The organism is Streptomyces sp. NPDC031049, assembly GCF_055571015.1.
The window spans coordinates 1-56621 of record NZ_JBVIGC010000005.1; the positions used below are offsets into that span (position 1 = coordinate 1).

50 protein-coding genes, 2 pseudogenes and 1 riboswitch (1 of these 53 running past the window's edge) are annotated in these 56621 nt (G+C 73.2%); of the genes and pseudogenes, 29 read left to right on the forward strand and 23 right to left on the reverse strand.

What is annotated here, in order from left to right:
• Window positions 1–127 precede the first annotated feature (127 nt).
• The 4 genes from ACZ45Q_RS09900 to ACZ45Q_RS09915 form a co-directional block, all read right to left on the reverse strand.
• Window positions 128–751 (reverse strand): GntR family transcriptional regulator, encoded by a 624-nt coding sequence (locus ACZ45Q_RS09900; protein ID WP_468257574.1) that lies wholly within the window; start codon window positions 749–751, stop codon window positions 128–130.
• A gap of 229 nt (window positions 752–980) precedes the next feature.
• On the reverse strand, window positions 981–2792 hold the full coding sequence (gene sucB, locus ACZ45Q_RS09905) for a 2-oxoglutarate dehydrogenase, E2 component, dihydrolipoamide succinyltransferase (RefSeq protein ID WP_468257577.1): 1812 nt from the start codon (window positions 2790–2792) through the stop codon (window positions 981–983).
• A gap of 62 nt (window positions 2793–2854) precedes the next feature.
• Entirely contained in the window at window positions 2855–4243 is a 1389-nt protein-coding gene (gene lpdA / locus ACZ45Q_RS09910; protein WP_468257580.1) for a dihydrolipoyl dehydrogenase, read from the reverse strand.
• A 313-nt stretch (window positions 4244–4556) separates the two neighbouring features.
• Window positions 4557–6095, reverse strand: coding sequence for a leucyl aminopeptidase (locus ACZ45Q_RS09915; RefSeq protein WP_468257583.1), 1539 nt, complete (start codon window positions 6093–6095; stop codon window positions 4557–4559).
• 334 nt (window positions 6096–6429) lie between these two features.
• Between ACZ45Q_RS09915 and ACZ45Q_RS09920 the strand changes: the two genes are divergently transcribed.
• The 5 genes from ACZ45Q_RS09920 to ACZ45Q_RS09940 all read left to right on the forward strand — a co-directional run bounded on the left by ACZ45Q_RS09920 (window position 6430) and on the right by ACZ45Q_RS09940 (window position 13123).
• Entirely contained in the window at window positions 6430–8475 is a 2046-nt protein-coding gene (locus ACZ45Q_RS09920) for a hypothetical protein (protein ID WP_468257585.1), read from the forward strand.
• Between the two features lie 142 nt (window positions 8476–8617).
• Window positions 8618–10165, forward strand: a complete 1548-nt coding sequence (gene pelF, locus ACZ45Q_RS09925) for a GT4 family glycosyltransferase PelF (RefSeq protein WP_468257588.1) — start codon at window positions 8618–8620, stop codon at window positions 10163–10165.
• The gene (locus ACZ45Q_RS09930; protein ID WP_468257590.1) at window positions 10162–11679 is read left to right on the forward strand and encodes a hypothetical protein; all 1518 of its coding nucleotides are present in this window, start codon (window positions 10162–10164) and stop codon (window positions 11677–11679) included. The genes pelF and ACZ45Q_RS09930 overlap by 4 nt, the downstream gene beginning before the upstream one ends.
• On the forward strand, window positions 11676–12326 hold the full coding sequence (locus tag ACZ45Q_RS09935; RefSeq protein ID WP_468257593.1) for a spherulation-specific family 4 protein: 651 nt from the start codon (window positions 11676–11678) through the stop codon (window positions 12324–12326). The genes ACZ45Q_RS09930 and ACZ45Q_RS09935 overlap by 4 nt, the downstream gene beginning before the upstream one ends.
• Window positions 12323–13123, forward strand: a complete 801-nt coding sequence (locus tag ACZ45Q_RS09940; protein ID WP_468257596.1) for an endo alpha-1,4 polygalactosaminidase — start codon at window positions 12323–12325, stop codon at window positions 13121–13123. Before ACZ45Q_RS09935 ends, ACZ45Q_RS09940 begins: the two co-directional genes overlap by 4 nt.
• A gap of 47 nt (window positions 13124–13170) precedes the next feature.
• Here ACZ45Q_RS09940 and ACZ45Q_RS09945 read toward each other — a convergent pair whose 3' ends face one another.
• Window positions 13171–13953, reverse strand: coding sequence for an adenosylcobinamide-GDP ribazoletransferase (locus ACZ45Q_RS09945; protein WP_468257598.1), 783 nt, complete (start codon window positions 13951–13953; stop codon window positions 13171–13173).
• A 60-nt stretch (window positions 13954–14013) separates the two neighbouring features.
• On the opposite strand from ACZ45Q_RS09945, the gene ACZ45Q_RS09950 reads away from it, so the two are divergent.
• On the forward strand, window positions 14014–14775 hold the full coding sequence (locus tag ACZ45Q_RS09950) for a hypothetical protein (protein WP_468257601.1): 762 nt from the start codon (window positions 14014–14016) through the stop codon (window positions 14773–14775).
• 285 nt (window positions 14776–15060) lie between these two features.
• Here the strand turns inward: ACZ45Q_RS09950 and cobT are convergent, their stop codons facing one another.
• Window positions 15061–16185, reverse strand: coding sequence for a nicotinate-nucleotide--dimethylbenzimidazole phosphoribosyltransferase (cobT, locus tag ACZ45Q_RS09955; RefSeq protein ID WP_468257604.1), 1125 nt, complete (start codon window positions 16183–16185; stop codon window positions 15061–15063).
• Window positions 16186–16395: 210 nt separating this feature from the next.
• On the opposite strand from cobT, the gene ACZ45Q_RS09960 reads away from it, so the two are divergent.
• Window positions 16396–17448, forward strand: a complete 1053-nt coding sequence (locus ACZ45Q_RS09960; RefSeq protein ID WP_468257606.1) for a class I SAM-dependent methyltransferase — start codon at window positions 16396–16398, stop codon at window positions 17446–17448.
• Here the strand turns inward: ACZ45Q_RS09960 and ACZ45Q_RS09965 are convergent.
• Window positions 17437–18636: a bifunctional adenosylcobinamide kinase/adenosylcobinamide-phosphate guanylyltransferase gene (locus tag ACZ45Q_RS09965; RefSeq protein WP_468257608.1), complete on the reverse strand. Its 1200-nt coding sequence runs from the start codon at window positions 18634–18636 to the stop codon at window positions 17437–17439. The genes ACZ45Q_RS09960 and ACZ45Q_RS09965 overlap by 12 nt on opposite strands.
• 191 nt (window positions 18637–18827) lie before the next feature.
• Here ACZ45Q_RS09965 and ACZ45Q_RS09970 point away from each other — a divergent pair, with 191 nt between their 5' ends.
• The gene (locus ACZ45Q_RS09970) at window positions 18828–19040 is read left to right on the forward strand and encodes a hypothetical protein (protein ID WP_468257611.1); all 213 of its coding nucleotides are present in this window, start codon (window positions 18828–18830) and stop codon (window positions 19038–19040) included.
• 138 nt (window positions 19041–19178) lie between these two features.
• On the opposite strand, the gene ACZ45Q_RS09975 is transcribed toward ACZ45Q_RS09970, so the two are convergent.
• The 3 genes and pseudogenes from ACZ45Q_RS09975 to ACZ45Q_RS09985 form a co-directional block, all read right to left on the reverse strand.
• On the reverse strand, window positions 19179–20255 hold the full coding sequence (locus ACZ45Q_RS09975) for a S1C family serine protease (protein ID WP_468257614.1): 1077 nt from the start codon (window positions 20253–20255) through the stop codon (window positions 19179–19181).
• A 116-nt stretch (window positions 20256–20371) separates the two neighbouring features.
• Entirely contained in the window at window positions 20372–21118 is a 747-nt protein-coding gene (locus ACZ45Q_RS09980) for a class I SAM-dependent methyltransferase (protein ID WP_468257616.1), read from the reverse strand.
• 74 nt (window positions 21119–21192) lie between these two features.
• Window positions 21193–21836: pseudogene (locus ACZ45Q_RS09985) on the reverse strand (DUF3043 domain-containing protein).
• A 250-nt stretch (window positions 21837–22086) separates the two neighbouring features.
• On the opposite strand from ACZ45Q_RS09985, the gene ACZ45Q_RS09990 reads away from it, so the two are divergent.
• The 4 genes from ACZ45Q_RS09990 to ACZ45Q_RS10005 all read left to right on the forward strand — a co-directional run bounded on the left by ACZ45Q_RS09990 (window position 22087) and on the right by ACZ45Q_RS10005 (window position 25484).
• The gene (locus ACZ45Q_RS09990; protein WP_468257619.1) at window positions 22087–22884 is read left to right on the forward strand and encodes a PspA/IM30 family protein; all 798 of its coding nucleotides are present in this window, start codon (window positions 22087–22089) and stop codon (window positions 22882–22884) included.
• 31 nt (window positions 22885–22915) lie between these two features.
• On the forward strand, window positions 22916–23203 hold the full coding sequence (pspAA, locus tag ACZ45Q_RS09995; RefSeq protein WP_468257621.1) for a PspA-associated protein PspAA: 288 nt from the start codon (window positions 22916–22918) through the stop codon (window positions 23201–23203).
• A gap of 212 nt (window positions 23204–23415) precedes the next feature.
• The gene (locus ACZ45Q_RS10000) at window positions 23416–24804 is read left to right on the forward strand and encodes a sensor histidine kinase (RefSeq protein WP_468257624.1); all 1389 of its coding nucleotides are present in this window, start codon (window positions 23416–23418) and stop codon (window positions 24802–24804) included.
• Entirely contained in the window at window positions 24801–25484 is a 684-nt protein-coding gene (locus tag ACZ45Q_RS10005; RefSeq protein WP_468257626.1) for a response regulator, read from the forward strand. The genes ACZ45Q_RS10000 and ACZ45Q_RS10005 overlap by 4 nt, the downstream gene beginning before the upstream one ends.
• 29 nt (window positions 25485–25513) lie before the next feature.
• Here the strand turns inward: ACZ45Q_RS10005 and ACZ45Q_RS10010 are convergent, their stop codons facing one another.
• Entirely contained in the window at window positions 25514–25816 is a 303-nt protein-coding gene (locus tag ACZ45Q_RS10010; protein ID WP_468257629.1) for a helix-turn-helix transcriptional regulator, read from the reverse strand.
• Window positions 25817–25883: 67 nt separating this feature from the next.
• Here ACZ45Q_RS10010 and map point away from each other — a divergent pair, with 67 nt between their 5' ends.
• The gene (gene map / locus ACZ45Q_RS10015; protein WP_468257632.1) at window positions 25884–26660 is read left to right on the forward strand and encodes a type I methionyl aminopeptidase; all 777 of its coding nucleotides are present in this window, start codon (window positions 25884–25886) and stop codon (window positions 26658–26660) included.
• 125 nt (window positions 26661–26785) lie between these two features.
• Here the strand turns inward: map and nadA are convergent, their stop codons facing one another.
• Window positions 26786–27970, reverse strand: a complete 1185-nt coding sequence (nadA, locus tag ACZ45Q_RS10020; protein WP_468257635.1) for a quinolinate synthase NadA — start codon at window positions 27968–27970, stop codon at window positions 26786–26788.
• Window positions 27971–28241: 271 nt separating this feature from the next.
• Here nadA and ACZ45Q_RS10025 point away from each other — a divergent pair, with 271 nt between their 5' ends.
• Entirely contained in the window at window positions 28242–28598 is a 357-nt protein-coding gene (locus tag ACZ45Q_RS10025) for an iron-sulfur cluster assembly accessory protein (RefSeq protein ID WP_365667892.1), read from the forward strand.
• Between the two features lie 75 nt (window positions 28599–28673).
• Here the strand turns inward: ACZ45Q_RS10025 and ACZ45Q_RS10030 are convergent, their stop codons facing one another.
• Window positions 28674–30491, reverse strand: coding sequence for a hypothetical protein (locus ACZ45Q_RS10030; RefSeq protein WP_468257639.1), 1818 nt, complete (start codon window positions 30489–30491; stop codon window positions 28674–28676).
• 128 nt (window positions 30492–30619) lie between these two features.
• Window positions 30620–30829, reverse strand: a complete 210-nt coding sequence (locus ACZ45Q_RS10035; RefSeq protein ID WP_468257641.1) for a hypothetical protein — start codon at window positions 30827–30829, stop codon at window positions 30620–30622.
• A 150-nt stretch (window positions 30830–30979) separates the two neighbouring features.
• Here ACZ45Q_RS10035 and ACZ45Q_RS10040 point away from each other — a divergent pair, with 150 nt between their 5' ends.
• A complete protein-coding gene (locus tag ACZ45Q_RS10040; protein WP_468257644.1) occupies window positions 30980–31954 on the forward strand; it encodes a carbohydrate kinase family protein in 975 nt (324 codons plus the stop codon).
• A 108-nt stretch (window positions 31955–32062) separates the two neighbouring features.
• Here the strand turns inward: ACZ45Q_RS10040 and ACZ45Q_RS10045 are convergent, their stop codons facing one another.
• Complete coding sequence (locus tag ACZ45Q_RS10045; protein WP_468257647.1) at window positions 32063–33442, reverse strand: aminotransferase class V-fold PLP-dependent enzyme; 1380 nt, start codon at window positions 33440–33442, stop codon at window positions 32063–32065.
• 259 nt (window positions 33443–33701) lie between these two features.
• Between ACZ45Q_RS10045 and ctaC the strand changes: the two genes are divergently transcribed.
• From ctaC to ACZ45Q_RS10065, 4 genes are all read left to right on the forward strand, one after another.
• On the forward strand, window positions 33702–34661 hold the full coding sequence (gene ctaC / locus ACZ45Q_RS10050; protein WP_468257650.1) for an aa3-type cytochrome oxidase subunit II: 960 nt from the start codon (window positions 33702–33704) through the stop codon (window positions 34659–34661).
• Window positions 34658–36394, forward strand: a complete 1737-nt coding sequence (gene ctaD, locus ACZ45Q_RS10055; RefSeq protein WP_468257653.1) for an aa3-type cytochrome oxidase subunit I — start codon at window positions 34658–34660, stop codon at window positions 36392–36394. The genes ctaC and ctaD overlap by 4 nt, the downstream gene beginning before the upstream one ends.
• Entirely contained in the window at window positions 36391–36789 is a 399-nt protein-coding gene (locus tag ACZ45Q_RS10060) for a cytochrome c oxidase subunit 4 (RefSeq protein WP_468257656.1), read from the forward strand. The genes ctaD and ACZ45Q_RS10060 overlap by 4 nt, the downstream gene beginning before the upstream one ends.
• Before the next feature lie 140 nt (window positions 36790–36929).
• Window positions 36930–38207, forward strand: coding sequence for a L,D-transpeptidase (locus tag ACZ45Q_RS10065; RefSeq protein WP_468257658.1), 1278 nt, complete (start codon window positions 36930–36932; stop codon window positions 38205–38207).
• An 8-nt stretch (window positions 38208–38215) separates the two neighbouring features.
• Here ACZ45Q_RS10065 and ACZ45Q_RS10070 read toward each other — a convergent pair whose 3' ends face one another.
• Window positions 38216–38617, reverse strand: a complete 402-nt coding sequence (locus tag ACZ45Q_RS10070) for a response regulator (RefSeq protein WP_468257661.1) — start codon at window positions 38615–38617, stop codon at window positions 38216–38218.
• A gap of 145 nt (window positions 38618–38762) precedes the next feature.
• Here ACZ45Q_RS10070 and ctaE point away from each other — a divergent pair, with 145 nt between their 5' ends.
• The 6 genes from ctaE (at window position 38763) to ACZ45Q_RS10100 (ending at window position 45933) form a co-directional block, all read left to right on the forward strand.
• The gene (gene ctaE / locus ACZ45Q_RS10075) at window positions 38763–39383 is read left to right on the forward strand and encodes an aa3-type cytochrome oxidase subunit III (RefSeq protein ID WP_029382680.1); all 621 of its coding nucleotides are present in this window, start codon (window positions 38763–38765) and stop codon (window positions 39381–39383) included.
• Window positions 39384–39449: 66 nt separating this feature from the next.
• Window positions 39450–40259, forward strand: coding sequence for a cytochrome bc1 complex diheme cytochrome c subunit (qcrC, locus tag ACZ45Q_RS10080; protein ID WP_468257664.1), 810 nt, complete (start codon window positions 39450–39452; stop codon window positions 40257–40259).
• A complete protein-coding gene (gene qcrA, locus ACZ45Q_RS10085; RefSeq protein WP_468257667.1) occupies window positions 40256–41329 on the forward strand; it encodes a cytochrome bc1 complex Rieske iron-sulfur subunit in 1074 nt (357 codons plus the stop codon). Before qcrC ends, qcrA begins: the two co-directional genes overlap by 4 nt.
• On the forward strand, window positions 41326–42987 hold the full coding sequence (gene qcrB / locus ACZ45Q_RS10090; RefSeq protein WP_468257669.1) for a cytochrome bc1 complex cytochrome b subunit: 1662 nt from the start codon (window positions 41326–41328) through the stop codon (window positions 42985–42987). The genes qcrA and qcrB overlap by 4 nt, the downstream gene beginning before the upstream one ends.
• A 131-nt stretch (window positions 42988–43118) precedes the next feature.
• A complete protein-coding gene (gene trpD, locus ACZ45Q_RS10095) occupies window positions 43119–44183 on the forward strand; it encodes an anthranilate phosphoribosyltransferase (protein WP_468257672.1) in 1065 nt (354 codons plus the stop codon).
• 77 nt (window positions 44184–44260) lie between these two features.
• Window positions 44261–44377, forward strand: a riboswitch (SAM riboswitch).
• Between the two features lie 179 nt (window positions 44378–44556).
• The gene (locus tag ACZ45Q_RS10100; RefSeq protein WP_468257675.1) at window positions 44557–45933 is read left to right on the forward strand and encodes an aminotransferase class V-fold PLP-dependent enzyme; all 1377 of its coding nucleotides are present in this window, start codon (window positions 44557–44559) and stop codon (window positions 45931–45933) included.
• Here the strand turns inward: ACZ45Q_RS10100 and ACZ45Q_RS10105 are convergent.
• The 7 genes and pseudogenes from ACZ45Q_RS10105 to ACZ45Q_RS10135 form a co-directional block, all read right to left on the reverse strand.
• Complete coding sequence (locus ACZ45Q_RS10105) at window positions 45879–47081, reverse strand: glycerate kinase (protein WP_468257677.1); 1203 nt, start codon at window positions 47079–47081, stop codon at window positions 45879–45881. The genes ACZ45Q_RS10100 and ACZ45Q_RS10105 overlap by 55 nt on opposite strands.
• A gap of 11 nt (window positions 47082–47092) precedes the next feature.
• The gene (locus ACZ45Q_RS10110; protein ID WP_468257680.1) at window positions 47093–48508 is read right to left on the reverse strand and encodes an SLC13 family permease; all 1416 of its coding nucleotides are present in this window, start codon (window positions 48506–48508) and stop codon (window positions 47093–47095) included.
• A gap of 141 nt (window positions 48509–48649) precedes the next feature.
• Window positions 48650–49315 carry a response regulator transcription factor gene (locus ACZ45Q_RS10115; RefSeq protein WP_468257682.1) on the reverse strand — a complete coding sequence of 222 codons (666 nt, stop codon included), beginning with the start codon at window positions 49313–49315 and terminating at the stop codon, window positions 48650–48652.
• Entirely contained in the window at window positions 49312–50823 is a 1512-nt protein-coding gene (locus ACZ45Q_RS10120; RefSeq protein WP_468257684.1) for a sensor histidine kinase, read from the reverse strand. Before ACZ45Q_RS10120 ends, ACZ45Q_RS10115 begins: the two co-directional genes overlap by 4 nt.
• On the reverse strand, window positions 50747–51052 hold the full coding sequence (locus tag ACZ45Q_RS10125) for a small secreted hydrophilic protein (RefSeq protein ID WP_468257686.1): 306 nt from the start codon (window positions 51050–51052) through the stop codon (window positions 50747–50749). The genes ACZ45Q_RS10120 and ACZ45Q_RS10125 overlap by 77 nt, the downstream gene beginning before the upstream one ends.
• Before the next feature lie 165 nt (window positions 51053–51217).
• Window positions 51218–51499 carry an Lrp/AsnC family transcriptional regulator gene (locus tag ACZ45Q_RS10130; protein WP_468257688.1) on the reverse strand — a complete coding sequence of 94 codons (282 nt, stop codon included), beginning with the start codon at window positions 51497–51499 and terminating at the stop codon, window positions 51218–51220.
• A pseudogene (locus tag ACZ45Q_RS10135) lies at window positions 51496–52276 on the reverse strand (rhomboid family intramembrane serine protease). The gene ACZ45Q_RS10130 and the pseudogene ACZ45Q_RS10135 overlap by 4 nt, the downstream one beginning before the upstream one ends.
• 157 nt (window positions 52277–52433) lie before the next feature.
• On the opposite strand from ACZ45Q_RS10135, the gene ACZ45Q_RS10140 reads away from it, so the two are divergent.
• The 4 genes from ACZ45Q_RS10140 to ACZ45Q_RS10155 all read left to right on the forward strand — a co-directional run.
• A complete protein-coding gene (locus tag ACZ45Q_RS10140; protein WP_055541554.1) occupies window positions 52434–52673 on the forward strand; it encodes a hypothetical protein in 240 nt (79 codons plus the stop codon).
• A gap of 107 nt (window positions 52674–52780) precedes the next feature.
• The gene (locus tag ACZ45Q_RS10145) at window positions 52781–54124 is read left to right on the forward strand and encodes an NYN domain-containing protein (protein ID WP_468257691.1); all 1344 of its coding nucleotides are present in this window, start codon (window positions 52781–52783) and stop codon (window positions 54122–54124) included.
• A gap of 232 nt (window positions 54125–54356) precedes the next feature.
• Window positions 54357–55397 carry a C40 family peptidase gene (locus tag ACZ45Q_RS10150; RefSeq protein ID WP_468257693.1) on the forward strand — a complete coding sequence of 347 codons (1041 nt, stop codon included), beginning with the start codon at window positions 54357–54359 and terminating at the stop codon, window positions 55395–55397.
• 212 nt (window positions 55398–55609) lie between these two features.
• Window positions 55610–56621, forward strand: the 5' portion of a protein-coding gene (locus ACZ45Q_RS10155; RefSeq protein WP_468257696.1) for a C40 family peptidase. Its footprint extends 5 nt past the window's final position; only the first 1012 of its 1017 coding nucleotides appear in the window; the start codon lies at window positions 55610–55612; the stop codon falls past the right edge of the window.

The following is a 56621-nucleotide window of genomic DNA, read 5'->3' on the forward strand; positions in this document are numbered from 1 at the left end:
CCCCCCCCCCCCCCCCCCCCCCCCCCCCCCCCCCCCCCCCCCCCCCCCCCCCCCCCCCCCCCCCCCCCCCCCCCCCCCCCCCCCCCCCCCCCCCGGACGGGACGGGTAGGGGCGGCGGGGGCGAGAACTAGGCGCGGGGCGCGCAGCCCAGGACGTGGGCCTTGACGATCTCGGCGATACGAGGATCGCGGCGCCGGAAAGCCGCGACCAACTCCTCGTGCTCCTCGGCGTACGACTGCTGCACCGTCCCCAGCCACCGGATCGACAGGGCCGTGAAGACCTCGATCCCCAGCCCCTCCCACGTGTGCAGCAGCACCGAGTTGCCCGCCGCCCGCACCAGCTCCCGGTGGAACGCCACCGTGTGCCGCACCTGAGCCGTCCCGTCGGCGTTGCGGTCGGCCTCGTACAACGCGCCGACGTGCGGTTCGAGCGCCGAGCAGTCCAGCGCCAGCCGGTCCGCCGCCAGCTCCGCCGCGATCGCCTCCAGACCGGCCCGCACCGGGTAGCTCTCCTCCAGGTCGGCCGCCGTCAGGTTCCGCACCCGGACGCCCTTGTTCGGCGCCGACTCGATCAGCCGCAGCGACTCCAGCTCGCGCAGCGCCTCCCGCACCGGCGTCTGGCTGACCTCCAGCTCGGTGGCGATCCGCCGCTCCACGATCCGCTCGCCCGGCTGCCAGCGACCGCTGATGATCCCCTCCAGGATGTGCTCGCGGATCTGCTCGCGCAGCGAGTGGACGACGGGGGCGGTCATGAGAGCTCCTTCGCGGGGGGCCGCGGGAGGCCCCTGGGGCGTTGACGCTTAGACAATACGGCCGTGAGCCCTCGGCGGAAGGGCGCATACGGGGGCTTTCACGCAGGTGAGACGAGGCTTACACGCCGTGTCCGCCCGCGGACGGCGGCGCTCCTGGTCTCGGCGGGCCCCCGGAGACGACGGCGCCCCCGCCCGGAGAACCGGACGGGGGCGCCGCAGGACCACGTGATCAGAGGCCGAGCTCGACCTCGAACTCGCCCGCCTCCAGGATCGCCTTGACCGCGGTCAGGTAACGCGCGGCGTCGGCGCCGTCCACCAGACGGTGGTCGTAGGACAGGGTCAGGTACGTCATGTCGCGGACGCCGATGACCGAGCCCTCCTCCGTCTCGATGACGGCCGGACGCTTGACCGTGGCACCGATGCCGAGGATCGCGACCTGGCCCGGCGGCACGATGATCGTGTCGAACAGCGCGCCGCGCGACCCGGTGTTGGAGATGGTGAAGGTCGCGCCGGACAGCTCGTCCGGGGTGATCTTGTTGCCCCGGACCTTGCCCGCCAGCTCCGCCGTGGCCTTGGCGATGCCGGCCAGGTTGAGGTCGCCGGCGTTCTTGATGACCGGGGTCATCAGGCCCTTCTCGGAGTCCACCGCGATACCGATGTTCTCGGTGTCGAAGTAGGTGATGGTGCCCTCGGACTCGTTGATCTTGGCGTTGATGGCCGGGTGGGCCTTCAGCGCCTGGGCCGCCGCCTTGACGAAGAACGGCATCGGGGAGAGCTTGACGCCCTCACGGGCCGCGAACGCGTCCTTGGCGCGGGCGCGCAGCTTCATCAGGCGGGTGACGTCGACCTCGACGACCGAGGACAGCTGCGCCTGCTCGTGCAGCGCCTTGACCATGTTGTCGCCGATGACCTTGCGGATCCGCGGCATCTTCACGGTCTGGCCGCGCAGCGGGGAGGCCTCGAGGACCGGCGCCTTCTTGCCGGCCGGCGCGGCCGGCGCGGCGGCAGCGGCCGGAGCCGGGGCGGCGGCGGCGGCCTTCGCGGCCTCGGCGGCGGCGAGGACGTCCTGTTTGCGGATGCGGCCGCCGACGCCGGTGCCCTTGACGGAGGACAGGTCGACGCCGTTCTCGGCGGCGAGCTTGCGCACCAGCGGGGTGACGTAGGCGCCCTCGTCGGTCGCCTTGGCGGCGGCCGGGGCGGCGGGCGCCTGGGCCGGAGCCGGGGCGGGCGCGGGAGCCGGGGCCGGGGCGGCGGGGGCCGGCTCGGGAGCCGGGGTCTCCTGCTGCTGCGGGGCCGGAGCCGTCGGGGCCTGCGGGGCCGGGGCGGCCGGCGCCGGGGCCTGGGCGGGCTCGGGCTGCGCGGGGGCGGCCGGGGTCTCCTGCGCGGGGGCGGCAGCCGGGGTGGCGCCCGCCTCGCCGATGACGGCGAGCTTGGCGCCGACCTCGGCGGTCTCGTCCTCGCCGACCACGATCTCCAGCAGGGTGCCGGAGGCGGGGGCCGGGATCTCGGTGTCGACCTTGTCGGTGGAGACCTCGAGCAGCGGCTCGTCGGCCTCGACGGTGTCACCGACCGACTTCAGCCAGCGGGTGACGGTGCCCTCGGTGACGGACTCGCCGAGCGCGGGCAGGACCACGTCCGTGCCCTCGGCGGAGCCGCCGCCGGCGGACGCCTCGGCGGACGGCGCCGGGGCCGGCGCGGCCTGCTCGGTGGAGGGGGCGGCCGGGGCGGGCTCGGGGGCCGGCTCGGCGACCTGCTCGGCCTGCGGGGCCTGCTCGGCGGCCGGGGCCTCGGCCGGGGCGCCGGAGCCGTCGTCGATCAGCGCCAGCTCGGCACCGACCTCGACCGTCTCGTCCTCGGCGACCTTGATGGAGGACAGCACGCCGGAGGCGGGGGCCGGGATCTCGGTGTCGACCTTGTCGGTGGACACCTCGAGCAGCGGCTCGTCGGCCTCGACGCGCTCGCCCTCGGCCTTCAGCCAGCGGGTGACAGTGCCCTCGGTGACGCTCTCGCCGAGCGCCGGAAGGGTTACGGAAACCGCCATGGTTTCGGTTGCTCCTAACGAATTACGGAAGTCTGTGTCGTCGCGCCCGATGACTGAAGGCGTCAGTCGTGGGAGTGCAGAGGCTTGCCCGCGAGGGCCAGGTGGGCCTCGCCGAGCGCCTCGTTCTGCGTCGGGTGGGCGTGGACGAGCTGGGCCACCTCGGCCGGCAGCGCCTCCCAGTTGTAGATCAGCTGGGCCTCGCCGACCTGCTCGCCCATGCGGTCGCCGACCATGTGGACGCCGACCACGGCACCGTCCTTGACCTGGACGAGCTTGATCTCGCCCGCGGTCTTCAGGATCTTGCTCTTGCCGTTGCCCGCCAGGTTGTACTTCAGAGCGACGACCTTGTCCGCACCGTAGATCTCCTTGGCCTTGGCCTCGGTGATGCCGACGGAGGCGACCTCCGGGTGGCAGTACGTCACCCGCGGCACGCCGTCGTAGTCGATCGGGACGGTCTTCAGACCGGCCAGACGCTCCGCCACCAGGATGCCCTCGGCGAAGCCGACGTGCGCGAGCTGGAGCGTGGGCACCAGGTCGCCGACCGCGGAGATCGTCGGGACGTTGGTGCGCATGTACTCGTCGACCAGGACGTAGCCGCGGTCCATGGCGACCCCGGCCTCCTCGTAGCCCAGGCCCTGCGAGACCGGGCCGCGGCCGACGGCCACCAGCAGCACCTCGGCCTCGAACTCCTTGCCGTCGGCGAGGGTGACCTTGACGCCGTCCTGGGTGTACTCGGCCTTCTCGAAGAAGGTGCCCAGGTTGAACTTGATGCCGCGCTTGCGGAAGGCCCGCTCCAGCAGCTTGGAGCTGTTCTCGTCCTCGACCGGGACGAGGTGCTTCATGCCCTCGATGACCGTGACGTCGGTGCCGAAGGACTTCCAGGCGGAGGCGAACTCGACGCCGATGACACCGCCGCCGAGGACGATCGCGGACTTCGGCACGCGGTCCAGGACGAGGGCGTGGTCGGAGGAGATGATGCGGTCGCCGTCGATCTCCAGGCCGGGCAGCGACTTCGGCACGGAACCGGTCGCCAGCAGGATGTGGCGGCCCTCGACGCGCTTGCCGTTCACGTCGACGGAGGTCGGGGAGGACAGCCGGCCCTCACCCTCGATGTACGTCACCTTGCGGGAGGCGACCAGACCCTGCAGGCCCTTGTAGAGCCCCGTGATCACGTCGTCCTTGTACTTGTGCACGGCGGCCACGTCGATGCCCTCGAAGGTGGCCTTCACACCGAACTGCTCGCTCTCGCGGGCCTGGTCGGCGATCTCACCCGCGTGCAGCAGGGCCTTGGTGGGGATGCAGCCCCGGTGCAGGCAGGTGCCGCCGACCTTGTCCTTCTCGATCAGGGCGACGTCCAGGCCCAGCTGCGCCCCGCGCAGGGCCGCGGCGTAACCGCCGCTGCCACCGCCGAGGATCACTAGGTCGAAAACGGTGCTGGCGTCGTTCGCCACGTCACGTCCTCCATGCATGTGCGCCGTGCGCCGGTCGTCGGTGACCGACAGGCGGCTGGTGTCCGGCCGCTCGTTCTTCGGCCCTTAGGTGGGGGCCCTGTCCTGCCGGGCTCCATCTTTGCACTTGTCCGCTCCGTACGAGACGCCGGGCCGGTGTGTGAGACGTCCCACGTTCCCGAGCCAGGGGCGGCGGGGGAGCGCCGGAAAGGGGCGCGGGGCGGTGTTGATCTGCGGCTCCGCCGCGCGGGCGCGACCAGCCACGACCGGCCCGCAGTCGCCCGACGACCCGCGCCCCCGAGCTACTGGGCGGACGTCACCCAAGATCCCCAGAAGCCGTCAGCTCGGCCAGCCGCACCAGCGTCCGCACCGCGGTCCCGGTACCGCCCTTCGGCGTGTACCCGAACGGCCCGCCCTCGTTGAAGGCCGGCCCGGCGATGTCCAGGTGCGCCCAGGTGATGCCCTCGCCCACGAACTCCCGCAGGAAGAGACCGGCGACCAGGCCGCCGCCCATCCGCTCACCCATGTTCGCGATGTCGGCGGTGGCCGAGTCCATGCCCTTGCGCAGGTGCTCCGGCAGCGGCATCGGCCACGCCGGCTCACCGACCTCCTCCGCCGCCTCGTACACCGCGGAGCGGAACGCGTCGTCGTTGGCCATGATCCCGAACGTCCGGTTCCCCAGCGCCAGCATCATCGCGCCGGTCAGCGTCGCCACGTCCACGATCGCGTCCGGCTTCTCCTGCGAGGCCGCCCACAGCGCGTCGGCGAGCACCAGCCGGCCCTCGGCGTCGGTGTTGAGCACCTCCACCGTCTTGCCGCTGTACATGCGCAGCACGTCACCGGGGCGGGTCGCGGAGCCCGACGGCATGTTCTCGGCCAGCGCCAGCCAGCCGGTGACGTTCACCTCCAGGCCCAGCCGCGCGGCGGCGACCACCGCGGCGAAGACGGCCGCGGCACCGCTCATGTCGCACTTCATCGTCTCGTTGTGACCGGCCGGCTTCAGCGAGATGCCGCCCGAGTCGTAGGTGATGCCCTTGCCGACGAAGGCGAGCGACTTCTTCGCCTTGGAGGAGGTGTACGACAGCTTCACCAGCCGCGGCCCCGACGCCGAACCGGCGCCGACGCCGAGGATGCCGCCGTAGCCGCCCTTGACGAGGGCCTTCTCGTCGAGCACCTGCACCTTGATGCCGTTCTCCTTGGCCGCGGTCTGCGCGATCGCGGCGAACGCCTCGGGGTTGAGGTCGTTCGGCGGCATGTTGATCAGGTCGCGGGCGCGGTTCAGCTCCTCGGCGACCGCGGCGGCACGCTCGACGGCCGCCTTGTACGCCTTGTCGCGGGGCTTGCCGCCGATCAGCACGGCCTCGGCCAGCGGCGCCTTGCCGTTCTTGGCCTTCGCGCCGCCCTGCCCCTGCCGGCCGCTCTCCTTGTACGCGTCGAAGGAGTACGCGCCGAGCAGCACGCCCTCGCCGACCGCGCCCGCGTCGGCGGCGTCGGCCAGCGGCAGCGCGAAGGCGGCCTTCTTGGACCCGGCCAGGGCGCGGGCGGCGACACCGGCGGCCCTGCGCAGCGCCTCGCCGTCGTACCCGGCGTCCTTCTCCGGCTCCGCGCCCAGGCCCACCGCCACCACGAGCGGCGCCTTGAACCCGGCCGGCGCGGGCAGCTTCGTCAGCTCACCCTCGCCACCGGTGGCGCCGAGGGTCTCCAGCACCCCGGCGAGCTTGCCGTCGTACGCCTGGTCCACGGCCTCGGCGCCGGGGGCGACGAGCGGCCCGTCGTCGCCCTTGGCGACACCGATCACGATCGCGTCGGCCCGCAGGCCGGCCGCCGCGGCGGCGGAGAGAGTGAGAGCAGTCACGGTGGTGAATTCTCGCTTCCGTATGAAGTCTGTGTCGGCCGATTGCGGGTGGGTCGACCGGGCCCGACAGCCGACCCTAGATCCCTCGTTCCCCGTGGTCCCTACCAGGGCGGGAGGAACGCCCGCCACGAGCCTACGCGCGCCCCCGTGTTCGCTCATTCTCCCGAGCGTTCACCTCTGGGTGGCGTCGTGGCCGCTTCCCGATCCTCGCACCCGGTGGGCTGGGTCACACTCGTCGGGTTCCGGTGGGCGTCTTGCCCACCGCTTTGCATGATGTCCGCGGATCCTCCCCGAATCGACCTCCGGGAGGGTCCCGCTGGGGGGAGGAACCACCATGGCGCGACGCCGTGCCCGCGGTACGCACCGCCTGAGAGAGTCCGCGGCCGTCCTGGCCGCGGCCGGACTGCTGGTCCTGGGGCCGGGGGCGCCCGGGGCGCCGGCCGCCGAGACACCGCGCGTCGACCTGAGGGTCCTGGTCGTGGACGACGGCGGCGGTCCGGTGCGGGCCATCGCCGACCGGTTGGAGAGCACCGGCATCCCGTACACCACCGTCGACCTGGCCGACCCGGACCGCCCGAGGATCACCGGGACGTTCCTGAGCGACACCGTCTCCGGCCGGCCCCGGGCCAAGTACCAGGGCGTCGTCCTGCCCAACGAGGCCCCGTTCGGCGCGGGCTCCGCCGAGCAGAGCGCGCTGGAGAGCTACGAGCGGACCTACGGCATCCCGCAGGTCGACGCCTACACCTGGGCGCACCCGGGAGTCGGCCTCGACCACACCGGCGACGGCGGCTGGGCCGGCACCCTCGACGGCAGCGACGCCGCCGTCACGGACGCCGGGAAGGCGGGGCCGTTCGGCTACCTCGACGGCGCGTTCTCCTTCGAGGACAACTCGCCCGAGGTACAGGAGAGTTACGGCTACGTGGCCCGGCCCCGGGAGGGCTTCACCAGCTATGTCGACACCGCGGTGCCCGGCGGCTCCGGGCGCGGCAGCCTGATCGGCGAGTACGCCCGCGACGGCCGCCGCGAGCTGGTGGTGACGTTCGCCTACCACCGGCACCAGCGGCAGTTCCAGGTGCTGGCCCGCGGCATCGTGGCGTGGCTGACCGAGGGCGTGCACCTGGGACGGGACCGCAACTACTTCGCCGTGCACGTCGACGACGTCCTCGCCCCCGACAGCCGCTGGGACACCGTACGCAACTGCACGCCCGGCGACCTCGACTGCGCCGGCGGCGACGGCGAGAGCACCACGCCCATCCGGATGACCGCGGCCGACGCCGCCCGCACCGCGCAGTGGCAGCGCGAGCGCGGCTTCACGCTCGACATGGTCTACAACGCCGGTTCGGGCGAGGAGTGGAAGGCCGAGCACGGCGGCACGGACCCGCTGGCCGACCGGCTGCTCGCCGACAGGAACGAGTACCGCTGGATCAACCACACCTACACCCACCCCTACCTGGGCTGCGTGCAGGACACCTCCACCGTGCCGTGGACCTGCGCGGAGAACGCCGACGGCAGCACCCGGTGGATGAGCCGCGCCGAGATCTCCGCGCAGATCCGCGACAACCACGCCTGGGCCGTCGCCAAGGGCCTGCCCGTGGACCGCACCGAACTGGTCACCGGCGAGCACTCCGGTCTGAGGACGCTGCCCCAGCAGCCCGAGGACAACCCGAACCTGGCCGGCGCCCTCGCCGACAACGGGGTGCGCTGGATCGCCTCGGACAACTCCCGCGAGTCCGCGCAGCGCGCGGTGGGCACCGCCCGCACCGTCCCCCGGCACCCGATGAACGTGTACTACAACGTCGGCACCGCCGAGGAGATGACCGACGAGTACAACTGGATCTACACCTCCCGCGCCGACGGCGGCAGCGGGATCTGCGAGAGCGACCCGGCCTCCACCTGCCTGGACGAGCCGCTCGACCCGGCCACCGGCTTCGCCTCCCACATCGTCCCGCAGGAGGCCCGCATCGCGCTGGGCCACGTCGTCTCCAACGACCCGCGCCCGCACTACGTCCACCAGTCCAACCTCGCCGAGGACCGCCTGCTCTACCCGGTCCTGGACCGCGTACTGGGGGACTACGCGGCCCTGTTCGCCGACGACACGCCGCTGGAGAACCTCGCCCAGAGGGATCTCGGCACCGAACTCCAGCGCCGCGCGGCCTGGCGGACGGCCGTCGACGCGAACCGGGTCACGGCGTACCGCATCGGCGACACGGTCACCGTCACCGCGCCCTCGGGGACGCACATCCCGGTGACGGCCCCCGAGGGCACCCGGAAACAGCACCTCCTCGGCACCACGGCCTTCGGCACGCCGTACGCGGGCGGTCGCTCGGCCTGGACCACCCCGGAGCCACTGCAGCGGTCGGTGACGCTGAAACTCCGGTAGGAGCAACGCCGCTCAGGGGCGCGGGGCTGTATCGATCTGCGGCTCCGCCGCGTGGGCGCGACCAGCCCGCCACGACCCGCAGTCGGGGTCCGGGCCGCAGCCCCGTACACGAACCGCACAAACAGGGGGGAGCCGCGCAGCGATGCGTACCGGCCGCCACGTCACCATGCTCACCGAAGGCACCTACCCGCACGTCCACGGCGGGGTCAGCACCTGGTGCGACCAGCTCGTCAGAGGCATGCCGGAGGTCGACTTCCACATCGTCTCGCTCACCGGCAGCGGCCGCGAACCCGTCACCTGGGAGCTGCCGCCCAACGTCTACCGGCACACCCGCGTGCCCACCTGGGGCCCGCGCCCCGGCCGGGCCCGGCCCCCGTACGGCCGCGCCCGGCGCCGCTTCACCGACGCCTACGAACGCCTCCTGCTGTCGTTCCTGGACCCCCGCTCCTGCTGCGACTTCGGCGACGCCCTGGACGAGCTGGCCGAACTCGCCCGCGCCGGACGGCTCACGGCGGCGATGCGCACCGAGTCGGCGCTGCGCTCACTGATGTGGACATGGACGATGCCGCACCTGCCGACGGCCGCGGCCCGCCCCACCGTGCACGACGCGCTGACCGCGACCGACCTGCTCGAACACGCCCTGCGTCCGCTCGGCACCCGCCTCCCCGAGGACTGTGTCGCGCACGCCGTCAGCAGCGGCCTGGCCACGCTGCCCGCGCTCGCCGCCCGCCGGCTGGACGGCGTGCCGTTCCTGCTCACCGAACACGGCATCTACCTGCGCGAGCGCTACCTCGGGTACCGCGGCGGCGCGCAGCGGTGGCCCGTCAAGGCCTTCATGCTCGGCTTCTACCGGGAGCTGAACTCGCTCGGGTACCGCAGCGCCGATCTCATCACGCCGTGCAACCAGTACAACCGCCGCTGGGAGGAGCGCGGCGGCGCCGACGCCGGCCGGATCCGCACCGTCTACAACGGCGTCGACCCGGCCGCCTTCCCCCACGCGGGACCCGAGCCCGAGGTGCCCACCCTGAGCTGGTGCGGGCGGATCGACCCGATCAAGGACCTGGAGACCCTGATCCGCGCCTACGCCGAGGTCCGCGCCGAGATACCCGAGACCCGCCTGCGGCTCTTCGGCCCGGTGCCGCCGGGCGGCGAGGCCTACCGCACCCGGCTGGAGAAGCTCGCCGCCGAACTCGGCGTCACCGACGGCCTCACCTTCGAGGGCCGCGTCACCGAGGTGTGGCGGGCCTATGCCGCCGGGCACGTGGTCATGCTGTCGTCGATCTCCGAGGGCTTCCCGTTCTCCCTCATCGAGGCCATGTCCTGCGGCCGTACGACGGTCTCGACGGACGTCGGCGGCGTCCGCGAGGCCGTCGGGGACACCGGGCTCGTCGTCCCGCCGCGCGAGCCGGAGAAGATGGCCGCCGCCGCGCTCACCCTGCTCCGTGACGGGGAACGGCGGCGCAGGCTGGGGGAGTCGTCCCGGCAGCGGGTCATCGACCGGTTCACCCTGCGCCGCTCGGTCGACGCCTTCCGCACCGTCTACCAGGAGCTGGCCGGTCTGCCCGAGGTGTACGAACCCACGGTGGAGACCGTCGCCGACTGGACCCTGGAGCTGCGCGACCCCTGGTACGCGTCCACCGCGATATGGGGGTCCCCCCGGACGGAGTCCGGGGAAGGGACCGGCTGGTGAGCGGCGGCGTCCGGCTGCCGCCGGGCTCCCGTCCGCAGCACCTGCGCGCGCTGCCCCGCCAGCGCACCCCCGGCTGGGCGCTGCCCGACCCCGTGGACGAACTCGCCGCCCACCTGGAGGACTTCGTCGCCGCCGCCGTCCACCCCGACGAGATCGCCGCGCTGCTGGAGTCCGACGGCCTGTCGGACGACCGGATACGCGAGCGGTACGGGGTGAAGGACTCCTTCGCGCTCGCCGAAGCCCTCTACGAACGCGTCGAACGCCGCTACCCGGAGCCCGACGGCCCCCTCCACGACCCCTGGCGGACCGGTCTCCTCGGCTGTCTGCTGCGCGGCGTCGTCTTCGCCCTCCCCGGCCTGGCCTACGTCCTCGGGGCGCCCCTGCTCGGCACCGGCGCCGCCGGCCCCGGCCTCCCGGCGGGCACCGTGCCGGTGCTGGCCGGCGCCCTGTGCGGCTGGACCTGGAACCAGGGCCTGGCCCACCGGGCGTACTCCTGGCTCGGACTCGGGGACCGCTCCGCCGCCCGCCGCGCCCTGCTGCTCGGCGCTCCCGCCGGCGCGCTGCTCGGCTCGCTCGTCGCCCTGGCGTTCGCGGGACCGGCCGGCACCGGCGCGGCCGTCTTCGCCGCCGGGCAGTCCTGCTACCTGGGCGCGGCGACCGTCCTGCTGGTGACGGGCCGGGAGCGGGCCCTGCTCGCCGCGCTGCTGCCGATCGCCGCCGGCGCCGCCGCACTGCCGCTGACCCCGGTACCGGAGCCGGCGCGTCTGCTCCTGCTGCTCGGGTCGCTCACCGTGGTGGCCGCCCTCGCCCTGCGGGAGGTGGCGCCCGCCGCCAAGGACCTCGGCGACGGTTCGTGGACGGCCGGGCTCACCGCCCTGCTGCCCTTCGGCGCCCTCGGCGTCCCGCCCCGGGGGCACCGCGGCAGCCCGCCCTGGCTCACCGGCTCCCTGCCCTGTGCCCTGTTCGGGCTGGGCACCGGCGTCCTGGTGCTGTACGCGGCGCTCGGCGACGTCCTGGCCGGCCGGGAGCACGGTGCCGTCGCCGCGCCGGCGGCCGTGGCGCTCACCCTGAGCATGGGACCGGCCGAGTGGCTGCTGTACCGCCTGCGCAGCGGCAGCCTCGCCGGACTGCGCTCGACGAGCACCCCGTCCGCCTTCCGCCGGGCCACCGCCCGCACCGTCCTGGTCTGCCTGTCCGGGTACCTCGCCGCCCTGCTGGTCCTCGCCCTGGCCGTCTCCGCCCTCTGGCCGCACGGCCCCGGCCTCGACGCCGCCCGCCTGGCCGGGCTGCTCCTGCTCGGCGTGGTGCTGTGGACCGGCCTGCTGCTCCAGTCGTTCGGCGCGGTACCGGGTGCGGCGGCGGTGTGCTGCGCGGCGGCCCTCGCCCAGACGCTGGCGCTGCTCACCGGCGCGGGCGGCCGGCCCGGCGTCGCCCTGGCGGTGTACGGCACGGCCGCCGTCGCGCAGGCCGCGCTGGCCTGCGCCCTGCTGGGAAGGGTGACCGCCCACCGATGAGCGCGCTGCTGGTCCCGTACTACGAGCATCCGGCCGTCCGCCCCGCCGAGTGGGAGGCGGTCGTCGCCGCCGCGCCCCAGCTGTACGGCGTCGTCCTCAACCCGGCCGGCGGCCCCGGCGACCGCCGTGACCCCGCCTTCGCCGGCGTCGCCGCGCGGCTGCGGGAGGCGGGGGCGCGGCTCCTCGGCTACGCCGACACCGACTACGGCCGCCGGCCGCACGGCGAGGTGGCCGGCGACCTCGTCCGGTACCGCGACTGGTACGGCACGGACGGCGCGTTCCTCGACCAGGCCGCCGCCGGGCCCGCGCGGTTCACCCACTACCAGAGGCTCGCCGTGGCGGCCCGGGGCCTGGGCTGCGGCACCCTCGTCCTCAACCACGGCACCCCGCCGCACCCGTCGTACGCGCGGATCGCCGACGTCCTCGTCACCTTCGAGGGCCCCTGGACGGCGTACCGCGACCTGCCCGCGCGGCCGTGGCCCGGCGGCTCCGGCGTGCGCCTGTGCCACCTGGTGTACGGGGTGCCGGCCGGCGCCGACCCGGAGGGCCTGGCCCGGTCCCGGGGGGCCTCGGTGCACTGCGCGGTGCCCGGCACGGGAGATCATCCGTGGGGTACGTTGCCGCACACCCTGGAGCCCGTCCCGTGAAACGCCCGGCCCTGCTGATCGCCCTCCTGCTGCTGGTCCTCGCGGGCTGCACCGCGTCCCCCGACGACCCGGGCGGCGAGCCGGGCCACGGCGCCGGCGAGCGCTGGCGGCCACGGCCCGGCACCGCCTGGCAGTGGCAGCTCAGCGGGAGGCTCGACACCTCCGTGGACGTGCCGGTCTACGACATCGACGGCTTCGACCACTCCGCCGGGACGGTCGCCGGCCTGCACGCCGACGGCCGCAAGGTCGTCTGCTACCTGTCCACCGGCGCCTGGGAGGAGTTCCGCCCGGACGCCGGTGCGTTCCCCGAGTCCGTGCTGGGCCGCGGCAACGGCTGGGACGGCGAGCGCTGGCTGGACATCCGCCGCGTCGACGTCCTGGAGCCGCTGATGGCCGAGCGTGTCGACATGTGCCGGGAGAAGGGCTTCGACGCCGTCGAGCCGGACAACATGGACGGCTACCGCAACGACACCGGCTTCCCGCTGACCGCCGCCGACCAGCTCCGCTACAACCGGCTGATCGCGCGGCTGGCCCACGACCGGGGCCTGGCCGTGGGCCTGAAGAACGACCTGGACCAGATCCCGCAGCTGGTGGACGACTTCGACTTCGCGGTCAACGAGCAGTGCGCCCAGTACGACGAGTGCACGGCCCTGAAGCCGTTCGTCGACGCCGGCAAGGCGGTCTTCCACGTCGAGTACGAACTGCCGGCCGACCGCTTCTGCCCGCAGTCCCGGAAGCTGCGCCTCAGCTCGATGCTGAAGAAGTACGACCTGGGGGCGTGGCGCCGGGCCTGCTGAGCGCGGGTGCCCGCTGAGCGCGGGGTGCGCCGGGCGCGAGCGTCCGCTCAGCCCAGGACCAGGACCACCAGGGCCGTCGTGGCCGCCGTCTCCGCGAGGCCGCCGAAGACGTCGCCGGTGACCCCGCCGAAACGGCGGACGCAGTGCCGCAGCAGGAGTTCGGCGGCGGCCAGGGCGACGACCACCGCGAGGGCCGCCCGCAGCCCGGCGTACGGCCCGAGGGCCGCGCCCGCCGCGGCGGCGCCCAGCGTCACGGCGGCGGCCACCCCCAGCGCCCCGCCCGCCGGCACCACCCCGGCGACCGCCGCGCCCAGCCCCTCCGGGCGCGCGGCAGGCACCCCGGCGCGGGCCGCCAGGGTCAGCGCGAGCCGGGCGGCGGCCGCCGAGACGACGGCCGCCAGCGCCCCGTGCGCCCAGGAGGCCCCGTAGGCCTGGGTGAGCGCGGCGACCTGGCCCAGCAGGACCAGCACGAGCGTGAGCACGCCGAACGGGCCGATGTCCGACTGCTTCATGATCCGCAGCGCGTCCTCGGCGGGCCTGCCGCTGCCCAGCCCGTCCGCGGTGTCGGCCAGCCCGTCCAGGTGCAGCCCCCGGGTCAGCACCGCCGGTACGGCCGCCGTGCCGACGGCGGCGAGCAGCGGCCCGGCGCCGAGGGTGAGCAGCAGGAGCCCGACGGCCGCGGCGGCCACGCCGACCACCAGGCCGGCCAGCGGCGCGCACAGCATGCCGCCGCGCGCGGCCGGGCGGTCCCAGCGGGTCACCCGGACGGGGAGCACGGTGAGCGTGCCGAAGGCGAAGCGGAGGCCGTCGGACGAGGGGTTCCTGAGCACCGGCGCAGACTACCCGGCGGCCGGCCGGGCGCTCGGCGGAGCCGGGGATAAAGTGCGCATATGGGAGATTGGTGGCACAGGAATCTCATCGAACCCGGCAAACTGCCGCTGCTCCTCGCGCTTTCCGCCTTCGTGCTGACCTTCCTGGTCACCCGCGTCATCACCCGTCTCATCCGCGCGGGCAAGGGGCCCTTCGGCAACGTCAAGGCCGGCGGGCTGCACATCCACCACGTGGTGCCCGGCGTCGTCCTCACCGTCGTCGGCGGCTTCGTCGCGGTCGCGGCCGGGCGGCACGGCTTCGGCTCGGCGGTCGGCGCGGTCGTCTTCGGTGTCGGGGTGGGGCTGGTGCTGGACGAGTTCGCGCTGATCCTGCACCTGGACGACGTGTACTGGTCTCAGGCGGGGCGGCGCAGCGTGGAGGTGGTGGTGCTCACCGCGGCCCTGGTCGGCCTGATGCTGGTCGGCTTCTCGCCGTTCGGCGTCGACGGCCTGGACGAGGACGAGTTGCAGAACCGCGCCACCGTCATCCGCACGGTCGCGACCAACTTCCTCTTCTCGCTGATCGCCCTCAGCAAGGGCAAGGTGCGGCTCGCGGTCTTCGGCGCGGTGATCCCGGTCGTCGCCCTGGTCGGCGCGGTCCGGCTGGCCCGGCCCGGCTCGCCCTGGGCCCGCCGCTTCTACGGGCGCCGGCCGCGCGCCCGCGCCAGGGCCGCCCTGCGCGCCTATCGCCACGACCGCCGCTGGTCCGGGCCCGGCCGCGCGGTCCAGGACTGGATCGGCGGCCGGCCGGACCCCGACCCGACCCGCTCCCTCGAACGCTGACGCAGCGCCGCGCACGGCACCAGGTCGGCGTGGCGGCCTCGGCCGCGGGCAGTGGTGCCTCCCCGGTGCCTGAACGGCCTGGGAGGTGCCCCCAGGGCGGCACGGGTGGGCGCTGGGGGTACCCCCTCTGGGGGAGGCACCCCGCCGCGCCGGGCCGCCTCCAGCGCCCCGAACGTCAGCGGCGGCGCCGGTCAGCTGTGCATCGCCGGAGGCACCGCGCTGCGTCGTGGCGGCGGCCATGACACCGGGTGCCAGGGAAGGCGCCGGCGGCGTCCCGCCGGCCGGCTACTCCGGTTCGGCGGCGCCCAGCGGAGCCACGGGCTCGCCCGCCTCCGCCGGCTCCTCGTCCTCCGACGGCTCCGCCGCCTCCCGCTCCGGCAACTCCGCCGCCAACGCGGCCGCCGCCTGCACCAGGGGCAACGCCAGCAGCCCGCCCGCCCCCTCCCCGACCTTCACGCCGTGGGACAGCAGCGGCTCCAGGGCCATCCGGTCCAACGCCTTCGCCTGCCCGGGCTCCCCACTGTCGTGCGCGGCCAGCCACCAGTCCGGCGCCCGGAACGCGATCCGCTGCCCGACCAGCGCGCACGCGGCCGTCACCACCCCGTCCAGGATCACCGGCATCTTCCGCACCGCCGCCTGCACCAGGAACCCCGTCATCGCGGCCAGGTCGGCCCCGCCCACCGTCGCCAGCAGCCGGAGCTGGTCCCCGAGCACCGGCCGCGCCCGCCGCAGCGCGTCCCGGATCGCCCCGCACTTGCGCATCCACGCCAGGTCGTCGATGGCCAGCCCGCCCCGCCCGGTGACCACGGAGGCGTCGGTCCCGCACAGCGCCGCGATGAGCACGCCCGCCGCCGTCGTACCGCCCACGCTCACATCACCGAGCACCACCAGATCCGTACCGGAGTCGGCCTCCTCGTCGGCCACCGCTACCCCGGCGCGGAACGCGGCCTCGGCCTCCTCCAGGGTCAGCGCGTCCTCGACGTCGATCCGCCCGCCGCCGCGCCGCACCCGGTGCCGTACGACCTCGGCGGGCAGCGACTCCGGGTCGCAGTCCAGGGCCATGTCCACCACCCGCACCGGCACGCCCAGGCGCCGCGCGAGCACGGACACCGGCCGGGCGCCCTCCAGCACCTCGCGCACCAGATCGGCGGCCCCGCCCGCCGGCCGTGCCGACACGCCCAGCTCGGCCACCTTGTGGTCGCCGGCGAAGAGCACCACCCGGGGCCGTTCCACGGCCCGTACCGGTACGGCCGCCTGCGCCGCCGACAGCCACTCACCCAGGTCGTCGAGCCGGCCCAGCGATCCGGGCGGCACGACCTGGCGCTCCCGGCGCGCCTCCGCGTCGCGGCGCACCCCGCCGTCGGGGCGCTCGATCAGGTCGGTGAAGTCGTCGAGATTCAGCGAGCTCATTCGCCGAACAGTACCGGCCCCGCTCGAACGTCAGGGCGCCACATCGCGACCCCGCCGGGGCGGCGTCGTTGCACCCAAGATCTGTATCCCATACGTTCCGTTTTGCAGTGGATTGTCGGCGGACGCCGGCGAAGCCCACGTCGCCACACCCGGCACGCCGAGCGCGGCCGTACGTCCCCTGCGCCCCGCCCGTCTCGCCCGGGAGCCCGCATGGCCGCACCGTCCCTGCCGTCCGCCCGCCCCGTCCCGCCCGTCCCCCTCCACGAGCCCCGCCGCGAGGACTGCCCCTGGTGCGGTTCGCGGCGCCTGCTCACCCGGCGCCGCGGCGGCGACCCGCGCAGGCCCGTGCCTGGCGGGCGCTCCGCCCTCGAACAGTGCCGGGACTGCCGCCACACCTTCCACAACCCCCCTCTCGCCCCGGGCCGGGAACGGCCCGCCGGCCCGGCCGTCCGGGCCGGCGTCCGCCTCCGGCACCTGCTCGCCGCCCGCGCCCTGCTGCGCCGCTGCCCCGAGCCGGAGAGCTGGCTGGACGTGGGGACGGGGGACGCCGACTTCCCGGTCACCGCCCGCGCCCTCTTCCCGTACACGTCCTTCGACGGCCTCGACCCGACCCACCGCGTCCTGCGGGCCCGCACCGCCGAGCGCGTCGAGGAGGCGTACGTCGGCCGGCTGACGGACCCCCACATCGCGGCCCGGCTGCGCGACCGCTACGACGTGGTCAGTCTCTTCCACCACCTGGAGAGCACCCCCGATCCCCGGGCCGTCCTGCGCGCCGCCCTGCACGTCCTGCGCCCCGGCGGCCACCTGCTCGTCGACGTCACCGACCCGCGCGGCCTGTCCCCGCACCCCCGCGCGCCCCGCCCGTCGGCCCACCTGCGCGCCGAGCTGACCGCCCTGGGCTGCACGGTCCTCACCCCCGCCCGCTCACCCCGCGTCATCGCCCGCAAGGACCCGCAGGGCCGGCAGGACCCGGACGCGCAGGCCCCGCAGGACGCGCAGGACGCACGGGACCCGCAAGCCCCGCAGGAAGCTCAGTACCCCACGGCCGCCCCACCCGCCCCGGGGTCCTCCCAGCGGCCCACGCCGACCGGGCCCGGGGCACCGCCCCCGCCCCCGGCCCACCAGGTGCTCCCGCCGCCCCCGCCGCTGCCGCCTCGGGCCGTGCCGGCCCCGCCGCCTCCGGCCGTGCCGCCCCCACCCCCCGGGCCGCCCGCGCCGAGGGAGGCCTCGACCGGCGAGCACGAGGGCCCCTCAGCCCCGTAGCACCAGCGCCTGCCCGGCCACCACCAGCAGCACCTGCTCGCACTCCGCGGCGAACGCCGCGTTGAGCCGGCCCAGTTCGTCCCGGTACCGCCGGCCCGACGCGGTGGCCGGCACGATCCCCGATCCCACCTCGTTGGACACGGCGACCACCGTCCGGCGGGTGGCCCGCACCGCGTCCGTCAGCTCCCGCATCCGGCCGCGCAGCGCCCGTTCCCCGCCGTCCGCCCACTCCGCGTCGTCCCACGCCCCGACGGCGTCCATCGCGTCCGTCAGCCACAGCGACAGACAGTCGACCAGCAGCGGTGGACCGTCGTCCTTCAGCAGCGGCACCAGGTCGCAGGTCTCCACCGTCCGCCACGACCCCGGCCGCCGCTCGCGGTGGGCGCACACCCGCGCCGCCCACTCACCGTCCCCGCCGCGCGTGCCGCCCGTGGCGACGTACAGCACGTCGGGGAAGGCCTCCAGGCGCCGCTCCGCCTCCACCGACTTGCCCGACCGGGCACCGCCCAGCACCAGCGTCCGGCGCGGCACGTCCGGCACGAACTCGTACACCCCGACGCTCAGCGTCGACCCGTCCGGCACCGCCCGCGCCCCGGCCGTCGCCAGCCGCCGGTGCAGCTCCGGGCCGGGCGGCACCTCGTGCCCGAGGTGGACGGCGATCACGTCCGTGGTGGGCCCCACCGCACCCACCGCCCGCAGCTTCGCCAGCGCGTCCGGCCGGCCCACCACGTCCGCGAGGACCATGTCGTAGGACTCGGCGGGCTCCTCCAGCCCGGCCGGCGCGGCGCCCGGCGGCAGATACAGCAGGCGCTGCCCGTCCGGACCGGTCACCGCGTAGCCCGTGCCGGGGGCGTCCGTCGCCACCGCCCTTACCCGGTGCCCCGTCAGCAGGGCCAGCTCCCGGCCGTCGGGCACCCGCCCCGGCTGCGGCAGCCCGGCCGGCACCTCCACGGGGGGACCGTCGTGCGGGTGCGACAGCAGCACCTGCGCGACACCGCCGAGGGAATGACCGGCCCGCGCGGCGGCGAACGCCGCACCCGGCGTCAGGTCGAGCAGCAGGGCCCCGTCCACGAGCAGCGCGGTCGCCGCGCGCGCGTTCTCGCCGAGCGCGACGGCGCAGGCCGCGCAGGGACACTCGGGGCGGGGCAGGCCCGCGGGGGCACCGGTGCCGAGCAGAGTCACGTCCACGCCCCGATTTTCCCCGGTCACCCGACGACCTGCGCGCCCGAGGCCCCACTCGGGCCCCGCCCGGCGGGCCGTGCCCCCGCCCTTGTCCGGTGGCACGCTGGGGCGCACGCGGCGCAGCGCATAGGCTGCGGGCGGGAACCGGACCAAGATCCGGCTCCCGCTCTGCATGTGCTCACATCTGGGAGGCGTACATGGCGGCATGGACGTGGCGGTTCGAGACGGCCGACGGGACGGAGGTCCGGCCCGCGGTGGAGCCGGAGGAGTTCACCACGCAGGGAGACGCCGAATCCTGGATCGGGGAGCACTGGAAGGAGCTCCAGGAGGGCGGTGCGGACCAGGTGCGGCTGTTCGAGGACGCCACGGAGATCTACGGGCCGATGAGCCTGCACGCCGAGCAGGCCTGACCCGCCGGGCCCGAGCAGGCCTGACCCGCCGGGCCCGAGCAGGCCTGACCGCAGGGCCGGAGCAGGCCTGGCCGGCCGGGCCTGCCCGGCCCGGTCGGCGGAGGAGCGGGGGCGGTCCCGGCCGGGGCCGCCCCCGCCTCACTGCTCGCCCAGCGTCACGTCGACCGTCCGTTCGTCGCCGTCCCGCCGGAACGTCACCGTCGTGCGGTCGCCCGGCGCCAGCGGCGCCAGCGCCTCGGCGAGCGAGGTGATGGTGGTGATCTCCGTGTCGCCCAGACCGGTGATGACGTCCCCCGGCCGGATGCCCGCCTCGTCGGCGGCGCCGCCGTTCTCCACCTCGACGACGGCCACCCCGCCGGCCCGGTGGTCGGCGTCGACGACCGTCCGGCCGACGATGCCGAGGGCGGCCCGGCCGGAGTCGGTGACCCGGCCGTGCTCGATGATCTGGTCGGCGACCGTCCGCACCATCGTCGCCGGGATGGCGAACCCGATGCCGGGCGCCTGGCCCTCGCCGAGGCCGGGGTCGGTCGCGGCGAGCGTCGGAATGCCGATCACCCGCCCGTCCAGGTCCACCAGGGCGCCGCCGCTGTTGCCGGGGTTGATGGCCGCGGACGTCTGGACCATGTTGGCGAGGGTCGCGCCGGTCCCCCCGCCGCCCCGGTTCTCCGTGACGGTCCGTCCGGTTGCGGAGACGATGCCCTGCGTCACGCTCGACGCGAGCCCGAGCGGCGAGCCCATGGCGAGCACGATCTGCCCGACCCCGACCTCGGAGGAGTCCCCGAACCGGGCCGCCTTCACCCCCTCGGGCATCCGGTCCAGCCTGATGACGGCCAGGTCCTGCTCGGGGTACGACGAGACCAGTGTCGCGGCGATCGGTTCCCCGCTGTTGGCGGTGGTGACCCGGAACGACCTCTCGTCCCCGACGACGTGCGCGTTGGTCACGACGTGCCCCCGGTCGTCGTACACGACACCCGATCCCAGGTCCCGGCCGGACTGGATCTGCACCACCGACGGCAGCACGTCCGCGATGACCCGCTGGTAGCTCTCCTGGAGGTCGACGGCCGTCCGGGGCGCGGCGGCCCGCGCGGTCGCCGCCTCCCGCTCCCGCTCCCGCTCCGCGCGCGGCGCGGGGTCCGGGCCCGAACACCCGGCGGCGAACAGCAGCAGACACACGGGAGCGACGAGCCGGGCGGCACGGCGGGTGAGAACGTCCATGCCCGCAGTCTCGCCGCGGGCCGCCCACCCGACCCGCGGTGCACCCCCGAACGGGCGCGGCCCACCAGGCCACGGGCCGGTGCCCCGGCCCGCTCACCGCATCGGGAGCCCCCGGGTCAGCCCCGCACGCCGCACAGGTGCAGCAGTGCCGCCACCCCGCGGTAGGGGTCCGTCCGGCCGGCCCGTTCCTCGACCGTCAGCAGGGCCGGGAGGTCCTCCGGAGCCGGCGCGGGGGCCGAGGGGTCGGCGGTGTCGGTGAAGACCCCGACGCCGTACCAGCAGTGCAGCGGGGCGCCGATGCCGGCGAGCGTCGCCGTCAGGGCCGAGCGGCGGTACGCCCGCCCGCCGGGCGCCGGCCGCACCGGGGCGCCTTCGGTGCCGGCGGCGGCCCGCGCCCGGGGCAGGGACACGGCGGAGTCCAGGGCGGCCAGCGCGCCCGCCCAGTCGCCGCGCAGCCCCGGCCGCATCGCCAGGGCGTCGCCGTTGCGCACCAGCAGCGACAGCAGCCCGCCCGGCGCGAGCATCCGGGCCAGCCCGGCCAGCAGCGGGTCGGGCTCCTCGACGTGCATCAGCACCCCGTGGCACAGCACCACGTCGAAGCTGCCCGGCAGGAAGTGCACGCCCGTGTCCCGGCCGTCGCCCTGGATGATGCGCATCCGCTCACGGATGCCCTCGGGCTGGCCGGCCAGCGCGGTGCGGGCCGCGGCGATCAGCACCGGGTCCTGCTCCAGACCGGTCACCTGGTGCCCGGTCCGTGCGAGCCGCACCGCCTGCGCGCCGCGGCCCATGCCGACGTCGAGCACCCGCAGCCGCCGCCCGAGCGGGAACCGCCCGGCGAGCTGCTCGTCGAGCTGCCGGGCCACCAGCTCCTGGCGCAGCAGGTCGCACGGCCCGCTCGGCCGGGCCGGAGCCGCGTCCTGCGGGAACGGCGTCGTGGTCAGGGCCGCTCTCCGCGCTTGACCTGCGGCTTCGGAAGCCGGAGCCGGCGCATCTGGAGGGACCGCATGAGCGCGTAGGCCACCGCGCCGCGCTTGTTGTCGTCGGGGAAGCGCTCGCGCAGCGCCTTCTTCAGCCGGAAGCCGGTGACGATCGAGTCCAGCACGATCATCACGATCACCACCAGCCACAGCAGCAGCGCGACGTTCTGGAGCTGGGCCACCCGGATCATGCTCAGCACGAGGATGAGCACGGCCATCGGCAGGAAGTACTCCGCGATGTTGAACCGAGAGTCGATGAAGTCGCGCGCGAAGCGGCGGACCGGGCCCTTGTCACGGGCCGGCAGGTACCGCTCGTCGCCGCTGGCCAGCGCCTGGCGCTGACGCTCCAGGGCGGTGCGCCGCTCCTCGCGGGCCCGCTTGGCGGCCTCCTTGCGCGTCATCGGCGTGTTGGCGACGCTGCGGCGCTGCGTACGGGCCTCACTGCGCTTCGGCGTGGGGCGGCCCTTCGGGGCCTGCGGGTCACGGGGCTGCTTGGAGTCGGTCACCGGCGCCTTGTCGGCGGACGGGGCCTTCTCTTCCTTGGCACGGCTACGGAACACAAAGCCCAAGGGTACGGGGTCGCAGGCTTGGGCCCCAGCCCCACGGGGAACGATCCGGCAACGCCGGACGTCTGTAAGGGGACAGAGGGTACAGACAGGGAACAGACAGAGGGCACCTCGCGTACGCCCCCGACCTCCACCTACTCCTTACGCCGGATCAGGAGCGTACGCAGTCGTCCTTGGGGATGAGCGCATCCGTCCCCGAACAGTGCGGTAATGGATGCAGGGCCCGTACTGTGGGTTCTGTTGCAGTCGCTGGAGCTGGAGTCGGTCAGAAGGGGGCGCGCGAAGCCCATGAGCGGTGTCATGAAGCGTATGGGGATGCTCTTCCGCGCGAAGGCGAACAAGGCCCTGGACCGGGCCGAGGATCCGCGCGAGACCCTCGATTACTCGTACCAGAAGCAGCTGGAGCTGCTGCAGAAGGTGCGCCGTGGTGTCGCCGACGTGGCGACCAGCCGCAAGCGTCTGGAGCTTCAGCTCAACCAGCTCCAGTCGCAGTCCGGCAAGCTGGAGGACCAGGGCCGCAAGGCGCTCGCGCTGGGCCGCGAGGACCTGGCCCGCGAGGCGCTCTCCCGCCGTGCCGCCCTCCAGCAGCAGGTGACCGACCTGGAGACGCAGCACGCCACGCTCCAGGGCGAGGAGGAGAAGCTCACCCTCGCGGCCCAGCGGCTGCAGGCCAAGGTCGACGCCTTCCGCACGAAGAAGGAGACCATCAAGGCCACGTACACCGCGGCCCAGGCCCAGACCCGGATCGGCGAGGCGTTCTCCGGCATCTCCGAGGAGATGGGCGACGTCGGCCTGGCGATCCAGCGTGCCGAGGACAAGACCGCCCAGCTCCAGGCGCGGGCCGGCGCGATCGACGAGCTGCTCGCCTCGGGCGCCCTGGACGACCCGTCCGGTATGCACAAGGACGACATCCAGGCCGAGCTGGACCGCCTCTCCGGTGGTACGGATGTAGAGCTGGAGCTTCAGCGGATGAAGGCCGAGCTGGCCGGGGGTTCGGCCGGCGGGCAGCAGGCCATCGAGAGCGGCGACCAGTCGCAGCAGTCCCAGCAGCAGCCGCAGGACACCCCGCGCTTCGACAAGCAGTAGCCCCCGCGGGGCACACGCCTAGGAGGGCGACATGATCGTACGGATCATGGGGGAGGGGCAGGTGAGGCTGGCCGACAGCCACCTCGCCGAGCTGAACAAACTGGACGACGAGCTCCAGGCCGAGATGGAGAACGGCGACGGGCCGGGCTTCCGCCGCACGCTCCAGGCACTGCTGGACAAGGTACGGGAGCTCGGCGAGCCCCTCCCGGACGACTTCCTGGAGCCGTCCGACCTGATCCTCCCGTCCCCGGACGCCACCCTTCAGGACGTCCAGGAACTCCTGAGCGACGACGGCCTGATCCCGGGCCCCGCCACCTGACCGACCCCACCGGGGCCCGGCCGGTCCGGCGTCCGCTTCTGAGGGCGGGACGACTGGTTTCCGCCCGTCCGGGGGCGCCCCCTCTGGGGGAGATCGAGGACGAGGCCGTTCGGCCGAAGCGGGCAGGCCCGGGGGCGGCAGCCCCCGGCGAGGCCCGCACCAACGCCGGGTGCCGTACCCACAAACGCTCACCCCCGCTACCGTGAACCGGCGTGAGCACCATCGCGCGCGCCCGCTGCCGGCTGGGCGCGCATCCCCTCGCCCTGGACGCCGCCCTCGCCGCCGCCGTACTGGCCTGCATGGTGGCCGGCTCCTTCGTCGACCCCCATGGCCCCGACGGCGTCAGCTGGGGCGTACGCACCCCGGACCCGCTCAGCCTGCTCCTGATCACGGCCGGCGCGGCGGCGCTCGTCCTCCGCCGCCGCGCCCCGAAACCGGTCCTCGCGGTGACCGGTGCGGTCTCCGTGATCGAGAGCGTCACCGGCGATCCGCGCGCCCCCGTCGTGATGTCGGCGGTCGTCGCCCTCTACACCGTCGCCGCCAGCACCGACCGCACCACCACCTGGCGGATCGGCCTGCTGACCATGACCGTGCTGACCGGCGCCGCCATGATCGCCGGGCCGCTGCCCTGGTACTCCCAGGAGAACCTGGCCGTCTTCGCCTGGACCGGCATCGGCGCCACCGCGGGGGACGCCGTGCGCAGCCGCCGGGCCGTCGTGCAGGCCATCCGGGAGCGGGCGGAGAAGGCCGAGCGCACCCGCGAGGAGGAGGCCCGCCGCCGGGTCGCCGAGGAGCGCCTGCGCATCGCCCGCGACCTGCACGACGTCGTCGCCCACCACATCGCGCTGGTCAACGTGCAGGCCGGGGTCGCCGCCCACGTCATGGACAAGCGGCCCGACCAGGCCAAGGAGGCCCTCGCCCACGTACGCCAGGCCAGCCGCTCGGCGCTGGAGGAGCTGCGGGCCACCGTCGGTCTGCTCCGCCAGTCCGACGACCCCAAGGCCCCGACGGAACCGGCCCCCGGCCTGGACCGCCTCGACGAACTCGCCGGCACCTTCCGCAGCGCCGGACTGCACGTCGAGGTGGCCCGCGCCGACCAGGGCACCACGCTGCCCACCGCGGTGGACCTGGCCGCGTACCGGGTCATCCAGGAGGCCCTCACCAACGTGCAGAAGCACGCCGGGACCGGGGCCAGAGCCGAGGTCAGCGTCGTCCGGGTGGGGCCGCACATCGAGATCACCGTCCTGGACGACGGAAACGGCGACGGCACGGGCACGACCGGCACGGGTCCCGGCGCCAGGGACGGCGCGAACGGCCCCGGCACGACCGGCACGGGCTCCGGTGGCGGGCAGGACGCGAACGGCACCGGCTGGGACACCGCCCCGGCGGCCGGCGGCGGCCACGGCCTGCTCGGCATGCGCGAACGCGTCTCCGCCGTGCGCGGCACCCTCACCACCGGTCCCCGCTACGGAGGCGGCTTCCGGGTCCATGCGATCCTGCCCGTCGAGAGCGCGCCGGTGGAGAACGGGCCGGCCACGCACCCGCCGGCCGGCGCCCCGCCGGACGGTCACCGCACAGACGCCGCGGAGGACCCCGTATGACGATCCGTGTCCTGCTCGCCGACGACCAGGCGCTGCTGCGCAGTGCCTTCCGGGTGCTGGTCGACTCCGAGCCCGACATGGAGGTGGTCGGCGAGGCGTCGGACGGCGCGGAGGCGGTGCGCCTCGCCCGGGAGCGGCGGTCGGACGTGGTCCTGATGGACATCCGCATGCCCGGCACGGACGGTCTCGCCGCCACCCGCATGATCAGTGCCGATCCGGACCTGGCCGGGGTCAAGGTGGTCATCCTGACCACCTTCGAGGTCGACGACTACGTCGTGCAGTCGCTGCGCGCCGGGGCCTCCGGCTTCCTCGGCAAGGGCTCCGAACCCGACGAGCTGCTCAACGCCATCCGGGTCGCGGCCGGCGGCGAGGCGCTGCTGTCGCCGACCGCCACCAAAGGGCTGATCGCACGCTTCCTCGCCCAGGAGTCCACCGCCGACCCCGACCGGGACCCCGCTCGCTCGGAGCGTCTCGACTCCCTGACCGGGCGGGAGCGCGAGGTCCTGGTGCAGGTCGCCGGCGGGCATTCCAACGACGAGATCGCCGAGCGGCTGGAGGTCAGCCCGCTCACCGTGAAGACCCATGTGAACCGGGCCATGGCCAAGCTGGGCGCCCGGGACCGGGCGCAACTGGTGGTCGTCGCCTACGAGTCCGGGCTGGTACGTCCACGGGCGGAGTGACCTTCGCACGGGTGCACTGCGGCCTGCGGCTAGGAGGCCAGCCGCGCGTGTGCCTCGTGCGCCGGGGCGGCCGGTCCCGCCCCCTGCCCGGGCCCGCGGATCTCCGCCCAGACCGCGTCCAGGGAGAGGCCGAGGACGTCGGCGATCGCGGCGATGGTGGGGAAGGCCGGGGTGGCGACGCGGCCGGACTCGATCTTCCTCAGGGTCTCCGGCGAGATCCCGGCGTCGAGCGCCACGTCGAGCATCGAGCGCTCTGCCCTGGCGCGCCGTAGCAGTGCGCCGAGGCGCTGTCCGCGTTCGACCTCGGCGGGAGTGAGCGGCAACCTGACCATGGGACCGATTCTAATACCGGTACAGTAGGGCCGGTATTGTTATTGGAGCGTCAGGGAAGGGCACCACATGATCGAGATCCTGAACCCCGCGATGGTGGACCGGGCGAGGGACACGGGAGCCCTGGTCGCCGAGATCCTCCGGACGCTCAGGAGCCGCGTCGCGGTCGGTACGAACCTCCTGGAGATCGACCGCTGGGCCCAGGAGATGATCACCGAGGCGGGGGCGCAGTCCTGCTACGTCGACTACGCGCCGTCCTTCGGGCGCGGCCCGTTCGGCCACTACATCTGCACCGGCGTCAACGACGCCGTGCTGCACGGACGGCCCTACGACCACGCGCTCGCCGACGGCGACCTGCTCACGCTCGACCTCGCCGTCTCCCGGGGCGGCGTCGCCGCCGACGCCGCCATCAGCTTCATCGTGGGCGACACCCGGCCGCAGGAGAGCGTCGCCCTGATCGACGCCACCGAGCGCGCGCTGGCCGCGGGGATCGCCGCGGCCCGGCCCGGCGCCCGCGTCGGCGACGTCTCCCACGCGATCGGCACGGTCCTCGGCGAGGCGGGATACCAGGTCAACACCGAGTTCGGCGGGCACGGCATCGGATCGACGATGCACCAGGACCCGCACGTCGCCAACACCGGACGCCCCGGCCGCGGCTACCCGCTGCGCCCCGGGCTGCTGCTGGCGCTGGAGCCGTGGGTCATGGCGGACACCGCGCGGCTCGTCACCGACGCCGACGGCTGGACGCTCCGCAGCGCCACGGGCTGCCGGACGGCGCACAGCGAGCACACCATCGCCATCACCGAGGACGGAGCCGAGATCCTCACCCTGCCCAGGCAGGCGTGAAGCCCGCCCGAGGCGCGCGAGACCCCTCGCCCCAGGCGCGCGTGAGGCCCCGCCCCAGGCGCGGGTGAGGCCCCGTCCGGGCCGGTGCCGGACGGGGCCTCACGCGCGGCCGGGCGGCCGACGGGCTACGGCAGCGCCAGCATCCGCTCCAGCGCCAGCTTCGCGAACGCCTCCGTCTCCTTGTCGACCTCGATCCGGTTGACCAGGTTGCCCTCGGCGAGGGACTCCAGGGCCCAGACCAGGTGGGGGAGGTCGATGCGGTTCATGGTGGAGCAGAAGCAGACCGTCTTGTCGAGGAAGACGATCTCCTTGCCCTCCGGAGCGAAACGGTTCGCCAGACGACGGACCAGGTTCAGCTCGGTGCCGATGGCCCACTTGGAGCCGGCCGGCGCCGCCTCCAGCGTCTTGATGATGTACTCGGTGGAGCCGACGTAGTCCGCCGCGGCCACGACCTCGTGCTTGCACTCGGGGTGCACCAGGACGTTCACGCCGGGAATGCGCTCGCGCACGTCGTTGACGGAGTCGAGGCTGAAGCGGCCGTGCACCGAGCAGTGGCCGCGCCACAGGATCATCTTCGCCGCGCGCAGCTCTTCGGCGGTCAGGCCGCCGTTCGGCTTGTGCGGGTTGTAGACGACGCAGTCCTCCAGGGACATGCCCATGTCGCGGACGGCGGTGTTGCGCCCGAGGTGCTGGTCGGGCAGGAACAGCACCTTCTCGCCCTGCTCGAAGGCCCAGTCCAGCGCCCGCTTGGCGTTCGACGACGTGCAGATGGTGCCGCCGTGCTTGCCGGTGAACGCCTTGATGTCCGCGGAGGAGTTCATGTACGACACCGGCACGACCTGCTCGGCGATGCCGGCCTCGGTCAGCACGTCCCAGCACTCGGCGACCTGCTCGGCCGTCGCCATGTCCGCCATGGAGCAGCCGGCCGCCAGGTCGGGCAGGACGACCTTCTGGTCGTCGGAGGTCAGGATGTCGGCGGACTCCGCCATGAAGTGCACGCCGCAGAAGACGATGTACTCCGCCTCCGGGCGCGCCGCGGCCTCCCGGGCCAGCTTGAAGGAGTCACCCGTGACGTCGGCGAACTGGATCACCTCGTCGCGCTGGTAGTGGTGGCCCAGCACGAAGACCTTCTCGCCGAGCCTCTCCTTGGCCGCGCGGGCGCGCTCGACCAGGTCCGGGTCGGAGGGCGAGGGCAGGTCGCCGGGGCAGTCCACGCCGCGCTCGCTCCTCGGGTCGGCCTCGCGGCCGAGCAGCAGGAGGGCGAGGGGCGTCGGCTGAACGTCGAGCTCCTGGGCTTGGGCGGTGGTCACGACACGCACCCTTTCTACTTTTCGTCTAACTGACGCTATATATCATAACCGCTTCACGTCACTTTGACGATGTCCATAGTGTCGATGTGACGTGAATCCCGGTCCCGGCCGGGCCGGCCAGGCACCGTCTCCGGCGCTGTCCGCGCACCGGCGCATGTGCGAGCATGAAGGGGAAGCCGAGGAGAAAGCCGGGCCCGCCCGGAATGAATCCGCGGCACCGCCGGTTGGAACCGTCGGCAAGCAGTCTCCGTACAACCCGGGAGAGATGTAGATGTCCGTATCGGACGAGACCAGCACCGTCACCGACGGCATCATCCTGACCGACGCCGCCGCGGCCAAGGTCAAGGCCCTGCTCGACCAGGAAGGCCGTGACGACCTGGCGCTGCGCGTCGCCGTCCAGCCCGGCGGCTGCTCCGGCCTGCGCTACCAGCTCTTCTTCGACGAGCGGTCCCTCGACGGCGACGTGGAGAAGGACTTCGGCGGGGTCAAGGTCGTCACCGACCGCATGAGCGCCCCGTACCTGGGCGGCGCGACCATCGACTTCGTGGACACGATCGAGAAGCAGGGCTTCACGATCGACAACCCGAACGCGACCGGTTCCTGCGCCTGCGGCGACTCCTTCAGCTGAGTCGCGGCCGGACCGCGAACGCACGTGTGGGGCCCCGGGCACTCCCCGGGGCCCCACACGCGTCCGCGCCGGCGCTCAGCGGGTGCCGGACGGCGCCGGCAGCCGGGCGCCCGGCTTGGCGAGCGGGATCTTCTCGCCGTCCGACCCCACCACCGCCCGGTCACCGAGCGGCTCGTCCAGCCGGACGGTCAGCTCGTACTCCTTGGCGATGAGGACGCAGACCTTCCCCGGCCGTGTGGTCTCGGTCACCGTGACCCGCACCTCGTCGCCGTGCCCGGCGGCCTTCGCGTCGTAGGAGGCACACACACCGCCGGTGAAGTGCACGGTCAGCTCCGTGCCCGCGGTCGTGTAGCCGGTGACCTCCACCTCCCGGGTGGTGGGCGCCGACGTCGGCTCGTCGGAGCCGGGCGGATCGGCCGGACCGGACGGACGGGGCGAGGGGGCCGAGGACACCAGGAACTCCGGGTCGACCGCCGGATACGTCACCGTCAGCGCGTCCTGCGCACCCGGCGACCGCACCTCGAACAGCCAGGACGGCACGAGGGTCTGCCGGCCCTGCACCGGGTGCGCGGCCAGCCCGAACACCGCGCGCTCGACCGTGAGCGTCTCCTTCCGCGGTGCCGGGGGCTGCTCGGGTTCCCCGGGCCGTCCCGGCGTTCCGGGCGAGCAGGGGTCCGCCGGCTCCGCGCCGTCCAGCGGTACGGGTCCGGCGCAGCCGCCGATACCGGCCCGCGACCCCGCCCCCGGCGCCGCGTTCATCAGCGCGAGGGTCCGCTCCGCGTCCAGGACGGGATACGTGTCGCCCTCCACCGGCGGCTTCAGCTGGCCGCTGCCGCCGGCCACCTCGCCCCCGGCGCCGACCGTGACCCCGGTCGTCCAGCCGTGCGTGGGCAGCCCCCCGACCACCGGCTGGGCGTTCACCACCCGCTGGGCGCCCATGACCTGCGCGGCGTCCAGCTTGGCGGTGTCCTGGCCCACCGCCTTGAGCACCGGCGCCGCCGCCCGCTTCGCCGCCGCCTCGCTCACCGGCTCGGCGTTCGCGGGCGGCACCGGGCAGGACGGGCCCTTCTTGCAGTTGTCGGTGCCCGGCACGGACCGGTGGAACGTCCACGTCCCCGGCGCCTGCCGGTTCACCCGCAGCACCGGCCCCGAGCCGTCCTGGGCCGACCCGACCGTCCACGCCCGGCCCCGCTCCACGGGAGTGCCCTCGACGCCCAGCGCGTCCGCCAGCCGGGCCACGTCCGCCTTGCCGACCTCGCCCTTCGTACGGAACACGGGCGCCTCGCCCGGCCCCTCCGGCAGCGGACCGGCGGCCCGGTAGACGACGCCGTACGGGTTGGGCTCCCCGGGCGCGATGCCGGCGCCGTCGCCCTCGGCCGGGGCGGCGTAGCCGTCGAGGGCGAGCGGCGGGGGAGTGTCGTCGCCGGAGGCCCCGGAGGTCGTCCCGCCGTCCGAGCGGCCGGAGCCGTCGGACGCGGTCGTGGCGAGATACGCCCCACCGCCCCCGACGAGCAGCACGGCGGCGGCGACCGAGGCGGCCGCCAGCACCGGCCGCCGCCGCCCCGGCCCGCCCGGCTCCTCACCGACGAGCCCCTGCTCTCCGGACGGTTCCTCGCCGGGCCTCGACTCGCCGGACCGCTCCACGCCGGGCCCCGGCTCGCCGGACCGCTCCTCACCGACGAGCCCCTGCTCTCCGGACGGTTCCTCGCCGGGCCTCGACTCGCCGGGCTCCCGGTCGCCGGGCCCCCGCGGCCCGGCCGTGCCGCCGCCCGCCGGCTCCCCGGCGTCCCGTGCGCCACCGGTGGTCTCCTCGGCGTCCCGCGCGGTGCCGGCGGGCCCGGTGGTGCCGGCACCGGCCTCGGCGTCGTCGTTGTCGGGTCGCTCGGTGTTCACCGCATCGCTCCTTCGGCTGTGACGGGGGACAGCGATGGGACGCGGTGGGGGAACATCCGGTTCCCGCACGGGCGGGCGTTCGCCCGAACGGCCCCCGGGGCCGCACGGGCGGAGCACGCCGCGGACGGCTAGTCGCCGTAGTCGGACATCGCGTCCAGCAGCCGCGCCGACGCCGTCGGCACGGTCACGCCGTGGATGCGCGAGGGCGACACGTGCGGCGGGACGGCCCGCTCGGCGGCGGGCCAGTGCGGCACCATCCGTGCGCAGTCGCCCCGCAGCGACGCCAGGTCCCCGTCCTGGTCGGCCGGGACGGGGGAGTGGGCCTCGAGGTTCGTCATGACGGCACCGTAGGCACGCCGAGGGGCGCGAAGAAAGATCTACTATCGGGTAGTTTTCCCTCTTCGGGGCCCTTCGGCGCCCTTCAGAGCCACCCGCCCTTCCGGGTAGCGTGAACCGTCAACCCGCCTCCCCTGGAGAGAGTCCACGTCGTGCGCATCGCAGTCACCGGCTCCATCGCCACCGACCACCTCATGACCTTCCCCGGCCGCTTCGCCGACCAGCTCGTCGCGGACCAGCTGCACACGGTCTCGCTCTCCTTCCTGGTCGACAAACTGGACGTCCGCCGGGGCGGCGTCGCCGCGAACATCGCCTTCGGCATGGGCCAGCTCGGCACCCGGCCGATCCTGGTCGGTGCCGCGGGCTCCGACTTCGACGAGTACCGGGCCTGGCTGGACCGCAACGGCGTCGACACCGGCTCCGTCCGCATCTCCGAGACCCTGCACACCGCCCGCTTCGTGTGCACCACCGACGCCGACCACAACCAGATCGGCTCCTTCTACACGGGCGCCATGAGCGAGGCCCGCCTGATCGAGCTGAAGACCGTCGCCGACCGGGTCGGCGGCCTCGACCTGGTCTCCATCGGCGCCGACGACCCGGAGGCGATGCTCCGGCACACCGAGGAGTGCCGCTCGCGGTCCATCCCGTTCGCCGCCGACTTCTCCCAGCAGATCGCCCGGATGGACGGCGAGGAGATCCGGATCCTGCTGGACGGCGCCACCTACCTGTTCTCCAACGAGTACGAGAAGGGCCTCATCGAGTCCAAGACCGGCTGGACCGACGAGGAGATCCTCGGCCGCGTCGGCCACCGGGTCACCACCCTCGGCGCCCAGGGCGTGCGCATCGAGCGGGCCGGCGGGGAGACCATCGAGGTCGGCTGCCCGGAGGAGGAGCGCAAGGCCGACCCCACCGGCGTCGGCGACGCCTTCCGCGCCGGCTTCCTCTCCGGCCTCGCCTGGGGCGTCTCCCTGGAGCGCGCCGCCCAGGTCGGCTGCATGCTGGCCACCCTCGTCATCGAGACGGTCGGCACCCAGGAGTACCAGCTGCACCGGGCGCACTTCATGGACCGCTTCACCAAGGCGTACGGGCACGAGGCCGCGGCCGAGGTCCAGGCGCACCTGCGGTAGTCCCCGGTACGCCGTCAGCGGGTGTGCGGGGGTGCCGTCCGCGTACCCGCTGGCGGCAGCCGCACCACGCCGGCGCCCCCGCCCCTGCGCAGGGTCGGCCGAAGGACGTCAGTGCATCCGGCGGACGAGATACGCCGTCCCCCGGTCCGCCTCCTCCTCGCCCACGTACTCCTGCCCCCGCATCGCACACCACGCCGGGATGTCCAGGCGGGCCGCCTCGTCGTCCGCCAGGACGCGGACCGTGCCCCCGACCGGCACGTCCCCGATCACCTTGGCCAGCTCGATCACCGGCAGCGGACACAGTTTGCCGAGGGCGTCCACGACCAGTGCGTCGTCCCCGGCGACGGTCGTCGCCGGGCTCGGCGCGCCCAGCTTCTCCCGCACCCCGGCCACCGCACCCGGCAGCACCTCGAGGAACCGCTCGACGTCCTCCGCCGGCGTCCCCGACGGCAGCGACACCCGCACGTTGCCCTCGCTGAGCACGCCCATCGCCCTCAGCACATGGCTCGGCGTCAGCGTGCTGCTCGTGCAGGACGAACCGGAGGAGACGGAGAACCCGGCCCGGTCCAGCTCGTGCAGCAGCGCCTCCCCGTCGACATAGAGACACGAGAAGGTGACGATGCCGGGCAGCCGGCGCTCCGCGTGCCCGACCACCTCCGAGTCCGGCACCAGTTCCGGCACCCGCGCCCGCACCCGCTTAGTCAGCTCCCGCAGCCGCGCCGCCTCCTGGGCCGCCTCCGCCCGCACCGCCCGCAGCGAGGCCGCCGCGGCCACGATCGCCGGGATGTTCTCGAACCCGGCCGCCCGCCCCGACTCCCGCTCGTCCACCGGCCCCTGCGGCGCGAACCGCACGCCCTTGCGCACGACGAGCAGCCCGACCCCGGACGGCCCGCCCCACTTGTGGGCGCTCGCGGCCAGCAGCGACCAGCCGCCCTCCACCGGCCCCCAGCCCAGCGACTGCGCCGCGTCCACCAGCAGCGGCACCCCCGCCGCCCGGCACGCCTCGGCCACCTCCGCCACCGGCTGCACGGTCCCCACCTCGTGGTTGGCCGACTGAAGACAGGCCAGCGCGGTGTCCTCCCGCAGCCGGTCCGCGTACGCCCCGGGGTCGACCGCCCCGGCACGGTCCACGGCCACCTGGGTGACCGTCCCCCCGCCGGCCTCGTGGACCTCGGCCGCGTGCAGCACCGAGGAGTGTTCGACCGCTGACACGATCAGGTGACGTCCGGTCCGCCGCCGCCCGGCCAACGCCCCCGCCACGCCCGAGTGCACCGCCCGCGTACCCGACGAGGTGAACACCACCTCGTCCGCCCGGCACCCCACCGCCTCGGCGACGGCCTCGCGCGCCGCGTCCAGCAGCATCCGGGCCCTGCGCCCCTCCCGGTACAGCCGCGCGGGATCGGCCCAGCCCTCGTCGAGCGAGGCCAGCAGCGCCTGCCGGGCGACAGGGTGCAAAGGAGCGGCGGAAGCGGCGTCGAAGTAGGCCATGGGGCAACGCTAGAACGTCCGGTCACCACAATGCCCCAAGGGGCGCGGGGAACCGCGCGAACGACCACGACGCACCCGCAGCCGCCAAACAAGCGAACCCCCCGGGCCCATAGGCACCCCTCCCCGCGAACCCCCGGAGGGCGTGGGCTAGGGTTTGGTCCGCATAAACATCCAAACCCCTGCCCGACGCAGGGCGGCGACCGACCAGCGAGAAGGCCGCAGCCGATACGCGCGGGCGAGACTCTCGGGAAGGCGCTACGTGAGTCCCAACGGCTCCGACCGCTCGCCGCGGCGCCCGATGCGGCGGAAGCTGCTGCAGGCACTGACCGCGGGCCTGGTCCTGGCGACCGCCACCGGTTGCACATGGGAGGACTTCCCCCGCCTTGGTATGCCCACCCCCACCACGGAAGAGGCTCCGCGGATCCTCTCCCTGTGGCAGGGTTCCTGGGCTGCCGCGCTCGCCGTCGGCGTGCTGGTGTGGGGCCTGATCCTGTGGAGTGCTTTCTTCCACCGGCGCAGCCGCACCAAGGTCGAGATCCCTCCGCAGACCCGGTACAACATGCCCATCGAGGCGCTGTACACGGTTGTTCCGCTCGTCATCGTCTCGGTGCTCTTCTACTTCACCGCCCGCGACGAGTCCGAGCTCCTCAAGCTCAAGGACAAGCCCGACGTCACGGTCAACGTCGTCGGCTTCCAGTGGAGCTGGTGCTTCAACTACGTCGAGGGCGTCCAGGGCTCCACCGGTGACGCGACGAAGTCCAAGGAACTGGCCGCGATCCCGGACCGGTTCAAGGAGGACTTCCCGGCGAACGCCGGCGGCGTCTACGACTGCGGTGTCCCCGGCACCCGGAACCCGCAGACCAACAACCCGGGCCCGACCCTCTGGCTCCCCAAGGGCAAGAAGGTCCGCTTCGTCCTGACCTCCCGGGACGTCATCCACTCCTTCTGGGTGGTGCCGTTCCTGATGAAGCAGGACGTCATCCCGGGCCACACCAACGCCTTCGAGGTGACCCCCAACAAGGAGGGCACGTTCCTGGGCAAGTGCGCCGAGCTGTGCGGCGTGGACCACTCCCGGATGCTGTTCAACGTGAAGGTCGTCTCCCCTGAGCGCTACGAGCAGCACCTCCAGGACCTCGTGAAGAAGGGGCAGACCGGTTACGTTCCCGCCGGCATCGCGCAGACGAGCCACGAGAAGAACCGGGAGACGAACCAACTGTGAGCATCCTCAACGAACCCCAGGGTGCCGCGGCAGCAGGGTCCCACTACGAGGACGAGCTGCCGGTCCGGCGCCAGAGGCGCGGCGAGATCGTCGTCAAGTGGCTGACGACCACCGACCACAAGACGATCGGCACGCTGTACCTGGTCACGTCGTTCGCGTTCTTCTGCATCGGCGGCGTCATGGCGCTCTTCATGCGCGCCGAGCTGGCCCGGCCGGGTCTGCAGATCATGTCGAACGAGCAGTTCAACCAGGCGTTCACGATGCACGGCACGATCATGCTGCTGATGTTCGCGACGCCGCTGTTCGCCGGCTTCGCGAACTGGATCATGCCGCTGCAGATCGGTGCGCCCGACGTGGCGTTCCCGCGGCTGAACATGTTCGCCTACTGGCTCTACCTGTTCGGCTCGCTGATCGCGGTGGGCGGCTTCCTCACCCCGCAGGGTGCGGCCGACTTCGGCTGGTTCGCCTACTCGCCGCTGTCCGACGCGGTGCACTCGCCGGGCATCGGCGGTGACCTGTGGATCATGGGCCTGGCCTTCTCCGGCTTCGGCACCATCCTCGGCTCGGTCAACTTCATCACCACGATCATCTGCATGCGCGCCCCGGGCATGACGATGTTCCGCATGCCGATCTTCACCTGGAACGTGCTGCTGACCGGTGTGCTGGTCCTGCTGGCCTTCCCGGTCCTGGCCGCTGCGCTGTTCGCCCTGGAGGCGGACCGCAAGTTCGGTGCGCACATCTTCGACTCGGCCAACGGCGGTGCGCTGCTGTGGCAGCACCTGTTCTGGTTCTTCGGCCACCCCGAGGTGTACATCATCGCGCTGCCGTTCTTCGGCATCATCAGTGAGATCATCCCGGTCTTCTCCCGCAAGCCGATGTTCGGCTACATGGGTCTGATCGGCGCGACGATCGCGATCGCGGGTCTGTCGGTGACGGTGTGGGCGCACCACATGTACGTCACGGGCGGCGTGCTGCTGCCGTTCTTCGCCTTCATGACGTTCCTGATCGCCGTCCCGACCGGTGTGAAGTTCTTCAACTGGATCGGCACCATGTGGAAGGGCTCGCTGTCCTTCGAGACGCCGATGCTCTGGTCGCTGGGCTTCCTGATCACCTTCACCTTCGGTGGTCTGACCGGTGTGATCCTGGCGTCGCCGCCGATGGACTTCCACGTCTCGGACTCCTACTTCGTGGTGGCCCACTTCCACTACGTGGTGTTCGGCACGGTCGTCTTCGCGATGTTCGCTGGCTTCCACTTCTGGTGGCCCAAGTGGACCGGCAAGCTCCTCGACGAGCGCCTGGGCAAGATCACCTTCTGGACGCTGTTCATCGGCTTCCACGGCACCTTCCTGGTCCAGCACTGGCTGGGTGCCGAGGGCATGCCGCGCCGGTACGCGGACTACCTCGCGGCCGACGGCTTCACCGCCCTGAACACGATCTCGACGATCGCCTCGTTCCTGCTCGGCATGTCGCTGCTGCCGTTCTTCTACAACGTGTGGAAGACCGCCAAGTACGGCAAGCCGGTCGGCGTCGACGACCCGTGGGGCTACGGCCGCTCCCTGGAGTGGGCGACCTCCTGCCCGCCGCCGCGCCACAACTTCCTCACCCTGCCGCGGATCCGCAGCGAATCCCCGGCGTTCGACCTGCACCACCCCGAGATCTCCGCGCTCGACCAGCTGGAGAACGTCCCTCAGGGTGAGAAGGCCCTCGCCGGCGGCAAGGAGGCCGGGAAGTGAAGATCCAGGGCAAGATGTTCATGTGGCTGAGCGTCTTCATCCTCGTCATGGCGGTCGTCTATGGCGTGTGGTCGAAGGAGCCGGCCGGTACCACCGCCCTCTTCCTGGCCTTCGGCCTGGCGATCATGATCGGCTTCTACCTCGGCTTCACGGCCAAGCGGGTCGACGTGGGCGCGCAGGACAACAAGGAGGCGGACGTCGCGGACGACGCCGGCGAGGTCGGGTTCTTCAGCCCGCACAGCTGGCAGCCGCTCCTGCTGTCCATCGGCGGCGCGTTCGCCTTCCTGAGCATCGCCGTCGGCTGGTGGCTGATGTACTTCTCCGCTCCGCTGATGCTCATCGGCATCTGGGGCTGGGTCTTCGAGTACTACCGCGGCGAGAACCGCACCCAGTAGCACAGGGCGTCGACCCGAGGGGCCCGGACACTCCGTCAGGAGCGTCCGGGCCCTTGTTTTGCCCTCGTCCGCGGGACCGGGGGTCCCCCGTACGGACGACCCGCCGCGCCGCCGCTGACGGAAGTTCCTAGCGTGAGGTCATGAGCCACAACGTTCACTTCCACGCACGGGGGCGCACCGTCGTCGGCTGCACGCTGCTCGTGGTGGCCCTCGGCGTGGGCGCCACGGGGTGCAGCGGCGGCGACGGCCATCCGCTGGCGGCGGCGCCGTACGACGCGGCCGGCCAGATCACCTTCAGCGGTCCCGTCGGCGCGGGGAAGAAGGCCGACCCGGACAAGCCCCTGGAGGTCGTCGCCGAGGACTCCGACGGGCGGATCACCGACGTCACGGCCGTGGACGCCGCAGGGCGCCATGTGGCGGGCGAACTCTCCGCCGACGGGTCCCGGTGGCACAGCACCTCACCGCTGGCCGCAGGCGCCCAGTACACGGTCCGCGTGAGCACGGAGAACGGCGACGGGGCACCCGGCCGCAAGGTCCTCACCTTCGAGACGGGCCGGCCCACCGCCAAGAAGGAACTGAACGTCACCTTCGGCCCCGAGGCGGGCACCTACGGCGTCGGCCAGCCCGTCACCGCGGAACTGAGCGAGCCCGTCCGGGACCCGGCCCAGCGCAAGGTCGTCGAACGCGCCCTGAAGGTCGAGTCCACGCCCGCCGTGGAGGGCGCCTGGCACTGGGTGGACGACAAGAAGCTGCACTACCGCCCCAAGGAGTACTGGCCGGCTCACGCCACCGTGCTGGCCCGCAGCACCCTCGAGGGCATCAAGGTCGGCGACCGGCTGTGGGGCGCCGCGTCCAAGCCGCTGAAGATCACCACCGGGGACCGCGTCATCGCCGTCACCGACGCCGCCGCGCACACCATGACGGTCTACCGCAACGGCGAGGAGATCAAGCGGATCCCCGTCACCACGGGCAAGCCCGGCTTCGAGACCCGCAACGGCGTCAAGGTCGTGCTCGGCAAGGAACGCTTCGTACGCATGCGCAGCAGCACCGTCGGCATCGCCGAGGGCTCCTCGGAGTCGTACGACCTGCCCGTCCACTTCGCCACCCGCGTCACCTGGAGCGGCGAGTACGTGCACGCCGCCCCCTGGTCGGTGGGTTCCCAGGGCTACGCCAACGTCAGCCACGGCTGCGTCGGCATGAGCACCGCCAACGCCGAGTGGTTCTTCGACACCGTCCGGGAGGGCGACCTGGTCCAGGTCGTCAACTCCGACGGCGACCTGATGGAGCCGTTCGGCAACGGCTTCGGGGAGTGGAACATGGACTGGGCCAAGTGGCAGACCGGCAGCGCCCTGACCGGCGGCAACCCCGCCGCCCCCAAGCCGGAGGACGCGGCCCGCCTGCGCCCGACGGTGGCCTGAGCGCCCCCTCAGGCGCTCTGCAAGTGCTGCTGCCGCAGCAACGAGGCCAGCGCCGCGGCGAACTCCACCGGCTCCACCGGCAGCGTCACCGCCGCCTCCGCCCGGCTCCACGTCGCCAGCCACGCGTCCTGCGGACGCCCGATGAGCAGCAGCACCGGCGGGCACCGGAACACCTCGTCCTTGATCTGCCGGCACAGCCCCATGCCGCCCATGGGCACGGCCTCGCCGTCCAGCACGCAGACGTCGATGCCGCCCTTGTCCAGTTCCCGCACCACCGCGGCGGGCGTCGCGCACTCCACGAACTCCACCACGGGCGCGTCCGGAGCGGGCCGCCGGCCCGTCGCCAGCCGCACCTGTTCGCGGGTGTTGGAGTCGTCGCTGTAGACCAGCACCGTGGCGGTCGGCTGCATGCTTCCTCCGTGACGTCAGCGTCGTTAAGGACGGGCCGTTGGGCGGGATGCTACTCCCTTGAACACCACGTCAACACCGCTCCGGAACAGGGAGACACTCCGAACGGCACCCCCCGGAGTGAGGGCGGGATAAGCGACCGACATAATGTCGGTCGTGGCGACAGCAACGACAGTAGATACCGGGCACGCGCACCCGTCGGTCAACCGACCGAACCTCACCAGCGTCGGAACCATCATCTGGCTGAGTTCCGAGCTGATGTTCTTCGCGGCCCTCTTCGCGATGTACTTCACCCTGCGATCGGTGACCGGCCCGGACTTCTGGTCCGAGAAGGCCGACGCGCTGAACTTCCCGTTCTCCGCGACGAACACCACGATCCTGGTGCTCTCCTCCCTCACCTGCCAGCTCGGCGTGTTCGCCGCCGAGCGCGGTGACGTGAAGAAGCTCAGGATGTGGTTCATCGTCACCTTCATCATGGGTGCGATCTTCATCGGCGGTCAGGTGTTCGAGTACACCGAGCTGGTCAAGCACGAGGGCCTGTCGCTCTCGTCGGACCCGTACGGCTCGGTCTTCTACCTGACCACCGGCTTCCACGGCCTGCACGTGACGGGCGGTCTCATCGCCTTCCTGCTGGTCCTCGGCCGTACCTACGCGGCCCGGAGGTTCACCCACGAGCAGGCGACCGCCGCCATCGTCGTGTCCTACTACTGGCACTTCGTCGATGTCGTCTGGATCGGCCTCTTCGCCACGATCTACATGATCAAGTAGGCGCGGCCCGCTCCCGCGCACATCCCAGAAGCATCGACGCAGAAGATCCTGACACCGGGGTAATCCGTGAAAAAGCTCTCCGCACGACGACGCCATCCGCTGGCGGCACTCGTCGTCCTACTCCTGGCGCTGGTGACCACCGGCGGGCTCTATGCCGTGGCCGCGCCCGCGGACAAGGCGCAGGCCGGCACAACGGCCCAGTCCCTCGCGATTGACGAGGGCAAGAAGCTCTACGCCGTCGGCTGCGCCAGCTGTCACGGCACCGATGGTCAGGGCACCTCCGACGGTCCCAGCCTGGTGGGCGTGGGCGCCGCGGCCGTCGACTTCCAGGTGGGCACCGGCCGTATGCCGGCCCAGCAGCCGGGCGCCCAGGTCCCGCGCAAGAAGGTCATCTACTCCCAGGCCGAGATCGACCAGCTCGCGGCGTACGTCGCCTCGCTGGGCGCCGGTCCGGCCATTCCGACCGAGCAGGAGTACGACCCCGCGGGCGCGGACATCGCCAAGGGCGGCGACCTGTTCCGCACCAACTGCGCGCAGTGCCACAACTTCACCGGTCAGGGCGGTGCCCTCACGCACGGCAAGTACGCGCCGGACCTCTCGGGGGTCTCCGCGAAGCACATCTACGAGGCCATGCAGACCGGCCCGCAGAACATGCCGTCCTTCCCGGACACCGTGCTGACGGAGCAGAACAAGAAGGACATCATCGCGTACCTGAACGCGGTCAACAGCGACGAGACCGTGGACCCGGGCGGTCTCTCCCTGGGCGGCCTCGGGCCGGTCAGTGAGGGCCTCTTCGGCTGGATCTTCGGCCTCGGAGCCTGCATCGCCGTCGCCGTGTGGGTCGCCGCCCGGACCGCAAAGGCCAAGAAGTCATGAGTAGCCAAGACATTCCCGAAGAGAACCTGCCGGCGAAGCAGCCCGCAGGCCACGACGAGCACGCGCACGACGCGGTGAAGCGGGCGGACGACGACAACCCGTTCGCCGACCCGGGTCTGCCGCCCCACGAGCACCGGATCCAGGACATCGACGAGCGGGCCGCCAAGCGGTCCGAGCGCACGGTGGCCCTGCTGTTCACGGTGTCCATGCTGGCGACCATCGGCTTCATCGCGGCGTTCGTGGCGATCCCCCACGACAAGTCGATCTACGTCTTCCCGATCGGCCACCTCAACGCGCTGAACTTCGCGCTGGGTCTGACCCTGGGTGCGGCGCTGTTCTGCATCGGCGCGGGCGCCGTCCACTGGGCGCGCACCCTGATGTCCGACGTGGAGATCGCCGACGAGCGTCACCCGATCGAGGCCTCGCCCGAGCTGCGCTCCCAGGTGCACGCCGACTTCAAGCAGGGCGCCAAGGAGTCCGCGATCGGCCGTCGCAAGCTGATCCGCAACACCATGTTCGGCGCCCTCACCCTGGTCCCGCTCTCCGGCGTCGTCCTGCTGCGCGACCTCGGTCCGCTGCCCGAGGACAAGCTGCGCCACACGCTGTGGTCCAGGGGCAAGCTGCTCATCAACCAGAACACCCACGAGCCGCTGCGTCCGTCCGACATCGCCGTCGGTTCGCTGACGTTCGCCATGCCCGAGGGCCTGGACCCGCACGACCACGGCTTCCAGAACGAGATCGCCAAGGCGGCCCTGATGCTGGTCCGGCTGGAGCCGGAGGACATCAAGGACAAGCGCGAGCTCGACTGGTCGCACGAGGGCATCGTCGCCTACTCGAAGATCTGCACCCACGTCGGTTGCCCGATCTCCCTGTACGAGCAGCAGACGCACCACGTGCTGTGTCCCTGCCACCAGTCCACCTTCGACCTCGCCGACGGCGCCCGGGTCATCTTCGGTCCCGCCGGTCACGCCCTGCCGCAGCTGCGCATCGGCGTGAACGACGAGGGTTACCTCGAAGCGCTCGGCGACTTCGAAGAGCCCGTCGGTCCTGCCTTCTGGGAGCGCGGATGAGCACTGCACCGAACGAACCGAGTACCCCTGCCGCCGGCGCGGCGGGCCGCTCGCGCGGGAAGGCACCGGCCGGCGAACGCGTCGCCGACTGGGCCGACGGCCGGCTGGGGATCTACTCCCTGGCCAAGGCCAACATGCGGAAGATCTTCCCGGACCACTGGTCCTTCATGCTGGGCGAGATCTGCCTCTACAGCTTCATCATCATCATCCTCACGGGTGTGTACCTGACGCTGTTCTTCCACCCGTCGATGAACGAGGTGGAGTACCACGGCAGCTACATCCCGATGCAGGGCCAGCTCATGAGCGAGGCCTACAAGTCGACGCTCGACATCAGCTTCGACGTGCGCGGCGGTCTGCTGATCCGGCAGATCCACCACTGGGCGGCGATCATCTTCCTCGCCGGCATGTTCGTGCACATGATGCGCGTCTTCTTCACCGGCGCGTTCCGCAAGCCGCGTGAGGTCAACTGGCTGTTCGGCTTCCTGCTCTTCGTCCTGGGCATGTTCACCGGTTTCACCGGCTACTCGCTCCCGGACGACCTGCTCTCCGGCACCGGTGTCCGCTTCACGCAGGGCGCGATCCTGTCCGTGCCGATCGTCGGCACGTACATCTCGATGTTCCTGTTCGGCGGAGAGTTCCCCGGCGACGACTTCATCGCCCGGTTCTACTCGATCCACATCCTGCTGCTGCCGGGCATCATGCTCGGCCTGGTGGTGGCCCACCTGATCCTGGTCTTCTACCACAAGCACACCCAGTACGCGGGTCCCGGCAAGAACAACAAGAACGTCGTCGGCATGCCGCTGCTGCCGGTGTACATGGCCAAGGCCGGAGGCTTCTTCTTCCTGGTCTTCGGTGTCATCGCGGCCCTGGCCGGCATCGCGTCCGTCAACCCGATCTGGAACCTGGGCCCCTACCGGGCCGACCTGGTCTCGACCGGCGCCCAGCCGGACTGGTACATGGGCTTCGCGGAGGGCCTGGTCCGCGCCATGCCGGGCTGGGAGATCAACTTCTGGGGCCACACGCTCGTCCTGGGCGTGTTCATCCCGCTGGTGATCTTCGGACTCTTCCTCGGGGTCATCGCCCTCTACCCGTTCATCGAGTCCTGGGTCACCGGCGACAAGCGCGAGCACCACATCCTGGACCGCCCGCGCAACGCCCCGACCCGCACGGCCTTCGGCGTCGCCTGGATCACCGCCTACATGATCATGCTGATCGGCGGTGGCAACGACATCGTGGCCACGCACTTCCACCTGTCGATCAACGCGGTCACCTGGTTCGTCCGCATCGGCTTCTTCGCCGGTCCGGTCATCGCCTTCGTCATCACCAAGCGGATCTGCCTCGGCCTCCAGCGCCGCGACAAGGACAAGGTGCTGCACGGCCGCGAGTCGGGCATCATCAAGCGCCTGCCGCACGGTGAGTTCATCGAGGTGCACGAGCCGCTCAGCCAGGAGCAGCTGCACAACCTCACGGCGCACGAGCAGTACCGGCCCGTCGAGATCGGCCCGACGGTCGACGAGAACGGTGTCGAGCGCAAGGTGAAGGGCTCCGAGAAGCTGCGCGCCAAGCTCAGCAAGGCGTACTACGGCGAGGGGAACCAGATCCCGAAGCCGACCGTCGAGGAGTACAAGGAGATCACGAGCGGCCACGGCCACCACTGATCCTCCGCGTCGCCACACCACGCCGCAGGGCCCCGTCCGGTGTTCGGACGGGGCCCTGCGGCGTCCCCCGGGGTCGATAGGGTGGAGGCAGACTCCGTCCACCGACTGTCCACCGAACTCAGGAGCGGCTGATGAGCGCTGTGACCCCCGCTGGAGGCGACACCGCGGCGGGCCGCTCCTGGCCCGCCCTGCTGAACGGGCTGCTGGACGGCCGGGACCTCACGGCCGACGACACCGCCTGGGCGATGGACGTGATCATGCGCGGTGAGGCGACCGACGCGCAGATCGCCGGGTTCGCGGTGGCGCTGCGGGCCAAGGGGGAGACCGTCGAGGAGATCGGCGGCCTGGTGCGCACCATGTACGAGCACGCCAACGTGATCGAGGTGCCCGGGAACACGGTCGACATCGTCGGCACCGGCGGTGACGGCGCCAAGACGGTCAACATCTCCACCATGTCCGCCATCGTCGTGGCCGGCACCGGCGCCAAGGTCGTCAAGCACGGCAACCGGGCTGCCTCGTCGGCCTCGGGCGCCTCCGACGTCCTGGAGAAGCTCGGCGTCAACCTGGAGCTGACCCCGCGGCGGGTGGCGGAGGTCGCCGAGGAGGCCGGCATCACCTTCTGCTTCGCGGTGAAGTTCCACCCGGCGCTGCGGCACGTCGCCGCCGCCCGCGGCCAGCTCGGCATCCGGACGGTGTTCAACTTCCTCGGGCCGCTGACCAACCCCGCCAAGGTCCGCGCCCAGGCCATCGGTGTCGCCGACGCCCGGATGGCGCCGATCATCGCCGGCGTCTTCGCCGAGCGCGGCAACTCCTCCCTGGTCTTCCGGGGCGACGACGGCCTCGACGAACTGACCACCACGTCCACGTCGAAGGTGTGGGTCGTACGGGAGGGCAAGGTGACCGAGGAGTCCTTCGACCCGCGCGACGTCGGCATCGAGCCGGTGCCGGTCGAGGCCCTGCGCGGCGCCGACGCGTCCTACAACGCCGACGTGGCCCGGCGGCTGCTGGGCGGCGAGGGCGGGCCGGTGCGGGACGCGGTCCTGCTGAACGCGGCGGCGGCCCTGGTGGCCCTGGCGCCGGGCGACGAGCCGCTGACCGAGCAGCTGAGGGCCGGCATGGCCCGGGCCGCCGAGTCCATCGACAGCGGCTCCGCCCGGCGGGTGCTGGAGCGCTGGGTGGCCGCCAGCAACGCCTGAGCCGCCCACGTGTCGTACGTCCCGCGATCCGGACCCGGGTTGCGGGACGTCGATCTCTTCGCGTAGCTTCCTGTCCAGGTCATGAGTGACAGCCATTCGGCCCCGGCCGGCTGTCCGGCAACCCTCCGTCCGTGGCGGGGTGCCCCGGGTGAGGACCAGGTCGTGAGCAGCAGGGCTCACGACAAGCGCGGACCCCTCGCACGCTTCGTGAAGCGTGGGACCAGGGGTCCTGGTCATCGAGGGAGCCTTCTGTGATGCAGCGAATGCGCTAGGGCCGCAGAGCCCCGCCTCCGCACCCCTTTTTCCCCGGTCCCGCGCTCGAGCCCCGCACGCTCGCGCGGTGATCTCCGCACGCCGTCACGGGAGTTCCGCCATGTCCGTCACCACCGCTGCCGCCCACCAGTCGCTCTGCGCCCCGCTGCCCGTTCTGGGCAGCGACGTCACCGTCCCGCTCGTCACCGGCGGCGAGGTCACCTACGCCGCGCTCGACTACGCCGCCAGCGCGCCGGCGCTGAAGCGGGTCTGGGACGACGTCGCCGCCTACGCGCCGTACTACGGCAGCGTGCACCGCGGCGCCGGGTACCTGTCCCAGCTGTCGACCGACCTCTTCGAGAACGCCCGCAGGACCGTCGCCGAGTTCCTGGACTGCCGCGACGGCGACCAGGTCGTCTTCACCCGCTCCACCACCGACTCCCTCAACCTGCTCGCCGGCGCGCTCCCGGCCGGCTGCCGGGTCTTCGTCTTCGAGACCGAGCACCACGCCTCGCTGCTGCCCTGGCGGCACGCGGACGTCACCTACCTCGACGCGCCGCGCACCCCGGACCAGGCCGTGGAGACCCTGGAGCGCGCCCTGGCCGACCGCGAGCCGCACGGCCCCGCCCTCGTCTGCGTCACCGGCGCCTCCAACGTCACCGGCGAACTGTGGCCCGTGCGGGAACTGGCCGCCGCGGCGCACGCCCACGGCGCCCGGATCGTGCTGGACGCCGCCCAGCTCGCCCCGCACCACCCCGTCTCCGTGTCCGGCCTGGACGCCGACTGGGTCGCCTTCTCCGGCCACAAGCTGTACGCCCCCTTCGGCGCGGGCGTCCTGGCCGGCCGCGCCGACTGGCTGCGCACGGCCGAGCCGTACCTCGCGGGCGGCGGAGCCAGCCGCACCGTCACCCGCCGCACCGACGGCGGCGTGGACGTCGAGTGGCACGACGGCGCCGCCCGCCACGAGGCCGGCTCGCCCAACGTCATCGGCGCCTACGCCGTCGCCTCCGCCTGCAAGGCGCTCACCGAGGCCGGGTTCGACGCCCTCGTCGCCCGCGAACGGCACCTGATCGCCACCGTCCGGGAAGGGCTCGCCGACGTCCCCGAGGTCCGGTTCCTCTCCCTCTTCGGCGACGACGCGCCCCGCGTCGGGGTGCTGTCCTTCGTCGTGGACGGCTGGAACAGCTCCCACTTCGCCGCCGCGCTGTCCGCCGAGTACGGCATCGGCGTCCGCGACGGCCTGTTCTGCGCCCACCCGCTGGTGCGCACCCTGCTCGGCAGCGACCCGCAGACCCAGGGCGAGTGCGGGGCGCCGGAGGCCGCGCCCGGGGAGAAGTCGCTCAACGCCGTCCGGGTCAGCTTCGGCGCGGGCACCCCGGACGAGCACGTGGAGCGGTTCGTGACCGCGGTGAGGGAACTCGTGCGCAACGGCGCCAAGTGGAACTACCGCACCGAGGACGGCCGGTGCGTCCCCGACACCTCCACCGCGGCGGCGTGAGCCGGTAGCCGGGCGCCCAGCAGCACCATCCGCAGCGCCCGCTCCGTGGCGTCCGTCAGCAGCTCCGCGCCCCGCACCAGCGCCTCCGCCAGCGCCATCGGCGCCGGCAGGATGCCGTGGCAGGCGTCCACGCCGGGCACCTCGTGCGCGCCCTCGCCGAGCGTGCCCGCCAGCGCCAGGACCGGACGGCCGTGGAGCTTGGCGCGCCGGGCGACCTCGGCCGGGATCTTGCCGCGCGGCGTCTGGTGGTCCAGGGCGCCCTCGGCGGTGAGCACCAGGTCGGCCCGGGCCAGCCGCTCGTCCAGGTCGAGCTGGTCCAGCAGCACGTCGAAGCGGGGCAGCAACCGGGCGCCCAGGGCGGCCAGTCCGGCGCCCAGGCCGCCGGAGGCACCGGTGCCCGGGCCGGAGCGCAGGTCGGTGCCGGTGACGCCGAGGTCGCGGGTGAGGACGTAGGCCCAGTTCTCCAGGCCGGCCGACAGCTGCTCGACCTGCGCCGGGGTCGCGCCCTTCTGCGGGCCGAAGACACGGGCCACGCCGCGCTCGCCGCACAGCACGTTGAACGGGTTGCAGGCGACGCGCAGTTCGACGTCCTTCAGCCGGGCGTCCAGCCCGGACGGGTCGATGCGGGCGAGCCGGGTCAGCTCCCGCCCGCCGGGCGGCAGTTCGAAGCCGTCCGGGTCCAGCAGCCGCGCCCCGAGGGCCTGGAGCGCGCCCGCGCCCCCGTCGGAGGTGCCGGAGTCGCCGCAGCCGACCAGGATGCGCCGCACACCGGTGTCCAGCGCCGCCCGGATCAGCTCGCCGACCCCGTAGGTGGTGGTGGCGCCGGGGTCCCGCAGGGCACGGGGCACGAGGGACAGACCGGCCACCGCCGCCATCTCCACGACCGCCGTGTCCTGGGAGCCGAGCAGCGCGAAGTGGGTGCCCACGGTGTCCCCGACCGGTCCCGTGGCGGCCAGCGCCACCAGCCGCCCCCCGGTCGCGGCGGCCAGCGCGACGGCCGTTCCCTCACCGCCGTCCACCAGCGGGACACGGTCGACCTCGGCATCCGGCAGGACACGGCGCACACCGGCCGCGATGGCGTCGGCGGCTGCCTGGGCCGACAGGGACTCCTTGAAGCCGCTGGGGGCGACGACGACACGGTTGAGCATGGCGGACTCCTTCAGCGGGTCACGGGAACGCCGAGCAGCGGCCAGACCGCGACGGCGAAGAGCAGGACGAGCGCGGCGGTCAGCGGGGCCAGCACGGCGGACAGCCGCAGCAGGTCGCGCGGGGTGTAGGTGGGGGTGCCGGGGATGTCCGCGAACAGGGTGACCGGCTTCGCGGAGGCCGGGAGCGTGTGGCAGAAGCCGGCGGCGGCGGTGGAGGCCAGCGCGGCGGCCACGGGGTTGACGCCCGCGCCGACGGCCGCGGCGATCACCAGCGGCACCAGCACCGAGGAGCGGGCCGAGCGGGACTGGAGGACCAGGTGGGCGGCGGTGCTGACCAGGACCACGACCGTGAGGAAGAGGGCCGGCCCGATGCCCGACGGCAGCCCGGACACCAGCCACCTCGCCGCGCCCGAGTCGGCGAGCGCGACGCCCATCGCCATCGTCGCGGCCATGAACAGCAGCAGCGACCAGGGCACCGTCTTCAGCGCGTCCTTCAGCCGCACGGTGCCGAGGGCGGGGGAGGAGGCGACGACCGCGCCGATCAGGGCGACCACCGCGGGCGGCACGTGGTGCAGCGGCTCACTGCACCACAGGACCACCACGGTGGCCAGCAGCAGCGCGCAGAGCTTCTCGGGCTGCGACCAGGGGCCGGTGACCGCGTGGTCGGTGTGCCGCTGTATCTCCTCGGCGGTGATGCGCACCGGGCCCTGGCGGTCGGCCCGCCGGGTCGTGGTCCACAGCACGACCTCGGCGGCCAGGTGGGAGGAGGTCACGGCCAGCGGCAGGCCCAGCAGCAGCCACTCGGTGAAACCGACCCGGTCGCCGGTGGCCTCCCACAGCACCGACACCGTGATCAGGTGCGCGCCCGCGCCGATCAGCGTGGCCACCGCCGACAGCAGGATCACCGTCGGGAACAGCAGCGCCAGCATCACCACCAGCCGCTTGCGGTCGGCGAGCGCCTTGGCGAGCGCCAGGAACACCGGCAGCGCCAGCGCGGCGCGGCCCGAGGTGGCCGGCACTGCGAACGCCGTGACGACCAGCGCCGCGGTGGTCAGGTGCACCAACTGGCGTACGGTGCGGGCCCCGCCGACCAGGAACACCGCCGCGCGTCCCGCGAGGCCGCTCCGGGTCACCGCGGCGGCCAGCACGAACGCGCAGATCAGCAGCCACACCGTCGAGTCACCGAGCGTCCCGAACAGGGTGTCGCTGCTGATGACCCCGGTGGCGGTCAGGGCCAGCCCCGCGCCGAGCGCGATGTAGGTGTCGTCGATCGGCGTACCGATCCAGGCGCAGGTCGCGAGCGCGAACACGGCCAGGGTCAGGCGCGCGTCACCGCTCAGGCCGGGGAAGTTGGCGGGCACCGCCAGCAGGGCGCACAGGGACAGCGCCACGCACAGGGCCGCGGTCAGGCGGGGATTCAGCGTCACGCCATCGAGGGTTCACCCGGGCCGTGAGCCTCCAATGAGCCGAAGATGAAGGAAACTTCACCGTCCCGGCGCGCGGCCCCGTCCCGGCGCGCTCGGCCCCGGCCCCCGGCATGCCGCGGTCCTCGCGCGGCCCGGTCGCCCTCACCAGGCCGGCAGCCGGTACCCCATCCCGCGCACCGTCTCCACCTGCTGCGCACCGAGCTTCTTGCGCAGCGCCCGCACATAGACGTCCACGATGTTCGAGCCCGGGTCGAAGTCGTAGCCCCACACGTGGGAGAGGATCTGCTCGCGGGAGAGCACCTGCCCGGGGTGGCGCAGGAACAGCTCCAGCAGCACGAACTCACGGGCCGTCAGGTCGACCGTGCGCTCCCCGGCGCGGGCCCGGCGGGTGCGCAGGTCCAGGCTGAGCGCCCCCGACCGCAGCACCGTCACCTCCGGCGCCCGGGCCGCCGTGCGCAGCCGGAGCCGCACCCGGGCGAGCAGTTCCTCGAAGCGGAACGGCTTGGTCATCCAGTCGTCGGCGCCGCCCTCCAGACCGGCCACCGTGTCCCGTACGGAGTCCCGCGCGGTCAGCACGATCACCGGGGTCGTCACCCGGGCCTCGCGCAGCTCGCGCAGCACCGTGAACCCGTCCCTGCCGGGCAGCCCGATGTCCAGCACGATCAGATCGAAGCCGCCGGTCAGCGCGTACGCGTACCCGGCCTCGCCGTCGGCGACGACGGTGGTGGTGAAGCCGTTGGCACGCAGGCCCTTCTCCACGAAGGCGGCGATGCGTTCCTCGTCCTCGACGATGAGGATGCGGTTCATGAGCGTGTCTCTTCCAGGGTGAGTACGAAGGTGGCGCCGCCGCCCTCGGTGTCGTGGAGGCGGACCCGGCCGCCGTGGCCCTCGGCGATCGCCTTGACGATGGACAGGCCCAGGCCGGCACCCGAGCCGCGGGCGCCGCGCCGGGCCGTGCCCCGGCGGAACCGCTCGAAGATCACCTCGGCGTCCCCCGGCTGCACCCCGGGTCCGGAGTCGGCGACGTACAGCTCGATGCGCGCGCCCTCGGCGCGGGAGCCGATGCGGATGGTCTGGCCGGCGGTGGTGTGCTGCACGGCGTTCTGCGCGAGCTGGACCATCGCCTGGGTGATGCGCTGGGGGTCCAGCCGGGCCTCCCGGTCGGCGACCTCGGCCAGCACCCAGTCGCGCTCGCCCAGGGTGCGGGCCTTGACGAAGACGTCGGCGGTCAGTTCGGCGACCTGCACCGGCTCGGGGGTGACGAAGTCGGGACGCTCGGCCTTGGCCAGCAGCAGCAGGTCCTCCACGATCCGGCTCATCCGGTCCAGCTCGTCGGTGACCAGCCGCACCGTCTCCTCGCGCTCGGCGGGATCGTCGCCCATCAGTTCCAGGTGGCCGCGCACGATGGTGATGGGGGTGCGCAGTTCGTGGCCGGCGTCGTCCACGAACAGCCGCTGGGTGGCGAAGGCCCGCTCCAGCCGGTCGAGCATCGCGTTGAACGTCTCGGCGAGGGCGGCCACGTCGTCGTGGCCGTGCACCGGGATGCGCCGGGTGAGGTCCTGCTCGGTGAGCTGGGCGGCGGTGGCGCGCACCAGGCGTACGGGCTTGAGGATGCGCCCGGCGACCACCCAGGCGATGCCGGTCGTCATCAGCAGGGCGACGCCGGAGATGGCGAGCAGCACCCGGAACACCTCGTCGGCGCGCCGCTGTTCGCGCTCCGGGTGGAAGGCGACCACGAAGGCCGCCGCCGGTTCGCCGCCGTACCGGGCCACGGTGACCTTGGCCCAGCGGATGTCGCCCTCGGGGCGGTGCAGGGTGCCCGTGGAGTCGGGCGAGGCGTAGATGCTGCGCTCGGCCCCGGAGTCCCGGTGCAGCGGCAGGTCCACGGGGATCTCGCGCTGCTGGATGATGTGCGCCGGGTCGCCGCCCGGTTCGCCCACCAGGCCGATCAGCTCCTCGTCCAGGTCGGCGTACTGCCGCTCCAGGAAGACCTCCAGCAGTCGCCTCGGCTCGGTGAACGGGCGGCCGGTCTCCGGGTCGAAGCCCTGCTTCTGGAAGTTGGCGAACTCGGCGGCCTCCTGCGCCAGCAGGCCGTTGATCCGCTGGTCGGTGTCGCGCAGCAGGATCGAGCGGGTGGTCGCGGCCACGGAGGCGAGCGCGACGGCCATCACGAGCAGCAGCCAGAGCAGGATGCGGACCCGGGCGGAGATCCGCCGCCTGTCGCGGGCGGGGCCGCGGTCAACCGTCGTCGTCCGGTCCGTCGTCGTCGGCTCCGGTCGTGTCGTCCCCGGTGTTCCGGCCGCGGTCGTCGTCATCGTCCTCATCCGGGGGGCTGTCGGTCACCGGCGGCCGGGACACCACCTGGTCGCTGGGCGTGGGCTCGGGCCGGGTGGGCGTGGGGGTCGGAGAGCCGCTCTCCAGTTCCACCTTGGCGGGGACCTTCGGCTCCGGGGGAGAGTCGGTGAGGGCGAAGCTGGTGGCGGCGATACCGAGGGGGATCAGGACGACGGCCGCGAGCGCCGCCATCCGGCGTGAGAAGACCATGCCCCTCATGGTGTGCCGGGCGGGGTGCGGTGCGCATGAGCCGCGGATGAAGAACTCTTCATCCGGCCCCGGCGGCGGTGTCCCGCGGGAGCCCGGTGAACCGTGCGCCGGCGCTCGGCGGGGCGGCGGCCGGCCGCGCACCCGCCGGGCCGGTGGATGCGGTGCTCAGTTGTCCAGGCCGATGGAGAACGCCGCCTCCAGGTCGTGCTGCGAGTACGTGCGGAACGCCACGTGCGTGTCCGTGCCTTCCACGCCCGGGATCTTGCTGATGCGGCCGGGGATGACCTCCGCCAGCTCCTCGTGCTCCTTGACCCGGACCATCGCGATCAGGTCGTAGGTGCCGGTGACCGAGAAGACCTCGCTGACGTTCTCCAGCGCGGCGATCCGCTCCGCGATCTCGGGGATCCGGTCCACGCTGGTCTTGATGAGGACGATCGCGGTGATCACGGCTGGTTCTCTCCCTCGGGCCGGTCGCTGGGGCGCTCCTCACTCTAGTCGCACGTCCGGGACCCGGGACGGGCGCCCGAACCGCATCCAGGCGTAGCCGAAGCCCAGGGCGAAGCCCACCAGGTGGGCGAGGTAGGCCACCCCCGGCCCGTCGCCGGCCCGGCCCGCGGCCAGCCATTGCAGGGCCGCCCAGAACGGCAGCACCACCCAGGCCGGGAACCGCAGCGGCAGGAAGAAGAGGAACGGCAGGAGACTGGTCACCCGCGCGCGCGGGAACAGGTACAGGAACGCGCCGAGGATCGCCGAGATCGCCCCGGAGGCGCCCACCAGGGACTGCGGGGACTGCGGGTTGGCCACCGCGTAGCCGAGCAGCGCCAGGTAGCCGCAGCCGACGTAGAAGAGGAGGAACTGGAGGCGGCCCATGCGTTCCTCGGTCATCGCCCCGAAGACATAGAGGAACAGCATGTTGCCCAGCAGGTGCACCCAGCTGCCGTGGACGAAGAGGGCCGTGGCCGGGGTGAGGGCGGCACGGGGGGAGTCCTCGAACAGTTCTACGGGGATCACGCCCCAGTGGCGGAACCAGGCGCGCTGCGCGGCGAGCAGCTCGTCGCCGGAGCCGTACGCCGGGTTGACGCCCGCCGCGGGCCCGACCAGGAAGACCAGACAGCACGCGGCGATCAGCGCGTACGTCACCGGCGCCGCCGACCCCCTGCCGGTGCGGCCCCGGCCGGCCGTCCGGACCGCCCTGCCGACGGCCCCGCTCCACTTGCGGATCATGAGTACAGAGCATGACGTAACGGGACGCAACCGGCCCGGCCGCCTCGCCGCCGTGGACGGACGGGCGCCCGGGTCCCGCCAGGCCGTAGGGTTACGAGCCACACGCCCCGGGGAGTCCGGGCGTCGCCGACACTGGAAGAAAGCGAACACAGTCACGATGACGGTTCCCCTGCCGACCGCCACCACCCGGTGGCGCTGCACCCTCTGCGGCAACCTCACCCGGTTCGACGTGACCCGCTCGTCGAAGGTCGTCGAGTACGTCCACCTCGACCTGGCCGGTGAGCCCAAGGTCGAGGAGCGCGAGGTGGTCAGTGAGACCATCGAGTCGGTGCGGTGCCGCTGGTGCAACGCCGTGGACCAGGTGGAGCTCGTGGACCGGCCGGGCGCCGGCTCCTGACGACGAGGGTTCCCCCGCCCGCGGGACGCCGGGAGCGGAGGAGGGTGCCGTCCGGGCGACCGGCGTACGGTACCGGGATCGCGGCACGACGGTAATCGAGGTGACGGATGGTGGAGACACAGGGCGGGGGGCCGGGCGACGGCGCCGCCGAGGTGCTCGACCGTCCGCTGCCCGACGGTGTGCGCCGCCGGGTCGTGCAGATCGTGTCCGACGGCTTCGGCCGGCTGACCCCGGCGGAACTGCCCGCCCAGTTGCGGCAGTACGCCCGGTTCGCCCCGAACCGCCGGGCCAAGTTCGCGGGCAACGCGATGGCCGCCGCCCTGGAGACCGACCCGCTGTTCCGCCAGCGCATCGGCGACGGGCTCAGAGAGGCGCAGCCGGAGCTGTCCGGCGCGCTCGACTCAGCCTCCCCGCCCCCGGCCGCGGACCCGCTCGACGTGGCGGCCGCGGCCTACGTACTGCGTCCGCCCGGCTGGGTGAAGCTGGTGGCCGCCGCCGGCGAGGAGGCGCAGCGCGCCGACGCCGAGCGCGCCGACGAGGAGAACCGGGCCGAGCTGGAGCGGCTGCGCGCCGAGCTGGCCCGGGCCCGGGAGCACACCAAGTCCGAGACCGAGCGGCTCCGCGGCGAGCTGGACGCGGCGAAGAAGGAGGCGGACTCGCTGCACCGCAAGCTGCGGTCCGCGCTCAGCGACGTCAAACGCGGCGAGGCGGCCCTGCGCAAGGCGCACGCCGAGCTGGAGGCCGTACGCGTCGAGGGGCAGGCCCAGGTGTCCGCCGCCGAGAGCGAGGCGCGGCGGCTCAAGAGCCGGCTGGCGGAGGCCGAGTCCGCCCTGGAGGCGGCACGCCGGGCCGCCCGCGAGGGGCGCAGCGTCGAGGACATGCGGGTGCGGCTGCTGCTCGACACCCTCCTGGACGCCACCCAGGGGCTGCGCCGGGAGCTGGCGCTGCCGCCGGTCTCCGTGCGGCCCGCCGAGACCGTGGACGCCGTCGAGCCCGGCCGGATGACGCCGAAGGACATCGCCGCGCGCGCCCTGTCCGAGAACGACCCCGCCATCCTCGACCAGTTGCTGGCGCTGCCGCAGGCCCATCTGGTCGTCGACGGCTACAACGTCACCAAGACCGGCTATCCGCAGATGCCGCTGGAGAAGCAGCGGCTGCGCCTGCTCGGCCAGCTCTCCCAGCTCGCCGCGCAGACCGGCGCCGAGGTGACGTGCGTCTTCGACGGGGCGGAGCTGGCCGCGCCGGTGCTGCTCGCGCCGCCGCGCGGGGTGCGCGTGCTCTTCTCCAAGCCGGGCGTCACCGCCGACGAGCTGATCCGCCAGCTGGTGCGGGCCGAGCCGCCCGGCCGGCCGGTCATCGTCGCCTCCACCGACCGCGAGGTGGCCGACGGGGTGGCCCGCGCGGGGGCGCGGCCGGTGGCGTCGGCGGTCCTGCTGAAGCGGCTTTCCTGACCGCTGGTGCGGTTCGCGGCAACCGCAACGTACCTGCCGTATGCCCGGATTGACGGGTCGCTCGCGCGACGTAGGGTCAAGCGCGCATCACTGGAGGTGAGTTACGGGTAAAGATTGGTGTGTCTGCGGAGGTTTTTGGGGCGGAGGATTTGAACTGATCACGAGTGGGTCACTAGGGTCTGCCATCGAACCCGCGAACGGGTGATCACTCACACGAAGGAGTTCGCCTCCCGTGGCGTCCCACCGTCGACCCAAGCAGCCCAGCCGCGCACGCGTCACCGTGCTCACCACCGCTGCCGCCGCCGCAGTCGCCCTCAGCTCGCAGGCCGCCAACGCCGCGCCCAGCGAGAAGCCGAGCAAGGACGAGGTCAAGGCCAAGGTCGACAAGCTCTACCAGGAGGCGGAGCAGGCCACCGAGAAGTACAACGGCGCCAAGGAGAAGCAGGAGAAGCTCCAGAAGGAGATCTCCACCATCCAGGACAACGTCGCCCGCGGCCAGCAGGAGCTGAACGAGCTGCGCGACGGCCTCGGTTCGATGGCGAGCGCCCAGTACCGCTCCGGCGGCATCGACCCCTCGGTGCAGCTGTTCCTCTCCGCCGACCCGGACGACTACCTCGACAAGGCCTCGACGCTCGACCAGTTGAGCGGCCAGCAGGTCGAGGCGCTGAAGAAGATCCAGGAGAAGCAGCGGGACCTCGCCCAGCAGCGCGCCGAGGCCTCCGACAAGCTCAAGGACCTCTCCTCCACCCGCACCGAGCTGGGCAAGAAGAAGAAGGAGGTCCAGGGCAAGCTCGCCGCCGCGCAGAAGCTGCTGAACAGCCTCACCGCCGCGGAGAAGGCCGCGCTCGCCGCCGAGGAGCAGCGCTCCACCCGCGCCAGCGAGCGCACGGCCCTGACCGACTCCCCGGCGCCCTCCTCCGGCCGGGCCGGCGCGGCCTTCTCCGCCGCCCAGAGCAAGCTCGGCACGCCCTACGTCTACGGCGCCACCGGCCCGTCCTCCTTCGACTGCTCGGGCCTGACCTCCTGGGCCTACGCCCAGGCCGGCGTCTCCATACCCCGCACCTCCGAGGCCCAGTCCGGCATCGGCACGCGGATCACCTCCGTCAACGACCTCCAGGTCGGCGACCTCGTCTTCTTCTTCAACGACCTGCACCACGTCGGCCTCTACGCCGGCAACGGCCAGGTCATCCACGCCCCGCGCACCGGGACCGTCGTCCGGTACGAGTCGATGAACACCATCGGCGGCCCCTTCATGTGGGGCGTCCGCGTCTGAGCCGCCACCGAGCGGCTCGGTGATCAACGCGACATGCCGCCCGAACGGGCGAATCACCCGGCTCCGCGCTGACCCCGCGCCCCGCCGCTGACCTGCGTCGGCGGCGGGGCGCCGGGGCGCGGGCCCGCTCCAGGTCGTTGGTGGGCGCCCCACCGCGGGGCTACTGTCTGCCGCGTTTCCCTGTCCGCCAGCGGAAAGGAGCGCGGCTTCCCGTGGGGTCCCATCGCCGCCTTGCACCGTCCGGGTCCGACCGGCGTGCCCGTCTCACCGTCGGCCTGCTCACCGCCGCGGCCGCGGTCCTGGGCGCCGTACCGGCCGCCGTGGCCGCGCCGCACGACGACACCCGTGCGGAGGTGGACCGCCTCCACCAGGAGGCCGAGAAGGCGACGGAGGCCTACAACAAGGCCGACGAGCGCACCGACGCGCTGCGCAGGCAGGTCGGCACCGCCCAGGAGAACGTCGCCCGGCAGCAGCAGCGCATCAACTCCATGCGGGACGCGCTCGGTTCGCTGGCCGGCGCCCAGTACCGTTCCGGCGGCCTCGACCCGTCCCTGGCGCTGCTGTTCTCCGCGGACCCGGACGACTACCTCGACAGGGCGTCCGTCCTGGACCGGATCAGCACCCACCACGCCACCGAGCTCGAGGAGCTCCAGGAGGCCATGCGGGACCTCGCCCAGGACCGCGCCGAGGCCACCCGCAAGCTCGCCGAGCTGAACAAGAGCCGCAAGGCGGTCGCCGCCCACAAGAGGACCGTGGAGCGCAAGCTCGCCGAGGCCCGGCGGCTGCTCAACTCCCTCCCCGACGAGGAGCGCGCGGCCTACGGGCACGCCTCCCGCTCCGGCCGCACCGAGCTGCCGGACCTCACCGGCGCCGCCCCCGCCTCGGGCCGCGCCGCCGCCGCCGTGGCCGCCGCCCGGTCCGCCGTCGGCAAGCCCTACGTCTGGGGCGCCAACGGCCCCGGCGGCTTCGACTGCTCGGGCCTGACCCAGTGGTCGTACGCGCAGGCCGGGATCGCGCTGCCGCGTACCTCGCAGGCACAGGCGGGGGCCGGACAGCGCGTCCCGCTGTCCCAGGCGCGGCCGGGCGACCTGGTCGCCTACCGGGACGACGCCAGCCACATCGGCATGTACGTCGGCAACGGCCAGGTGATCCACGCGCCCTACCCGGGCGCCCCGGTGCGCTACGACCCGGTCGGCATGATGCCGGTCTCCTCGGTGACCCGGG

Excerpts from the sequence above, each read along its gene's own strand:
- ACZ45Q_RS09900 (WP_468257574.1), bottom strand. The coding sequence starts at position 751 with ATGACCGCCCCCGTCGTCCACTCGCTGCGCGAGCAGATCCGCGAGCAC.
- sucB (WP_468257577.1), bottom strand. The coding sequence starts at position 2,792 with ATGGCGGTTTCCGTAACCCTTCCGGCGCTCGGCGAGAGCGTCACCGAG.
- ACZ45Q_RS09920 (WP_468257585.1), top strand. The coding sequence starts at position 6,430 with ATGGCGCGACGCCGTGCCCGCGGTACGCACCGCCTGAGAGAGTCCGCG.
- pelF (WP_468257588.1), top strand. The coding sequence starts at position 8,618 with ATGCGTACCGGCCGCCACGTCACCATGCTCACCGAAGGCACCTACCCG.
- ACZ45Q_RS09935 (WP_468257593.1), top strand. The coding sequence starts at position 11,676 with ATGAGCGCGCTGCTGGTCCCGTACTACGAGCATCCGGCCGTCCGCCCC.
- ACZ45Q_RS09950 (WP_468257601.1), top strand. The coding sequence starts at position 14,014 with ATGGGAGATTGGTGGCACAGGAATCTCATCGAACCCGGCAAACTGCCG.
- cobT (WP_468257604.1), bottom strand. The coding sequence starts at position 16,185 with ATGAGCTCGCTGAATCTCGACGACTTCACCGACCTGATCGAGCGCCCC.
- ACZ45Q_RS09960 (WP_468257606.1), top strand. The coding sequence starts at position 16,396 with ATGGCCGCACCGTCCCTGCCGTCCGCCCGCCCCGTCCCGCCCGTCCCC.
- ACZ45Q_RS09970 (WP_468257611.1), top strand. The coding sequence starts at position 18,828 with ATGGCGGCATGGACGTGGCGGTTCGAGACGGCCGACGGGACGGAGGTC.
- ACZ45Q_RS09975 (WP_468257614.1), bottom strand. The coding sequence starts at position 20,255 with ATGGACGTTCTCACCCGCCGTGCCGCCCGGCTCGTCGCTCCCGTGTGT.
- ACZ45Q_RS09990 (WP_468257619.1), top strand. The coding sequence starts at position 22,087 with ATGAGCGGTGTCATGAAGCGTATGGGGATGCTCTTCCGCGCGAAGGCG.
- pspAA (WP_468257621.1), top strand. The coding sequence starts at position 22,916 with ATGATCGTACGGATCATGGGGGAGGGGCAGGTGAGGCTGGCCGACAGC.
- ACZ45Q_RS10005 (WP_468257626.1), top strand. The coding sequence starts at position 24,801 with ATGACGATCCGTGTCCTGCTCGCCGACGACCAGGCGCTGCTGCGCAGT.
- ACZ45Q_RS10010 (WP_468257629.1), bottom strand. The coding sequence starts at position 25,816 with ATGGTCAGGTTGCCGCTCACTCCCGCCGAGGTCGAACGCGGACAGCGC.
- map (WP_468257632.1), top strand. The coding sequence starts at position 25,884 with ATGATCGAGATCCTGAACCCCGCGATGGTGGACCGGGCGAGGGACACG.
- ACZ45Q_RS10025 (WP_365667892.1), top strand. The coding sequence starts at position 28,242 with ATGTCCGTATCGGACGAGACCAGCACCGTCACCGACGGCATCATCCTG.
- ACZ45Q_RS10035 (WP_468257641.1), bottom strand. The coding sequence starts at position 30,829 with ATGACGAACCTCGAGGCCCACTCCCCCGTCCCGGCCGACCAGGACGGG.
- ACZ45Q_RS10045 (WP_468257647.1), bottom strand. The coding sequence starts at position 33,442 with ATGGCCTACTTCGACGCCGCTTCCGCCGCTCCTTTGCACCCTGTCGCC.
- ACZ45Q_RS10065 (WP_468257658.1), top strand. The coding sequence starts at position 36,930 with ATGAGCCACAACGTTCACTTCCACGCACGGGGGCGCACCGTCGTCGGC.
- ACZ45Q_RS10070 (WP_468257661.1), bottom strand. The coding sequence starts at position 38,617 with ATGCAGCCGACCGCCACGGTGCTGGTCTACAGCGACGACTCCAACACC.
- ctaE (WP_029382680.1), top strand. The coding sequence starts at position 38,763 with ATGTCGGTCGTGGCGACAGCAACGACAGTAGATACCGGGCACGCGCAC.
- qcrA (WP_468257667.1), top strand. The coding sequence starts at position 40,256 with ATGAGTAGCCAAGACATTCCCGAAGAGAACCTGCCGGCGAAGCAGCCC.
- qcrB (WP_468257669.1), top strand. The coding sequence starts at position 41,326 with ATGAGCACTGCACCGAACGAACCGAGTACCCCTGCCGCCGGCGCGGCG.
- trpD (WP_468257672.1), top strand. The coding sequence starts at position 43,119 with ATGAGCGCTGTGACCCCCGCTGGAGGCGACACCGCGGCGGGCCGCTCC.
- ACZ45Q_RS10100 (WP_468257675.1), top strand. The coding sequence starts at position 44,557 with ATGTCCGTCACCACCGCTGCCGCCCACCAGTCGCTCTGCGCCCCGCTG.
- ACZ45Q_RS10105 (WP_468257677.1), bottom strand. The coding sequence starts at position 47,081 with ATGCTCAACCGTGTCGTCGTCGCCCCCAGCGGCTTCAAGGAGTCCCTG.
- ACZ45Q_RS10115 (WP_468257682.1), bottom strand. The coding sequence starts at position 49,315 with ATGAACCGCATCCTCATCGTCGAGGACGAGGAACGCATCGCCGCCTTC.
- ACZ45Q_RS10120 (WP_468257684.1), bottom strand. The coding sequence starts at position 50,823 with ATGACGACGACCGCGGCCGGAACACCGGGGACGACACGACCGGAGCCG.
- ACZ45Q_RS10125 (WP_468257686.1), bottom strand. The coding sequence starts at position 51,052 with ATGGTCTTCTCACGCCGGATGGCGGCGCTCGCGGCCGTCGTCCTGATC.
- ACZ45Q_RS10140 (WP_055541554.1), top strand. The coding sequence starts at position 52,434 with ATGACGGTTCCCCTGCCGACCGCCACCACCCGGTGGCGCTGCACCCTC.
- ACZ45Q_RS10145 (WP_468257691.1), top strand. The coding sequence starts at position 52,781 with ATGGTGGAGACACAGGGCGGGGGGCCGGGCGACGGCGCCGCCGAGGTG.